Origin of the sequence: Kribbella sp. NPDC051770, assembly GCF_040681455.1 — a bacterium.
Taxonomy (GTDB): domain Bacteria; phylum Actinomycetota; class Actinomycetes; order Propionibacteriales; family Kribbellaceae; genus Kribbella.
Window position 1 is genome coordinate 973,842 of record NZ_JBFAYT010000001.1, and the last position, 57,671, is coordinate 1,031,512.

The following is a 57,671-nucleotide window of genomic DNA, read 5'->3' on the forward strand; positions in this document are numbered from 1 at the left end:
ACTCCCCCGCCGTACGACCACGGTCGTACGCCGAATTCCTGCCGTGGTCCGACGTGACCACACCGGGAATTCACTAACTTCTGGAGGGTGCCGGGAACCACCCCGGCACCGAATGCTCCAGAGGAGAACGATGACCATCCAGACCGGTGAGCTGCCGCTCGGGCGTTTGGCGCAGGACGCCGCCACGAAGACCGCGATCCGGGCGCACGAGTTGCGCAAGGTGTACGGGCAGGGTGACACCGCGGTGGCGGCCCTCGACGGGGTGTCGGTCGACTTCGGGGTCGGGCGGTTCACGGCGATCATGGGGCCGTCGGGGTCCGGCAAGTCGACGCTGATGCACTGCCTGGCGGGGCTGGACACGCCGACCGGTGGGCAGGTGCTGCTCGGGGAGACCGAACTGACCACGCTGCCAGACGCCGAGCTGACGCGGATCCGCCGCGACCGGATCGGGTTCGTGTTCCAGTCGTTCAACCTGCTCCCGATGCTCTCGGCCAAGGACAACATCCTGCTGCCGCTCGAGCTCGGCAATCGCAAGCCCGACCAGCAGTGGCTCGGCACCCTGGTCGACGTACTCGGTCTGCAGGACCGGCTCACGCACCGCCCGTCGGAGCTGTCCGGTGGTCAGCAGCAGCGCGTCGCGGTCGCCCGTGCGCTGGTCGGCCGTCCGGAGGTCGTCTTCGCCGACGAGCCGACCGGAAACCTGGACTCGCGCTCCGGCGCCGAGGTCCTCGGCTTCCTCCGCCGCAGCGTCCGCGAGTTCGGGCAGACCGTCGTGATGGTCACCCACGACCCGCTGGCCGCCTCGTACGCCGACCGCGTGGTCCTGCTCGCCGACGGCAAGCTGGCCGGTGAGCTGCTCGAGCCGACGCCGGAGAGCGTGCTCGGCGCCCTGCGGCAGCTGGGGGCCTGACCGTGCGACGCTCCATCCTCTCCTCGCTGCGCGCCCACCTGGGCCGCCTGGTCGCCGCCTGCCTGGCGATCGTGCTGGGGGTCGGTTTCGGCACCCTGGCCCTGTCGGTGCACGCGTCGGCCTCGCACGGGATCGACGAGACGATCGGCAAGTCGAACGCCGGCGTGGACGCCGTCGTCGAGAGCGACCGGCGCTCGATCGAGCCCAAGGACGTCGCCGCGGTGCAGAAGCTGCCGCAGGCGTCGTCGGTGGTGGTCGACACCGGCGCCTACCTGCAGATCCAGTGGGCCGGCCAGGTCCGCCCGAGCTACCTGCCGATCAAGGCGCTGTACGACACCTCCAAGATCGCCGGGCCGAAGACCAGCTCCGGCCGGCTGCCCACGGGCAACCTCGAGATCGCGATCCCGGCCCGCACCGCCGAGAAGAACAAGGTCGCCCTCGGCAACAAGCTCCAGCTCAGCTCGTACGACGAGAAGCGCTGGACCGTGACCGTGGTCGGCATCCTCGACGACTCCACCAGCTTCGGTACCGGCGCCGCCGTGGCGACGCCGCAGGCGGTGAAGGTCTTCGAGCCGCAGGGCTACGTGAACCAGATCAAGGTGAGCGCCCAGCCCGGCACCGACCAGGCCGCGCTGGCCGCGGCGGTCGGCGCCGTCGTACCGGGTCTGCAGGTCTACACCGGTGCGGGCTGGATCGACCACGAGGTGAAGAGCTTCACCAACGGGATCGACGTGCTCGGCGGCGTGTTCGGCATGTTCGCCGTGATCGCGCTGTTCGTCGCCTGCCTGGTGATCGCGAACACCTTCACGATCGTGATCGCCCAGCGGACTCGCGAGATGGCGCTGCTGCGCTGCGTCGGCGCGTCCCGCCGGCAGGTGTTCTCCTCGGTGCTGGCCGAGGCGTCCGTGGTCGGTCTGGTCGCCTCCGCGATCGGCGTCGTGGTCGGGGTCGCGCTGTCGGCGCTCGGCCTGGCGCTGTCCCGCGAGTTCGACCTGGAGCTGCCGCCGATCAGCCTGCACCTCGACCTGGTGTCGATCTTCGCGCCGCTGCTGCTCGGTACCGTCGCGACCGTGCTGGCCGCGATCGTCCCGGCCCGCCGGGCCACGAAGGTCGCCCCGCTGGCGGCCCTGCGTCCCGAGGCCGCTCCCGCGGCGGCGTCCAAGCGCGGGGTCGTCCGGCTGATCCTCGGCTTCCTGCTGCTGGCCGGCGGCGGGTTGTTGCTGGCGGCAAGCGCCGCGATGAGTCAGGTCGTGATCGGCGTCGCCGGCGGCGTGATCTCCTTCGTCGGCGTCCTGGCGATCGGATCGCTCCTGGTCCCGGCGCTGGTCCGGCTGCTCGGCGCGCTCCCGGCCCGCAAGGGCGGCGTACCGGCTCGGATCGCGGTCGCGAACGCGGTCCGCAACCCACGCCGTACGGCGGCCACCACGTCCGCGCTCCTGATCGGTGTCACGCTGATCAGCCTGACCTGCGTCGGGATCGCGTCGGTGCGCAAGACGTTCGACGTGACGATGGACGGCGAGTACCCGGTCGACCTGACCGTCCGCACGTACGACGAGAAGCTGCCGGCCGGCGCAGAGCAGCAGCTGCGCGACATCAAGGGCATCACCCAGGTGGTCCCGATCCGGACCGTCGATGTGAAGACCGGCGACCAGACGCTGACCATCACCGGGGTCGACCAGGCCCGCGCTGGCTCGATCATCCACAATCCGCAGCTGGCCGCGCAACTGCGGCCCGGCGTCGCGCTGCTCGACCTGCAGACGATGCGGATGCTGCAGCTGTCCGACGGCTCCGACATCACCCTCGTTGCCTCCGGCCACAAGGTCACGCTGAAGGCGCAGCAGGCGGCCGGGCTGGACCCGATCACGATCACCCAGGGCGATCTGCAGAAGCTCGCCCCGGCCGCCGCAATCTCCGGGTTCTGGCTGGCCAGCGACCCGAAGGCGGACGGCCCGGACGTGATCGACGCGGTGCAGCAGTCACTGCCGTCGGTGAAGGTGCTGAACGTCGACGGCGGTCTGGCCGAGCGCAGCGCGTACACCCAGGTGTTCGACGTCCTGCTGATCGTCGCGGTCGGCCTGCTCGGGGTATCGGTGCTGATCGCACTGGTCGGCGTCGGCAACACGCTCAGCCTGTCGGTCCTGGAGCGCACCCGGGAGAACGCGTTGCTCAGGGCAATGGGTCTGACCCGGCGCCAGCTGCGCGGGATGCTCGCGGTCGAGTCGTTGCTGATGGCACTGGTCGCCGCAGGACTCGGCATCGTGCTCGGACTGGTCTACGGCTGGACCGGTACGGCGGCGCTGATGAGCTCGCAGACCGACGGCAAGGTCCAGTACGCCGTACCGGTGACGCTGCTGGTCACGATCGCGCTGGTCGCGGCGGTCGCCGGCCTGCTCGCCTCGGTGCTCCCAGCCCGCCGGGCCGCGAAGGTCGCTCCGGCGGGGGCGCTGGCGACCGAGTGAGCTGGTGGCGGCCGGGGTTCAGAGGGGAGCTCCGGTCGCCGCCCAGGTCAGACGATCTCGACCCGGTTCCCGTGGCCGTCGGTGGTGTGAAACCGCCGGCGGCCCGGGATCGTCTCGTTGTCCCAGGTGACCGGGTAGCCGAGCTCTTCGAGCTTCGCCGCCAAAGCGTCCAGGTCGTCGACCGCGAACGCCGGGTGCGCCTTGCGGGCCGGGCGGAAGTCCTGCTCGACGCCGACGTGGATCTCCGCCGATCCCTCCCGGAACCAGCAACCACCCCTTGCCGCGAGCAACGGTGGTTTCGCGATCTCGGTCAGCCCGAGCGCGTCGCGGTAGAACGCGCGGGCGACCTCCTCGCCGCCGGGCGGGCAGGAGACCTGGACGTGGTCGAGGCGCATCAGGCCTCCTTCTGGGCGACGGCGAAGATCCGCCGGAACGGGAGCAGCGTGCCGTAGTCGCGGCGCGGGTAGGCCTCCGCCAGGCGCGCGCCGTACTCGGCCTCGAACTGCGCCCGCAGTTCGTCCGGCAGCGACTGCAGGACCGGGCGAGCGCCGGTCCCCTTCACCCACTCCAGCACGGCGTTGTCGCCGGGGAGCAGATGGCTGTACGTCGTCTCCCACGCGTCGACAGTGCAGCCGAGCCCGCTCAGCACCTCGACGTACTCGGCCGGGCCGGGGACGTCGGGACGCAGCGACTTGCCGGCGGCGTACTCGGCGTACGGCGGACGCCCGGCCAGCTCGCGGAGGATCGCGTGCGAGGGGGCGTCGCCGTTGCCGGGGATCTGGATCGCCAGCCAGCCGCCGGGACGCAGCGCCCGGACGAAACCGGGCAGCAGGTCGAGCTGCTCGGGGATCCACTGCAGGGTCGCGTTGGTGACGATCACGTCGACCGACTCGTCGGGCGCCGACCACTCGCGCAGGTCGCCGACCTCGAAGCTCAGGCGGGCCGAACTGAGCTTCTGCGCCTCGGTGATCATCTCGACCGAGCTGTCGACGCCGTGGACCGTTGCCGAGGGCCACCGATCGAGCAGGCCGACGGTGAGGTTGCCGGGGCCGCAGCCGAGGTCGAGCACCACCGCCGGGGCGTCGGCGCCGGGCCGGTCCTCGCCGCGGATCAGGCCGATCCGGGCGATCAGGTCGGCGAACGGGCGGCCGCGCTCGCCGGCGTACTTGCCGTACTGCTGGGGGTTCCACACCGGCGAGGTGCGCATGCTGGGCTCCCTACACTAGATCTCTTGACGTCGAGATACTTTCCGCACCGACAGACTCTCCCGGAAGTTGTCTTGATGTCAAGAGTCTTGACCGATACTCTCGATCCATGAAAGACGAGGTCGACCGGCTGATCGAGGCCTGGCGCCGCGAGCGGCCCGATCTCGACGTGGCGCCGATGGAGGTGCTGTCCCGGGTCACCCGCCTGGCGCGGCACCTGGACCGCGCCCGCAGTCACGCCTTCGCGACGTACGGGCTGGAGTCCTGGGAGTTCGACGTGCTGGCGGCGCTGCGCCGCGCAGGCGCGCCGTACCAGCTCTCCCCCGGCCGGCTGCTCAAGGAAACCCTGGTCACCTCGGGCACGATGACCAACCGCGTCGACCGGCTGGCCGCGCGCGGCCTGGTCGAGCGGCTGCCCGATCCCGCCGACCGGCGCGGGGTCCTGGTCCAGCTGACCGCCGCCGGCCGTGACTCCGTCGACGCGGCGCTGGCCGACCTGCTCGCGCACGAGCGCACGCTGCTCGCCGCGGTCACCGAGCGGGACCAGGCCAAGCTGGCCCGGCTGCTCCGCGAACTGGTCGGTCCGTTCGACCAGGAATCACACTGACCGGTAACCACGGAAACCGCCGCGAATTGCGCCGGAATAATCCGAAAAGACCGCGCGTCACTTAATACCCGTTCCGATCGTTGCTAGTTGCAACCGGATCGTGAAGGTGCTGTAGCAGACCGCTGTCGACACTGAGTGACCATGCGCACTAAGGTCCTCACTGTCGGTACGTTTTCGGCTACACATCGTTGCGAACAAGGTGTCTTTCGGCGGCAAGAGGTGGTCTGCCGAAGGAGGTCGGTGGTGTCCGGGGCTCGGGGCCCGGACAACGACGACCACAACGGGGCCCGCTCACCCAAGGGATCGCGGCGTACCTCCCAATCACAGGGGATGGGAGAGTACGCCGCGATTTCCCGTGGTCAAACATTTGATCATGTATACAGTATTTAAATGCATTTCCGGCGTGCTCCCGAGAGCGCCGACAACGGCTAGCTCTCGGCGCGTTCGGCGGCTTCCAGCCAGGCCAGCTCGAGCTCTTCGCGTTCCTCGGTGAGTTTGCGCAGCTCGGTGTCCAGCTCGGCCAGCCGGCCGTAGTCACTCGCGTGGGTGGCGAGCTGGTCGTGCAGCTTCTTCTCGGTGTCGGACAGCTTCGAGAGCTGGCGCTCGATCCGGTTCAGCTCCTTCTTCGCGGCCCGGGCGGCGGCCGCGTCGACGGGCGCGGCGGCGACCGCGGCCGGGGCCGGAGCCGCAGGCATCGACGCGGGAGAAGGAGCACTGGCCACGACCCGGCGCGCAAGACCGCCGGACTCCAGCTCGTCCAGGTACTGCTCGACGCCGCGCGGCAGGTGCCGGACCTTGCCGTCGCCCATGATCGTGTAGACCATGTCGCTGACCCGCTCCAGGAAGTACCGGTCGTGGGTGACCACCACGACGACGCCGGGCCAGCTGTCGAGGAAGTCCTCCAGCACGGTCAGTGTCTCGACGTCCAGGTCGTTGGTCGGCTCGTCGAGGATCAGCACGTTCGGCTCGTCGAGCAGGATCCGGAGCAGCTGCAGCCGGCGCCGCTCGCCACCGGACAGGTCGCTGGTCCGCGTGGTCAGCTTGTCGCCGGTGAAGCCGAAGCGCTCCAGCAGCTGCGACGACGTCAGCTCGCCGCCCCGGCCGGCCAGCGCCGCCGTACGGCGGATGTCGGTGATGTGCGCGAGCACGGTCGACTGCCCCTCGACCTCGTCGAGGGTCTGCGAGAGGTTCGCGATCCGGACCGTCTTGCCCTGCTTCACCAGACCGGAGTCCGGCGCGAGCTGGCCGGTCAGCACCTTCAGGAACGTCGTCTTGCCGGCGCCGTTCGGGCCGAGCAGCCCGATCCGGTCGGCCGGGCCGAGCCGGAACGTGACGTGGTCGAGCATCACCCGGTCGCCGAACGCCAGGCTCACGTTCTCCGCGTCGAACACGTCCTTGCCCAGCCGCGACGTCGCCAGCTGCGACAGCGCGAGCTTGTCCCGCGGGGCCGGCTCGTTCTCGATCAGGGCGTTGGCGGCGTCGATCCGGAACTTCGGCTTCGAGGTCCGGGCCGGAGCGCCGCGCCGCAGCCAGGCCAGCTCCTTCTTCAGCAGGTTCTGCCGCTTGCCTTCCATCACCTGCTCGGCGCGCGCCCGCTCGGCCTTGGCCAGCACGTACGCCGCGTAGCCACCCTCGTACGACGAGACCCGGCCGCCCTGCACCTCCCACGTCTCGGTGCAGACCGCGTCCAGGAACCACCGGTCGTGGGTGACGACGATGAGCGCGCCGGCCCGGTCCACCACGTGCGCGGCGAGCCAGTTCACCGCCTCGATGTCCAGGTGGTTGGTCGGCTCGTCGAGGACCAGCAGGTCCACGTCGGTCAGCAGCAACCGGGCCAGCGACGCGCGGCGGCGCTCGCCACCGCTCAGCGTGCCGATCAGGGCCTCGTGGTCGATCTCGCCGAGCAGGTGCTCCATCACCGACCGGGCCCGCGGGTCGGCGGCCCAGGTGTAGGTCTCGACGTCGCCGAGGACAGCCTTGCTGACGGTCAGCGCCGGGTCGAGGTCGTCGCTCTGGCCGAGGTACCCGAGCCGGAGGTCGCGGTTCTGGGTGACCCGGCCGTCGTCGGGCTCCTGGGTGCGGGCCAGGAGCTGCAGCAGCGTCGACTTGCCGTCCCCGTTCCGCCCGACCACGCCGACCCGGTCGCCGCGGCCGACGCCGAGGCTCACCTTGTCGAGCAGAAGCCGGGTTCCGAAGCCTTTGGAGACGCCTTCGAGATTGACCAGATTGGGTGCAGGGGTGGCAGCCATAACCGCCCCAGCGTACGGGATCGGTACTACAGCTGATTCAGATGCACCAGGTACTCCTTGTGGTTCAGCGGGTTGCCGTCGGTGCGGGGGCGGGTCGGTGGCGGGCCGGGGAACGGCTGGAAGGAGTCGAAGGTGGTGAGGAGGATGCCTTCGCCGTGGGTGAGGCCGGGGAGCTGGGACTCGAAGATGTGGACCCGAGCGGCGGGGATGAGGCCGGTGAGCTGAGCGTGGCTGGAGGTGATCTGGGTGGTTTCGACGGTGGCGCGGGACTCGGCCAGGCGGCCGAGGATCGGGGAGACGGCATCGGGTGGGAGGTCGAGCTCGAAGTGGTTGACCGGCTCCAGCACGGTGGTGCCGGACTGGGCCAGGGCCTCCAGCAGGACCGGCGGGACCAAGGCGCGGAAGTCGCCGGCGGTCGAGGTGACGGAGGAGTAGCCGGTGCGGGTCAACTCGATCCGTACGCCGTCGACCTCCCAGCCGTAGAGGCCTTGGAGCAGGGTCTGCCGGACCGTCTCCTCGATCGCGGTGTGGAAGGCGCGTGGGAGCCCGCCGAGCTCGACGCCGAGGCGGTAGTCGACGCCCGCGCCGGGCTCGGCCGGGGAGACGCGGAAGCCGACCGTGGCGACCCAGGGGTTGCCGGGCTCCCCCATCTCCCGGACGGCGGAGCCGACGCCGATCGGGTGCTCCTGGTGGATCGGGCGGGTCTGGTCGAAGGTGACCTGCAGCCCGTACTCGTCGGCGAGCAGGCTGGCGATCACCTCCTTCTGGACTTCGCCGTACAGGCTGACCGATATCTCGTCGTCCTGGCGGACCCGGATCAGCGGGTCCTGCTCGGCGAACTGCTGGAGGGCCTGGAAGAGCTTGAGGCGGTCGTTGGCCCGGACGACGGTTTCGAGCGTCGGCGGCGCGAAGAGCCGGCCGCCGCGGTCGCTGGGAGACCCGAGCTGGTCGCCGATCTGGATCTCCTTGAGGCCGCGGAGCGCGACGATGTGACCGGCCTCGACGGCGTCGACCCGCTCGGTCCGGCCCTGGGAGAAGAGCGCGAGCGAGGAGGGCTTGGCAGCGTAGGTCGCTCCGGCGGCCGCCGGGACCGCCCGGTGGATCACCGTCTGTTCGCGGGCGCGCAGCGTCCCGGCGAAGATCCGGGCGGAGGCCACCTTCTCCCCCACCGGTCCACGCTCGACCTTGAAAACCGTTCCCTGCAACGCCTCCGACGGAGACTCGCTTGCTCTCGGCAACAGCGTGGTGATGCCCTCGACCAGCGGATCGAGACCGTCGCCGGTGATGGCCGAGCCGAAGTACACCGGATGCACGACCGCGTCCCGGACCTGAGCAGCAAGCTCAGCGTGCTGAGCGGCCGGAGTCAGGCCGTCCGCCAGATAGCGCGCCAGGTACGAGTCGTTGCGCTCGGCAAGCACTTCGTCGATCGACGGATGCCCTGCGGCGTACGGCGTGAAGCGCGCCGCGCGCGTCCCCAGCGCCGCGACCTCGCCGAGCGGAACCACCGCCGGCGTCAGCAACCGCCGGGCATCGGCCAGCAGTTCGTCGTACCGGGCACCCATCCGGTCGATCTTGTTCACGAACAGCAGCGTCGGGATCCGCAGCCGTTGCAGCGTGCGCATCAGCAGCCGCGTCTGCACCTGGACGCCCTCGACCGCGGAGATCACCAGGACGGCGCCGTCCAGCACCGAGAGGGCGCGCTCGACCTCGGCGATGAAGTCGGAGTGTCCGGGGGTGTCGATCAGGTTGACCGTCGTCCCGGCGAGCTCGAACGAGACCACCGCGGAGCGGATCGTGATGCCGCGGCGGCGTTCGAGGTCCATCGTGTCGGTGCGGGTGCTGCCGGCGTCGACGCTGCCGAGGCGGTCGATCACCCCCGCCGTGTGCAGCAGCCGCTCGGTCAGGCTGGTCTTGCCGGCGTCAACATGCGCCAGGATTCCCATCGTCAGTGTGCTCAAAGGTCCCTGCCAGAGATTCGATCCATCGGTTGGTGATGGGGTGGATCGAAAGTCGGCGCATCAGGGTCTCCTTCTCGCAGGACAAACGTTTGACGAGCGTAACGCCGGGACAACACCGGGCGCAGCTGGTTTTCCAGCCCTTCCGAAGTAGTTGCCGCGACAAGTACCCTGCCGCCCACACGACCGCCCAGGTCTTGTTTGAAACACTTCGCGGAACAAGGGTTCTCGGGCGTCGTGGACACGAGGAGTTCCCGATGTCCCTGACGGACGACTATCTCCGGGCGGCCGCCGATCGCGGCCCGAAGGCCAGTGCGATCCTCGCCGCGGCCGCCCCCGAGCTCGACGCCACCACCTACCTCGGCCGCTGCCTGAGCCGGCCGACCTTCCTCGAAGCCGAGCCGTACCGGCAGCTGGTCGCGGACCTGGACCTGCTGCACTCGGCGCTGACCCGGCTTCCCGAGCGCGTCTTCGGCGGCGACCTCGCCGAGTTCGCGCGCACGGTCGGGATGGCCGAGACCCAGGTCCGGGCGATCTCCCGCGGCCGCGGGCCGGCGCCGAGCCGGATGGGCCGCGCGGACCTGTACCGCGACGCCGACGGTTTCCACCTGCTCGAGATCAACATGGGCAGCACCGTGGGCGGCGTCGACAACCCGGTACTGAACGCGGCGATGCTGGAGCACCCGTTCATCGCCGACTTCGTCAAGTCCAACGAGCTCGAGTACGCCGAGACGATGACCGAGGTGGTCCGCACCATCGTCACCGAGGCCAAGGTGCCGACCGGCGTCCGCCCGGTGATGGCGATCGCCGACTTCCCGGACAGCTACCCCGACCTGGAACGCCAGCTGCACAAGAGCGCCCAGATGCTGGAGCCGCTCGGCATCGACGCGATCCCCTGCCCGGTCGACGCGCTGGAGTACCGCGACGACCGGATCTGGCTGGGCGACCGCGCGATCGACGTGGTGTTCCGGCTGTTCATGATCGAGGACGTCCTCAAGCCCGGCGCGGTCGAGCTGCTCGAACCCGTACTGCAGGCCGCCGAGCGTGGGCACGTGTCGATCTTCACCCCGCTGGACGCCGAGCTGTACGGCAGCAAGGGCGCGCTGGCGTTGCTGTCCGACGAGGCCTACCGCGACCGCTACCCGGCCGACGAGCTGGCCGCGCTGGACCGGATCCTGCCGTGGACGCGGATGGTCCGCAGCGGACCGGTCACGGTCGACGGCGTACAGACGGACCTGGAGCAGTACGCGCTCGCGAACCGCGAGGAACTGGTGCTCAAGCCGACCGCGCTGCACGGTGGCGACGGCGTACTGCTCGGCTGGCTGACCGACGAGGCCACCTGGGCGGCCAAGATCGGCGAGGCGATGGACAACCCGTGGGTGCTGCAGCGCCGGATCCGGCCGGTGCCCGAGGTCTTCCCGACCGACGACGGCAGCGAGGAGTGGCTGCTGACCTGGGGTGCGTTCCTGGTCGCGGACGGCCTCGGCGGTTTCCTGATCCGCGGCTCGCAGGAACTGGACGGCGGCGTTGTCAACATGGCCACCGGCGCCACCGCGACCTGCTGCTTCCACCAGCGCTGATCCCGAAACAAACGACCGCTTCAGAAATCGACCCCGGAAACCCTGGTGAACAAGGGTTTTCCGTCTCGCGTCACGCGCGCGCACGGGAGTAACGTCGCGGACTGCGACCGGCCCGGTGGCACCTGTCACCAGGCCGGGCGCAGCCCCCGGCCGCTGCTGTGAGGAGTCGTATGAGCACCTCGACGAGAACCGGCGCCACCGTTGTCATCGTCCCGCCCGCGACCGCGAACGGCCCCCTGCACGTCGGCCATCTGTCCGGCCCGTACCTGGCCGCCGACATCGCCGCGCGAGCCGCCCGGGCCCGCGGCGAACGCGTCGTCACCACCGCCGGCTTCGACGTGCACCAGAACTGGGTGCTGACCCGCGCCGAGAACGAGGGCGTGGACGTCGAGAAGCTGGCGGCGGCGTACCGGAACGAGATCGTCGCCGCGCTGGACGCCGCCCGGATCCAGTACGACGTCTTCCTGAACCCGCAGAGCCCGGAGTACCAGTACGGCGTCACGACGCTGGCCGCCGACCTGACCGACGCCGGGCGGTTCCCGCTGCGCGAGCTGGAGCTGCTCGCCTGCGAGGACTGCGACCGCACCCTCCACCAGTCGTACGTCGTCGGCGAGTGCGCCTGGTGCGGCGCCGAGGCGGCCGGTGGTGGCTGCGAAGGCTGCGGCGGCTACACGTCGGCCGAGAACCTGGTCGACCCCCGGTGCAACCGGTGCGGTGGCGAACCCCGCCCGTTCCTCGCCACCGTGCCGGTGCTGCCGATGGAGGACTACCGCGACGAGCTGGTCGAGATCTGGCTGCGCGCCGAGCTGCCCGAGCGGGCGCGCCGGATCGTCTCGCACTACCTGGAGCACCCGCTGCCCGACGTACCGATCGCCTACCCGACGAACTGGGGTCTGCGCGGCACCGGGCCGCACGAGGGCCTGCGGCTCGAGGTGTACGCCGAGGTCGGGCTGAGCACCGTGTACGGCGTCGCGCAGTCGCTGCGGCCGGGCGCGCTCGGCCTGGAGGCGACCGCGGAAGCATGGTCCGAGGTCGCGTCGCTGTGGCACTTCAACGGGATCGACAACGGGTTCTACTTCGCGCTGTTCTGGCCGGCCGTGTACCTGGCCGCGGGCGTGCCCGCGGACGCGATCGGCGGCGCGCAGGTGAACGAGTTCTACACCCTCGACGGGCAGAAGTTCTCGACCAGCCGCAACCACGCGATCTGGGCCAACGACTTCCTCACCGACGAGGACGTCGACATCGTCCGGCTCTACCTGGCCTGGGACCGGCCGGACCGGTTCGCGAGCGACTTCACGCTGTCGGCGTACCGGGAGTTCGAGGCGTACGTGCGGCCGCTGCTGGACAAGGCGCGGGACGCGGAACCCGACCGGTCGACGTTGCCCGCGAGCCTCGCGGCCGCGGACGTGACGCGCGGCGTGGCGGCGCTGGAGCCGCGGCGGTTCGACCCGGCGCTCGCCGTACGGGCGGTGCTGACCGGGCTGGCGGCGAGTGCGCCCGGTGCCGAGATGCTGCTCTCGATCCTGACCGGCCGATGAGCGTGAACTACGACGGGCGCGTGTTCCGCCCGCTGAACAACCCGCCGGGCTCGCCGACCGGTCTCTACCGGCAGCGCGGGAACCTGATCTGGGCCGAGTTCGGCGGCGGCAGGCTGCACTTCGGCCGGCTGGTCGGCACCTGCGACGAGAGTGGCACGATCACCGCGACGTACTGCCAGCTGGCCACCGACGGATCAGTGACCGCCGGCAGCCTGCGGAGCGTGCCCGGCCGGACCGCCGAGGGGGTGCTGACGCTCACCGAGCACTGGCACCGCCTCGACGGCTCGAAGGGGATCTCGGTGATCGAGGAGGTCGACGCCGCACTGGCGCCGGCCTCCCCCACCACCATCGAGGTCGCTCAGCCGAGGTAGTCGCGCCAGGGACCGGTGATCGCGAAGGTGATGCCCGGGGTCTGCATGTTGACGAAGAGCACCTTGCCGTCGTCGGAGAACGTCGGGCCGGTGAACTCGGAGTCGTTCAGCATGTTCCGCGCGATCGCGTACGTCGGGCCGCCCGGCACCGAGCTGAGCACGTGGCTGCTCTGCAGGCCGTCCTCGGCCAGGATCAGCGAACCCCACGGCGTGACGGTCACGTTGTCCGGAGCGTCGAAGTTGAAGTCGTTGTACTTCGCCGCGGAGCCCTGGTCGGCGGCCGGGTTGGCCGGGAAGTAGGTGACCAGCTGGATGGTCTCCTTCTCGTAGTTGTAGAACCAGACCATGCCCTCGTGCGGGACGCCGTCGGCCGGGATGTCCGTGGTGCCCATCTTGGCGAACGAGTTCACCACGTACACGCCGTCGTGGGTGCCGTAGACGCCCTCGAACTTCTTGCCACGGGTGACCTGACCGTCGGTGAACTGCTTGCGGGTGGACACCGAGACGGCGTCGCGGTCGGGGACCTTCACCCAGGCGACGCGGAACGGACGCAGCAGCTGCGCCGACGTCAGGTACGCGACGTCCGGGATCGGCTTGCCGTCGTCACCGAGGATCGCCATCGCCTCGAGCGTGCCGAAGTCGACGTCGGCGAGGTCCTTCCAGCTGCGCTGGTCGAGCCGGTACTTGCGCGGGCCGGTCCACCGGTAGAAGAGGCCGTTCGGGCCGCCGGCGTCCTCGGACAGGTAGATGTGCTCGCGGTCGTTGTCGATCGCCAGCGCCTCGTGCGCGTAGCGGCCGAGCGCCTTCAGCGGGACCGGGTTCGCGGTCTTGCCGTCGCCCCAGACCTCGAAGACGTAGCCGTGGTCCTTCAGGCGGGTGGTGCCGTTGGCCTTGCTCTCGGTCTCCTCACACGTCATCCAGGTGCCCCACGGGGTCGGGCCGCCGGCGCAGTTGGTGAGGGTGCCGGACAGGCCGACCCACTCGCCCTGGTTCTTGCCGTTGCGGTCGACCGAGATGACGGTGCAGCCACCGGCCGCGCCGACGCCCGCGTCGTACACGGTGCCCTTGATCTGCGGGACGCCGAGCGGGTCGTTGCCGCCGATCTCGTGGTTCTGGATCAGCAGGTAGTCGTGGCCGTCGGAGAACGCGGCCGTCCCGTCGTGCGCGCCCGGGGTCGGCTGACCGCTCGTCAGCTTGGTCTCACCGGCGCGCGTGACGATCGAGTACTTGAAGCCCGGGGGCAGCGCCAGCAGGCCCTTCGGGTCGTCCATCAGCGGCGGGAACGGCTTGTTCTGCGGGAACGTCCCGCCCTTCTCCTGGGGCGAGGCCTGCGCCAGCGACGGCACCGCACCGACAGCGGCGAACCCGACCCCACCCACAGCTGCTCCACGCAGCACTGCACGACGATCTAAAGACATGGTGACCTTTTCCTCAAACCCGATGGCGCTCCCCACGCGCCCTGATGGGCTCGATCCTTGCCTGACAGATCAGCCGTCCGGCAAACAGCACCTGAACAAATTCCGCTGCTCGATCCGGGTCGAGAAAGTTTGCTGAGGCTAACCTTTTCTGCGGTATTTCTCTGCGTTATCTGTTCACTACAGCCGGCAGAATTCTGGCCCCCGGGACCGGGCCCTCGGCCTGGCGGACCATCCGGCAGAGGCCGGATTCGGACAGCTCCACGGCCAGGTCCACCGCGCGGCGGCTGTCGGCGGCGAGAAAGAGGCAGGTCGGGCCGGAGCCGGAGATCATCGCGGCCAGCGCGCCCTGGTCGAGGCCGAATTGCAGGGTGGCGGCCAATTCCGGGCGCAACGAAAGCGCTGCCGCCTGAAGGTCGTTGCTGACGGCAACTGCGAGGGCCGCGGGGCGGCCGGAGAGCAGGGCCGAGAGGAGCTCCGGGCGGACCTCGGGGGCCTCGACGCGGCGGAGCGGGCGGAGACGGTCGAGCTCGGCGTACACCTCCGGGGTCGACAGGCCGCCGTCGGCGATCGCGAAGACCCAGTGGAAGGTGCCGCGGGACATCACCTCGGTGACCTGTTCGCCGCGGCCCTGGCCGAGGGCGGTGTGGCCGACGAGGCAGAACGGGACGTCGCTGCCCAGCTCGGCGGCGAGGTGCTGCAGCTCGGACTGCGACAGCTGCAGACCCCAGAGCCGGTTGCAGGCGACCAGCGTCGCGGCGGCGTCCGTGGACCCACCGGCCATCCCGCCGGCCACCGGGATCGTCTTGCGGATGCTCAGGTCGACGCCGTCCTCGACGTCGTACTCGGTCTGCAGCAGCCGCGCGGCCCGCACCGCCAGGTTCGAGTCGTCGGTCGGTACGTCGACGGCGAAGTCGCCGACCACCTCGACGGTGATGTCGGCGTCGTCGCGCAGGGTCGCGGTGACGTCGTCGTACAGCGCGACGGCCTGGTACACCGTGGCCAGCGGGTGGAACCCGTCCGGGCGCGGCGGACCGACCGACAGACCGAGATTGATCTTGGCCGGCGACCGCACGGTGACCTGGGCTGATGGTGGCACGGCCACACCCTAGGACATCAGTTGCGCTCTTGCAGTCGTGAACAACACGTCGCGATCAGGTGAGTCGGCGCCGCGCGTCCGCGAGTGCTGCGAACTCGGTGATCCCGAGCATCTCCCCGCGCAGCCCGGAGTCGATCCCGGCGGCGGCGAACACCTCGTCGAGCAGCGCGCGGTCCGGGATCCAGCGGGCCAAGGCGGACCGGACGGTCTTGCGGCGCTGCGAGAACGCGGCCTCGATCACCGTGAAGACCTCCTCGCGGGAGGCGGTCGTTGCCGGTGGCTCCCGTCGGGTGAAGGCAACGAGTCCGGAGTCGACGTTCGGCGCCGGCCAGAAGACGTTGCGCCCGATCGGGCCGGCCCGGCGGACGTCGGCGTACCAGGCGGCCTTCGCGGACGGTACGCCGTACGTGCGGGAGCCGGGCGGGGCGGCGAGCCGGTCGGCGACCTCGGACTGGACCATCACCAGCCCGTGCCGCAGCGAGGGCGCGATCGCGAGCAGGTGCAGCAGGACCGGTACGGCGACGTTGTAGGGCAGGTTGGCGACGCAGGCGGACGGCGTACCGATCGCTTCGGCACCGACCTCCATCGCGTCGGCCTCGACGACGGTGAACGCCGCGGCCTGGCCGGGCGCGTACTCCGCGATCGTGGACGGCAGCTTGCCGGCCAGCAGCGGGTCGATCTCGACCGCGGTCACCGCGTGCCCCTCGGCGAGCAGCGCCAGCGTCAGCGAGCCGAGGCCGGGACCGATCTCGAGCACCGTCTCGCCGGCCGGGTCGAGCTCGGCGGCGCGGACGATCCGGCGCACGGTGTTCGGGTCGATGACGAAGTTCTGGCCGCGCTGCTTGGTCGGCCGCAGCCCGAGGCTGCCGGCCAGTGAACGCACTTCCGCCGGACCGAGCAGTCTCGGTCCGGCGGAAGTGGATGATTCGGTGTTGCTCACACGGGTCAGTGTGTCACGCGCGCTTGCCGCAGACCGGCCAGTCGCCGTACCCGCCGCGCGCGGCGCGGACCTTCTCGGCGATCGCGATCTGCTGGGCCTTGCTCGCCAGGTACGCCTCCGGGGCGTACTTGTCGCCGCCGTAGTTCACCCAGGTGCCCTTGCTGAACTGCAGGCCTCCGGAGTACCCGTTGCCGGTGTTGATGTGCCAGTCGCCACCGGACTCGCACTCGGCGATCCGGTCCCAGGCGCTGGTGTCACCGGTGCTGGGCTCCTCGTCGGAGGTGCCGCCGTCGGCCTTCGGCTTGGTGCCGACCGTGACCAGCTCGTCGACCGGCTCGGAGACGGTCTTGGTGGCCAGCGTCTTGGTGGTGACCAGCTTGCCGTCGACGTAGGTGAGCAGGTAGTCGACCGTCTTGCTGCCGGCCTTGCCGGGCTTGGTCGTCTTCTTCTCACCCTCGGTCAGCTCGGCCGACTTGGTCTCCTTCTTCTCGAAGGCGATCGCCTCGGTCCTGGTGACCTTCTTGACGTCGACCTTGACCACGGTGATCCGGTTGACGCCCGGCTTCAGCACGGTCGCGACGGCCGGGGTGATCCGGTCGTCCTTGTCGTAGCCGACCTTCGCGCCGGTCAGCGCCTCGCCGACGGTCATCGCCATCGACCGCACCGAGACGACCTTGCCCTGCCGCACGAACTGCACGGTCTTCGGGGTCCGGACCTCCAGCGACAGCCCTTCGCGCCCGATCGGGGCGCTGCGGCTGGTGGACAGGAACGCGCCGTCGTAGCGCAGTCCCAGGTCGGTCAGCGCCTCGTTCACGCTGTCGGCCGTGGTCCAGAAGTTCTTCGTGGTGCCGTCTTGGTTGACGGTCAGCTGGCGGCCGTACTGCACCGCGATCTCCTGACCGTCCTGCAGCTTGGCGTCCAGCGCGGGCGCGACCAGGTCACGCTCACCGACCTGGATGTCCTTGGCCTGCAGGGCGTCGGCGACGGTCGAGCCGAAGGTGTGCACCTTCTGCACCTGGCCGTCGATCGACAGACTCACCGTCTTGCTCTTGCTCGCATAGGCCACGCTGCCGCCCACGACGGCGATCGCAGCCGTCGCACCGACGGCCGCAATGATGGACTTACGCACTCATGCTCCCAGGTAGGGCTACCCGGGCACGGGGTCCGACAGCACAGGCAGGCACCGAGATCGCCGGGCTTTGGGGCCCGGAGAACTTGGTCTCCGCCGAGGGGCGTGCTGCCCGGAACCTTCCCCGATCCCGGCCAACATCACGAGACAGTAACGAAGAAGTCCCGAGAGCGCCAATCCTCTCCCCCGGCGTGCCGGAAAAGGTGTAATGGGCCGACTACCCGGCGTGTCGGCCCCACTGGCCGCGGTGGACCACTTCGGCGGTACTCCGGCGCCCTCGGCGCAGTGACGGCGACCGCCGGTCGGGGGCCGGGTAGCCGATCGAGATCACCCCCACGAACAACTGCTCCTCCGGTACGCCGAACTCGGCCTTCACCGCCGGCAGCAGCGCGCCCGGTACGCCGAAAAAGCACGCTCCGAGCCCTTCGTCGACCACCGTCTGCAGCATCAGCAGCGAGGCCATCCCGGTGTCCACGAACCAGTACGGCGCCGCCCAGCGCGACTCGTCGCGATCGGTCCGGCCCTTGTCGGCCTCGGCGTACCGGTCGAGGTACGCGGCCTTGTCGGCGAAGGCCAGGATCAGCAGCGGCGCGCGGCGCAGCCCTGTGACCCATCGCACATACTTCGCGTCGACGTCGGCGGCCGTGATCGCCCAGTACCGGTCCCGGTCGGCGCCCTCGAGGACGAGGAACGCCCAGCCCTGGCTGAACCCGGCCGACGGCCCGCGCAGACCGTTCTCCAGGATCCGCTCGCGGACGTCGTCCGGGATCTCCCGGGCCGGGTCGTAGTCGCGCACCATCCGGCGCCGCCGGACGACCTCGGAGAACTCCACTACCAGCGGCCGCCGAACGCGCGGAACGCGTTCTCGGTGAGCGCGCCGCACAGCTCCGCGACGGAGATGTTCAGCACGCCGGCCATCTTCCGCACGGTGTGCGGGATCAGGTACGACGCGTTCGGCTGCCCGCGGTACGGCGAGGGCGTCAGGTACGGCGCGTCGGTCTCGACCAGCACCCGGTCCAGCGGCGTGACGGCGAGCGCGTCCCGCAGCGACTGGGCGTTCTTGAAGGTCACCACCCCGGCGAAGCTCAGGAACGCGCCGCGCTCCACGCACTTGCGCGCGAACTCGGTGTCGCCGGAGAAGCAGTGCATCACCAGCCGGTCCGGAACGCCTTCGGTGTCGAGGATCTTCAGGATGTCGTCGTGGGCGTCCCGGTCGTGGATCATCAGCGTCTTGTCGAGCCGTTTGGCCAGCTCGATGTGCGCGGCGAACGATTCGTGCTGCGCCGCGCGGCCGTCCTCACCGGTGCGGAAGTAGTCGAGCCCGGTCTCGCCGATCACGCGCACCTTGGGCGAGCTCGAAGCCAGCCGCTCGATCTCGGCCAGCGCACTGTCCAGCTCGCCGGCCTCCTTCAGCTTCGGCGCCTCGTTCGGGTGCAGCGCGACACCGGCGATCAGGTTCGGGTGCTGCTCGGCGGCCTCGACCGCCCACTTGGCACCCGGCAGGTCGCAGCCGACCTGCACGATCCGCGTCACCCCCACCGACGCCGCGAGCTTGATCGCCTCCCCGGCACTCAGCCAGTTCCCGTCCTCGCCGTCGGCGATGTCCAGGTGGCAGTGCGCGTCGACCACCGCCATCGGCAACTGGTCCGGCACCGCCGGCCGGCTCCGGTCCCGCGACCGCCCGTCCTCCCCGATCGCCGCACGCTCCCTGGTCGGCCGCTCGACCTCCACACCGTCAGACATGCCGCCCAGCCTACTTACTGCAGACGGAAGATCTTCACGTCACCGTTCTCGTACGCCGGTACGCCGAGCCGCGGCGACACCGGCCCGGCCCGGAGGTCCGCGATGATCCAGTCCACCCCGTGCTGATCCCGCAGCCGAGCGAGCAACGCGGGCGTCGGCCGCTCGACCACCGCCAGGCTGTCGGCGAGCCGGTCGGGCCAGGGCGGTGGCAGCGACAGGTAGCTCCTGGTGTGTTCGGTCGCAGCCAGGTTCTGCGGCGCATAGGCCCAGCCGCCGAGGTACTGCTGGACACCACTCAGTCCGGACACCCAGTAGGCGTCGTTGGGGCAGCCGGGCCGGTAGCGGGTCGGCATGCAGAACACGTTGCTCACGGCCACGTCCTCCGGCCCGGCGTGGTCGTGCAGCCAGAGCATCGCCTCCTGCTCGGCCTGCGTCAGGTAGACCCGCGTCCCCTGCCCAGTGCTGAACGGCCGGTCGATCACAGCGCCGTACGACGCCACTGCCAGGTACGTCGTCTGTGCGGGCAGGCTGGACGCGGCCAGGATGCAGGTCGCATAGACCACCAGTGCCCGCGGCCAGTGCCTCGGAGCGACGAAGCGCCGGATCAGGAGCACGCCGACTCCCGCCGCAACGACCAAGACGACTGCCGGCCCGAGCAGGTCGAGCGCTGCCTCCTTCTGGTTGCTCACCACCACCGTCGGCCAAACCTGCTTGAGCACAACGGCTGTGGCGATCCCACCGGCGAGGCTGCAGGCCAGCGGCACCCACACGCGCCGGTGCCTGATCTCCTCACCGAGCACCCGTGCCACGAACGCCACCACCACGACCGGACCGAGGTGGATGACCGTCCGCAGGAAGTGGTACTCCGAGTAGCCCGTGTGCGAGAACACCAACGTGATCGCGGCACCGGTGGCCACACAGGTCGCTGCCCACCAGTACGCCGGGTCGCGTCGAGTCGGGTGGAGCATGATCCCGACGACCGCCAGCAGCCTCGGCAGGCTGAGCACGCAGTACCAGACGACCAGCACCGCCGCGAAGTACCAGAGCCCACCGTCGGCGATCCCCGGCACCACCAGCCCGCCGTACGTCGGGAAGGAGCGGTCGCCGGTCACCACTCCGTAGTACGGCAGCACCTTGAGCGCCGCGAGGAACTGAACGCGGCTACCACCGGTGCTGCCGGTCAGCGTGGAGGTGGCGGCCAGGAAGAGTCCACCGCACAGGAGGCCCACAACGACCACCCGCAAGGGAAAACGGCGTTGCACAAGCCAGCAGGCGATCCCTGCGACAGCGCAGCCGACTCCCATGATCGGGAGCAGCGTCGGCTTGGTGCCGCACGACAAAGCGAGCAGCATCACCAGTGCGATCCAGGTGCCGGTCCCCGCCTGCCTGCGAAGGATGAGCACCGTCGGACCGACCAGCCCGAGCATGATCACCGCAGCGAGCGTTCCGGTCGGCCCCTGGATGCTCAGAGCACCAGCCATGTCCACGCCCGGCTCGTCGGTCAGCCGCAGCCCGCCGGAGAACACTCCGGAGACCAGACCGGCGACCGGGCCGGCCCACCGCACTCCGCTGAGCAACTCCCCCGCGGCCCAGCCCGCCAGGACGAAGGTCAGGGCCATCGTCATCGGCCACTGGTGCAGCAGGACCTCCGGAGCCCCGACACCGGACACCTGCGAGTGCGCGGCCATCAGCGCGTTGGTGAACCAGTGGTAGATCAGTGGCTCATCAGCAGCCGTCAGGTCAGGCGGTACGACGTGCCTGTCGAGCGCCTGGACCAGCCCGAGTTGGAACCACACGTCCTGGTGCCGACCGAACGCCACCGGTGGCAGCGGCGTCAGCCGGAGCAGTTCCACGAACACCCGGACGGCGGCCAGGACCAGGCCCACCACCATCACCGGCAGCCACCGGATCGGATCCGGCGACCTCCGGCGTACCAGCGGAATCAGGGCGAGCACCAGCCCGACCGTGGCGATCCACTGCTGCCTGGGGTAGCCGATGCCGGTGAAGACCGCCCAGACCCCAAGCGCCCAGGCCAGGCCGAGCACCGAGCCGAAGCCGAGGTCCTGCGCCCACGACCGGCCGCCGGTGAGAGTGCGCCAGAGCAGCGTGCCGGGCAGGAGCACCAGAACGCACCACGTCGCGAGGTACCGACCGGTGGCCGCGGCCGGATGGCCGATGTTGCTCAGCAGCAAGATGACGACCAAGGGCACGGCAGCCCACAGCACCAGCTGCCGCACCGCGCGCACGATCGTCATACCCAGATAGATGTTTCAGAACGGCGATCGATTGCTCGCGTTGCCAAGCCGTGATGTCAGATTGCAGCTTTTGACATCAGCGCAGCCGGTAGATCCGGATGTCCGCGTTGGCGTAGGCGCGCTGGGCCAGCTTGTCGAGCGCGGGCGAGACCGGCCCGGCCCGCAGGTCCGCGATGATCCAGTCGACGCCGATCTTGTCCCGCAACTCGGTCAGCAACGCCGGGGTCGGGCGCTGGACGGCGTCGAGGCTCTGCTGGAGACGGTCCGGCCACGGCGACGGCTGGGTCAGGAAGCTGGTCTTGTTCTGGGTCGCCTCGAGGTTCTTCGGCGCGTAGGCCCAGGCCCCCAGGTACTGCTGGACGCCGCTCAGGCCGGAGGTCCAGAACGCGTCGTCCGGGCAGCCGACCCGGAACCGGGACGGCATGCAGAAGACGTTGCTGACCGCGACCTCGCCCGGTGCGGCGTTCTGGTCGAGCCAGATCATCGCCTGCTGCTCGTTCTCGGTCAGGTAAGTGCGGTCCTTCTCGTCGGCGACCACCGGGCGGCCGGAAACCGAGCGGTACACGTTGCTGCCGAGCTCGGCGAACTGGTTCGGCAGCCCCGCGGCGACGACCAGCGCGATCACCTGCAGCAGGATCAGCGGCTTCGAACGCCGCTTGGTCAGGAACACCATGACCAGCCCGACCACGGCGAGCACCTGGAACGGCACGACCAGCGCGACGATCGCCCGGCCGACGGTGGTGGGCACCTCAGGGACGTGGAACCACAGCAGCCGGATCAGTAGAGCAGTTGCGAAGCCGGCGACCCCCGCAACCAGGACCGGCCGCCAGCGCGTCCTGGTCGTGTCGTCGACGAGCGTGGACGCAACCGCGACAGTGCCCACCACACCGAGCGCTGTGACAGTCCGGAGGAAGTGGTACTCCGAGTAGCCGGTGTGCGAGAACACCAGGGTGATCCCGGTCCCCGCTGCGACACAGCCGGCCACCCACCAGTACGCCGGGTCGCGGCGCGCGGGACTGGTCGTCGTACCGAGCAGGGAAAGCAGGCGGGCCGAGTTGATCAGCAGGTAGTAGGCGAGCAGGCATGCGGCGAACAGCAGGAGCCGTGGCTCACCGGTGGCGATCGAGGGCAGCACCCAACCGCCGGTCGCCGGGTAGGAGTGGTCGCCGGAGACCGAGGCGTAGAAGGGCTGCACCCGGAGCGCGGCGAGGATCTGGATCCGGCTGCCGCCGGTGCTGCCGGTCAGCGCGAAGGTGGCGGCCAGGAAGAACGCACCGGCCAGCACACCAAGCGCCACGATCCGCCAGGGCAGCTTGCGCTCGCTGATCCAGGCGTACAGACCGACCACCGCGGAACCGGCCAGCATGATCGGGAGCAGCGTCGGCTTGGTCCCGGTCGCCAGGCCGATCATCAGGAACATCGCCAGCCAGGTCCCGAGCGTGGCCTGCTTGCGGAGGATCAGCACCGTCGGGCCGACCAGCCCGAGCATCACCAGAGCGGCGAGCGCACCGGTCGGGCCCTGGACGACCTGCGCCGGGGAGGCCTCGACGATGGGCTTGGCGGCGAGCTGGAGCGTGCCCGGCAGCGCACCGGTCAGCAGGGCCGAGACGGCACCGACCCAGGTCTTTCCGGTCAGCGCCTCCCCCGCGGCCCAACCAGCAAGAACCAGGCTGATCACGAAGGTGACCTGCCACTGGTGCATCAGGACGTGCGACGGCTCGACGTTCGCCATCACCGACTGCCCGGCCATGGACGCGTTGGCGAACCAGTGGTAGATCAGCGGCTCGCCCAGCACCGACGGATCGGGTGGGGTGATGTCGTGCTTCAGGACCTGGATCAGGCCGAGCTGGTACCAGTAGTCCTGGTGCCGGTCGAACGCCACCGGCGGCAGCGGCCAGACCCGGAGCAGCCCCAGCACCGTGCGCACGACGGCGACCAGCAGCAGACCAGCCATCGCCGGCTGCCACCACGCAGGCCCAGGCTGCCAAGTCGCCCGCCGCCGTAGCGCCGGCACCGCGAAGAAGACGATGTAGAAGCCAAGTGCCGGCACCCACTGCAGGCTGGGCACGCCCAGGCCCGTACAGACGAGCCAGACCGCCAGCTGCCAGGTGATACCGATGACCGCCCCGAAGCCCAGGTCCTGAGGAACCGAGCGCCCGCCGGCCAGCACGCGCCAGATCAGGACACCGGGCAGCAGGACCGTCAGCAGCCAAGTGATCAGGTACCTGATCGTCTCCGTGACCGGGTCACCGACACTGGCCATCGTCAGAACGGTCACCACAGGCAGGGCGAACCACAGGGCGGGCCGAAGCACACGCACGGACATCAGAGGTTTCTGCTACTCCCACCAGACAACACGTCGTCGCAGCTTAACGAACCCTCGACCGTCCGCTGACTCAGCCTGACTCGGCAACCTTCTTGACGCCCTGGACGAGCATCTCCCACATGCCGCGGGAGTGCTCGGCCTCCTCCTCGGAGGCGTTGTTGTCCTGGCTCAGCGACAGCTCGGTCGGGCCGTCGCCACTCAGCTCGTACGTCAGCGTGTGGTAGTTCTCCGGGGCGTCCGGCTGGCCGCCGAGCGGGCTGTAGTGCGTCAGCTTCAGCAGCCGGCCGGGTTCGACCGCGAGGATCTCGCCCTTGTCCTGGTACGCCTTGCCCTCGTACTCGCCGGACCAGGTGATCGGGCTGCCGACCTTCCAGTCGGTGTCGACGTCGGCCCCGAACATGAACTCCTTGATCGCGGCCGGGTCCAGCAGCACCTCCCAGACCCGCTCGGGCGACGCCTCGATCTCGACTCTTGCGGTGGCCACGTGTCCGGCCATAGGTCATCAGCTCCTTCAACCCCGACGCTAGGCCGGTACCCAGCGGCGGTCTTGGAGAAAAGCGTCACGCCAGGCGAGCCAGCTCCTCGTCCACCACCGACGGCGCCAGCTTCGCGAAGACCGGTCGCGGCACCGCCACCGGCGTACCCGGTACGACGGCGCGTGGCGCCCACGCCTCCGTCCGCCGGTAGTCGCCGCTGATCACCGGGTACCCCGGCCCGCCGTCCAGGTCGCCGACCTCGCGCACCTCAGGCCGGTCGGTGATCGCGCCAGTCCCACCGAGCGTCTCGTGCACCTGCTGCGCCGCGTGCGGCAGGAACGGCGCCAGCAGCCGGTTCGTGTCGCTGACCACCTGCGCGGCGACGTGCAGGATCGTCCCCTTGCGGTCCGGGTCGGACTCCTTCCACGGCGCCTGCTGGGACAGGTACTGGTTCGCGTCCGCCGCGACCTTCATCGCGGCCCCGATCCCCTGCCGCAGCCGGTGGTGCTCGACGTGATCCCCCACGACGCCGTACGCCGTACGCGATGCCGCGAGCAACTCGTGGTCGGCCGGGGTCAGCTCGCCCGCGGCCGGGATCGCGCCGAAGTTCTTCGCGATCATCGAAGCGGTCCGGTTCACCAGGTTGCCCCAGGTGCCGACCAGCTCGTCGTTGTTGCGGCGGACGAACTCGGCCCAGGTGAAGTCGGTGTCCTGCGTCTCCGGCCCGGCCGCCGCGATGAAGTAGCGCAACGCGTCCGGGCCGTACCGCTCGAGGACGTCGCGGACGTAGATCACGACCGAGCGCGACGAGGAGAACTTGCGGCCCTCCATGGTGAGGAACTCGCTGCTCACCACCTCGGTCGGCAGGTTCAGTACGCCGTACCGGCCCGGGTTCGCGTTGTGACCGAGCAGCTCGGCCGGCCAGATCTGCGCGTGGAAGGTGATGTTGTCCTTGCCCATGAAGTAGTACGAGCGGGCGTCGGGATCGCACCACCAGGCGCGCCACGCGTCGTCGTCACCGCTGCGGCGAGCCCACTCGACACTCGCCGAGAGGTAGCCGATCACCGCGTCGAACCAGACGTACAGGCGCTTGGCCGGGTTGTCCTCCCAGCCCGGCAGCGGGACCGGGATGCCCCAGTCGATGTCGCGGGTCATCGCCCGCGGGCGCACGTCGTCGAGCAGGTTCAGGGCGAACTTCAGCACGTTCGGCCGCCACGCGGTCCGGGTCTGCAACCACGAGCCGAGCTGGTCGGCGAGCGCGGGCAGGTCGAGGAAGAAGTGCTCGGTCTCGACGAACCGCGGAGTCTCGCCGTTGATCCGGCTGCGCGGGTCACGCAGGTCGGTCGCGTCGAGCTGGTTCCCACAGTTGTCGCACTGGTCGCCGCGGGCGGCGCCGTACCCGCAGATCGGGCAGGTGCCCTCGATGTAGCGGTCCGGGAGCGTGCGGCCGGTCGACGGTGAGATCGCGCCCATCGTCGTGCGCGGGATCAGGAATCCGTTACGGTGAACGGTTTTGAACAGCTCCTGCGCGACGGCGTAGTGGTTGCGGGTGGTGGTCCGGGTGAACAGGTCGTACGAGAGGCCGAGCCCCTGCAGGTCCTCGACGATCACCCGGTTGTACCGGTCGGCGAGCTCCCGCGGGGTGACGCCCTCGCGCTCGGCCTGCACCAGGATCGGCGTCCCGTGCTCGTCGGTCCCCGACACCATCAGTACGTCGTGACCCATCATCCGCTGATACCGGCTGAACACGTCCGAAGGAACCCCGAACCCGGAAACATGCCCGATGTGCCGAGGCCCGTTCGCATAAGGCCAAGCCACCGCGGCGAGGATGTGCGTCATGCGCCGACTGTATTGCGGTCATCCTTCGGAGGGCGACCAGTTAAGGGCCGGCGGTGGTTGCCCCACAGCCGGGCGGTGGGACTCCTTGGCTCGCCCACCCGCCCCTGTGTGGGCTCGGGGAGATGCGCTGGCGCCGGGTTGGTGGGCACGGCCGGCGGTGGTTGCCCCACACCCGGACGGCGGGACTCCTTGGCTTGCCCACCCGCCGCTGTGTGGGCTGGTGGATAGGCGGCGGCGCCGGGTTGGTGGGCACGGCCGACGGTGGTTGCCCCACACCCGGTCGGTGGGACTCCTCGGCTCGCCCACCCGCCCCTGTGTGGAGAGGTGGCACATGTGCCGGCGGTCAAGTGCTGGCGCTGCGCCGACCGTCAGCTCGACCTCGGCTCCATCGGCGCCGCTGCATCGCGGCCCGGATCGCGTCGACATCACGGACGGTCTGCAGCACGTCGAGGTGGCACGCCGACGGCTCGTGGACACCCGGGCGGCACCGGGCCGGCGGGCACGGCCGACGGTGGTTGTCCGCCGGCTCCCTCCCGCCCTCCTCCGCCCCCCTCCCCCTCTCCTCCGGCCGAAGCGCACCTCCCTCCGCCGACCTGCCCGGCCGCATCACAAACAACCCGACCGGGCAGCCCCTCCCTCACGGCAGCAGAACGAGCTTGCCCTTCGCGTGACCCGACTCCGAGATCTCCTGCGCTTTCGCCGCCTCCGCGAGCGGGAACGTCTCCGCGACCCGCACCGCCAGCTTGCCGTCCGCGGCGAGCTGCAGCTGCCGAGCGAGCCCCGTCTTCACAGCGTCGGTCTGCGCCCCGCTGACCGAGATCTCGACACCCAGCTCACCAGCCCCCATGTCGGCGATCGTCACGATCCGCTCGGTCGTCCCGCGCAGCTCGATCGAGTCCTCCAGCCCGCCGAACCCGGCCGCGTCGAACACCGCGTCGACCACCGGCGCCACCGCACGCACCCGCTCGACCAGCCCGTCGCCGTACGCGACCGGCGTCGCGCCGAGCGACCGCAGGTACTCGTGGTTCGCCTCGGACGCCGTACCGACGACCTTGACCCCGGCAGCCACCGCCAGCTGAGCAGCAATCGCGCCGACAGCACCGGCGGCACCGTGCAGCAGCAGAGTCTCCCCCGACTTCACCTGCAGCAGGTCGAGCACCCGCTGCGCGGTCTCACCAGCCACCGGTACGGCGACCGCCTGCTCGAACGACACCCCGGCCGGCTTCAGCACAGCGTTCCCCACGATCGCGTGCTGCGCGTACCCGCCGGTGGCCGCCCACCCCACGACCTCGTCACCAACGGCGAACTCGGCACCCTCGCCGGCCTCGTCCACGACCCCGGCGACCTCGGCGCCCGGAACCGCCGGGAACGTGGTCGGCATCATCGCCTCGAACCAGCCGCGCCGGACCTTGTAGTCCATCGGGTTCACGCCGGCCGCCACGACCTTGACCCGGACCTGTCCCGGCCCGGCGTGCGGTGCGTCGATCTCCCGGCTGCGCAGCACCTCGGGACCGCCGAACTCCTCGAACACGATCGCTTCCATGACACCCGTCCTTGTAGTTGAGCTCTCAATTACCACTTGTCGGTTACAAGCGTGAACCCGTCCGCGACATTCCCGACTGGCCTTTCGGCCAGTCGTCCGCCGTCCGGAAGGACGGGTAGGTGGACAGATCAACCCACGTACTCTGGGTGCATGGAGAACTCCGAGGCAGTGACGGTCATCGCCACCGCGGCCCGGCTGGTTCAGGTCGAGCCGATGCAGATGATCGGAGCGCTGTCCGAGGCCCTGGCCACGCTGGTCCCGCACCGCGCGGCGGCCCAGCTCTCACCGCAGTGCGCGGGCTCCCCGATGAACGCCGCCGGCGACGAGCAGATCACCGCGCTGATCACCGGCGCCGAGCTCGCGCCGTTCCTGGGCTCGGTCAACGCCGGCCAGCCCTGGCACGGTCAGGCCCCGATCGGCGGCACCGACCAGACCGTGCTCGCGATCGCCAGCGACCACGCCCCGCGCGGGTCGGTGCTGGTCTTCGTCCTCGACCCCGACACCCGGATCCCGGCCGAGGTCCTTCCGCTCGTCCAGACCCTCTGGGACCTGGTCACCGCGCACTTCCAGCGCCTCACCCTCGAGATCGAGCCGAGCGTACTGGCCCAGGCCCGGGCGGTCGCGATGGCCCGCGAGGTGGTCGCCGCCGAGCTGTCCGACGCGCACACGGCCACGCTCGCGGCGCTGCTCGGCGTACTGCGGAACCGCCAGATCGACGACGCCGAAGCCCGTACGACGGCCGTCGACCTCGCGCTCAACGCGCTGGCCGACCTGCGCACCGACTCCCAGCGCGACCGCGCCGACGCCGGAGAGGAACCGGCCGGGCGCGCCTTCCAGCGGCTCGCCGACTCGCTGCACACGCTCGTCCGGCACCTCCCGGTCGAGCTCGAGCTCGATGCCCCCAGCAACGATCGCCTGCTCCCGTCGGACCTCGCGCACGCCGCGCGGGTCGCCGTGCGCGCCGCCGTACTGGCGATGCTCGGTCAGGACGGCGTCCGCCGGATCCGCGTCGGCTGGCGCCTCAGCTCGACCGGCCTGCAGGCGACGGTCCGCGACGACGGGCCCGGCGTACTGGACGACCGGCTCGACCTCGGACGGATCGCCGAGCGCCTGCGCACCCAGGGCGGCCGCCTCGACGTCGAGGCCGTCCCCGGCTGGGGCCTGACGCTGCGGATCATGCTGCCGGTCGCGCTGTCCGACGTCGCCAAGACGGCCCGTGCGCTGACCACGACGATCTCGGCCGCCGGCAAGGTCCTCGCCGCCGAGCCGCTCGCCGCCCTCGGCCAGCGCGAGCTCGAGGTCCTCGAACGCCTGGCCCAGGGCCAGCGCAACCGCGTGATCGCCGACAGCCTGCACATCACCGAGTCCACGGTGAAGTACCACGTCGCCAACATCCTGACGAAGCTCGCGGTGACGAGCCGCACCGAAGCCGCCGCCCTGTACTTGGCGACGGCCTCGGCCTAAGCCGCGGCCCGCGGCACGGGCAGCGGGTTCGGCGTACGGTTCAGGCCTCTTCGGTCAACCGCGGGAACAGCGCGTCGCCCTTGACGAGCGTCGAACCAACCGGGAGCTGACCCCACGTCCCCGCGTCCTGCACCCGCTGATCACCCAGCGCGCCGAGCTTCGCCTCAGCGCCCAGCAGTGTCCACAGCTTCGCGGCGGTCTTCGGCATCGTCGGGTGATGCAGTACGGCGACCGCCCGCAGCACCTCCGCCGACGTGTAGAGGATCGTCGCGAGCCGCGCCCGCTGGGACTCGTCCTTCGCGACCTTCCACGGCTCCTGCTCGGAGACGTACCCGTTCACCGCGCCGACCAGGTCGTTGATCGCCGCCAGCGCGTCGTGGAACGCCAGCGTGTCCATCGCCTTGTCAGCCACAGCGACCGTCTCGGCCAGCTTGTCGGCGAGCGCCTGCTCGGCCGGGCCGTGGTCGGTCGGCTCGGGCAGGACGCCGTCGAAGTACTTGCCGACCATCGCCGCGATCCGGGAGGCCAGGTTGCCCAGGCCGTTGGCCAGCTCCGAGGTGTAGACCGCGTTCAGGTGCTCCCACGAGAACGAGCCGTCCGAGCCGAACTGGATCGTGCGCAGGAAGTAGTACCGGAACGCGTCCGAGCCGAAGTGGTCGGTGATCTCCTTCGGCGCGATCGCGGTCAGCTTCGACTTGCTCATCTTCTCGCCGCCGACCAGCAGCCAGCCGTGCGCGAAGACCTGCTTCGGGACCGCGACCTCGGCGGCCATCAGCATCGCCGGCCAGATCACCGCGTGGAAGCGGAGGATGTCCTTGCCGACCAGGTGCACGTCGGCCGGCCACAGCTCCTCGAACCGCTCCGGGTCGGTGCCGTAGCCCGCGGCGGTCACGTAGTTGAGCAGGGCGTCGATCCACACGTAGAGGACGTGCTTCTCGTCCCACGGGACCGGGATGCCCCAGTCGAAGGTCGAGCGGGTGATCGACAGGTCCTGCAGGCCCTGCTTGACGAACGAGATCACCTCGTTGCGGGCCGAGGCGGGCGCGACGAAGTCCGGCTGCGACTCGTAGAGCGCGAGCAGCTTGTCGGCGTACGCCGAGAGCCGGAAGAAGTAGTTGGTCTCCGAGACCGTCTCCAGCTCGGTGCCGTGGATCATGCACCGCTGGGTGCCGTCCTCGTCGGTCCGGATGTCCGCGGGAAGCTTGAACTCCTCGCAGCCGACGCAGTACAGGCCCTCGTACTCGCCCTTGTAGACGTCGCCCTTGTCGTACAGCTTCTGCCAGAACTCGCGGACCCGCTCGGTGTGCCGCGGCTCGGTGGTCCGGATGAAGTCGTCGTAGTCGACGTCGACGTCGACCCAGGCCGGCTTCCAGGCCTCCTCGACCAGCTTGTCCGTCCACTCCTGCGGGGACATGCCCTGGGCCTGGGCGCTGCGCAGCACCTTCTCGCCGTGCTCGTCGGTACCGGTCAGGTACCACTTGCGCTCACCGCGCTGGGCGTGCCAGCGCGTCAGGACGTCGCCGGCGACCGTCGTGTAGGCGCTCCCGATGTGCGGGGCGGCCGTCACGTAGTAGATCGGCGTGGTGACGTAGTAGGGCTTCTCGGACATGGCTCAAGCGTAGTGCGCCGGGCCAGCGGGATTTACCGGGGTTCGCGGGCAGCCAGTACGGCGTCGTACACGGTCCGCTTCGGTACGCCGTACCGCTTGGCCACGTCGGAGATCGCCTGCTTGCGCGGCGTACCGGCCTCTTCGTCGACCGCGACCTCCGCGGCCAGCTCGGCCGGGCCCAGCGTGCGCGCGGACGGGTCGACCCCGGCGACCACCACGGTGATCTCCCCGCGCACCCCGTCGGCCGCCCACTCGGCGAGCTCGCCGACCGGGCCGCGCTTCACCTCTTCGTACGTCTTGGTCAGCTCCCGGCACACCGCCGTCCGTCGGTCCGCCCCGAACGCCTCGGCCATCGCCTCCAGCGAGGCCGCCAGCCGGTGCGGCGCCTCGAAGAACACCATCGTCCGCCGCTCGTCGGCCAGCTCCTGCAGCACCTTGCCGCGCTCACCCGCCTTCCGCGGCAGGAACCCCTCGAAACTGAACCGGTCCACCGGCAGCCCACTCAGCGCCAGCGCCGTCAGCACCGCCGACGGCCCCGGCACCGCGGTCACGTCGACCCCCGCCTCGATCGCCGCCGCGACCAGCCGGTACCCCGGGTCCGACACACTCGGCATCCCCGCGTCGGTCACCACGACCACGGTCTGCCCCGCACCCAGCGCCGCCACCAACTCAGGCGTCCGCTCCCGCTCGTTCCCCTCGAAGAAACTCGTCACCCGCCCGTTCACGACGATCCCCAGCTCCGAAGTCAACCGCCGCAACCGCCGCGTGTCCTCCGCCGCCACCACGTCCGCCGTCGACAGCACCCGAGCCAGCCGAGGCGTAGCGTCCCCCAGATCCCCGATCGGAGTCCCGGCCAAGATCAGTCGCCCAGTCACGCGAGCCATCATCGCAGCCCGGCCCGGCGGTGTGGGGAGACGGTTGACCAGGGCGTCCGTACGATGGCGGGCGTGACTGCCGTGATCGAAGACCAGGGCGCGGGTTCGGAACCGGCGCGGGAGACGCTCGGACGGGACGCGTTCGGGCGCGAGCTGCCGCCGGTGAAGCAGCGGCTGTACCCGCCGATGCCCCGGGACTTCGAGGGTGGCTGGATCGCGACGCTGGCGATCACCGCGTTCGCGGCGATCCTGCGGTTCTGGAACCTGGGCAACCCGGTGAAGTTCGTCTTCGACGAGACCTACTACGCCAAGGACGCGTACTCGCTGCTGAAGTTCGGGTACGCCCGGCAGTTCATCGACAAGCCGGAGGGGATCGCCGACAAGCAGATCCTGGCCGGCAACCTGGACGTCTTCAAGGACACCCCGAGCCTGACCGTGCACCCCGAGGTCGGCAAGTGGATGATCGCCGCCGGGGAGCAGCTGTTCGGGATGAACACGTTCGGCTGGCGGTTCATGCCGGCCCTGTTCGGCACGCTGACCGTGCTGCTGGTGATCCGGACCGTACGCCGGATGACGCGCTCGACGCTGATCGGCGCGATCGCCGGGCTGCTGCTGGCCGTCGACGGGCTGCACTTCGTGATGTCGCGGGTCGCGCTGCTCGACATCTTCCTCGCGTTCTGGCTGGTCGCGGCGATCTCCTGCCTGGTCGCCGACCGGGACTGGACCCGCCGCCGGCACGCCGAGTCGCTCGACGACGGCACCGGTCCCGGCGTACGGCGTGCTGTTGGCCGGCTGCTCCTGGTCCGCCCGTGGCGGATCGCGGCCGGCGTCTGCTTCGGGCTCGCGCTCGGCACCAAGTGGTCGGCGGTCTGGGTGATCGCGGGCTTCGGGATCCTGGTCTTCGCCTGGGACCTCGGCGCGCGGCGGGCGATCGGCGTCCGGCACGCGTTCTGGCGGTCGGCGATCGTCGACGGGATCCCGGCGTTCCTGAGCATCGTGCTGGTCGCGCTGGTCACCTACACCGCGACCTGGACCGGCTGGCTGCTGCACGACAACGCCTACGACCACGACTACGCCTCGAAGAACCCGGCGCACGGCGTCATGAAGGTGGTGCCGGACGACTTCCGGTCGCTGGTCCACTACCACCAGGAAGTGCTCGCCTTCCACACCGGCGACTACATCAAGAACGCCACCCACCCGTACTCGTCGCACCCGGCCGGCTGGCCGATCGTGGCCCGCCCGATCGGTTTCGACGCGGTCAACGACATCAAGCCCGGCACCAGCGGCTGCACCGCCAACGAGGGCACGAACTGCCTCTCGGTGATCTCCGCCGTCGGTACGCCGCTGCTGTGGTGGGGCGGAGCCCTGGCCCTGCTCGCGTCACTGGTCCTCTGGATCGCCCAGCGCGACTGGCGCTTCGGCGTACCGATCGTGGGCTACCTGACCTGCTGGGTGCCCTGGTTCTTCTTCGACGACAGACCGATCTTCTTCTTCTACGCCGTGACGATGATCCCGTTCACGGTGATGGCCGTCGCCCTGATCCTCGGCAAGATCCTCGGCCCGGCCAAGGCGGCCTTCCAGACCGCCACTCCCCGGCGCCTGATCGGCAGCGCCGTCGTCGGCGCCTTCGTGGTCCTGGTCGTCCTCAACTTCGCCTACATCTGGCCGATCCTCACCGACAAGGTCCTGCCACACCCGGACTGGCTGAACCGCATGTGGTTCAAGTCCTGGATCTAGGTTCTTCACCAGGACGTGCACCGCCGTTCGGCCGGGTCCCCCAGGTTGTATCGGTGAACAATTCAAAACTCAACGTTCGTCTGCTGAGTGCCGGGGTGCTGGTCGCGGCCGTGCTGGCTGCGGTGCCGGCGACGGCCAACGCCGGGCACGACCCGGTGCGGATGAACCAGGTGCAGGTCATCGGCACCCACAACAGCTTCCACACCGAGATCACCGATGCCGAGAAGCTGATCCGGGAGCAGGCCAAGCCGGGCTCCGGGACGGGCGGCGAGGAGTACTCGCACGCGCCGATCGCGCAGCAGCTCGAGGAGCAGCACGTCCGGTCGGTCGAGCTGGACCTGATGCTGGACAACCCGACCGGGGGCCGGTTCACCAACCCGTTGCTGCGGCAGCTCAGTGGTGAGGGCGCGTGGCACCCGGAGGTGATGGACAAGCCGGGCATCAAGGTGATGCACGAGGAGGACGTCGACTACCGGTCGACCTGCCTGACCTTCGTCGACTGCCTGCAGCAGGTGAAGGCCTGGTCGGACAAGCACCGCGACGCCGTACCGATCACCATTCTGCTGCAGTTCGACCAGGGCAACGGGCCGGCTTTCCCCGGGCACACGACGCAGCCGTTGCTGCCGTGGACGAAGGACGCGTTCGCTGCCGCCGAGAAGGAGGTGCTGTCGGTCTTCCCGCGGAGCCGGATCATCACCCCGGACGACCTGCGGCACCGCAACCTGACGCTGCACGACTCGGTGCAGAAGTACGGCTGGCCGACGCTGAAGGAGTCCCGCGGCAAGGTGCTGTTCGGGATGGACAACCTGCGCAACGAGTTCCTGTCGGTCAGCGAGCCGAGCCTGAACGGCCGGCTGTTCTTCACCAACGCCCAGGACGACGCGAACGCACCCGACGCCGCGTTCATGATCCGCGACGAGGCGCCGCAGCTGCACGACCTGATCCAGAGCCTGGTCAAGCAGAACTTCCTGATCCGCAGCCGCGCCGACTCCCCCAACGTCGAGGCGAAGTCCGGCGACACCACCCGCCGCGAGGCGGCCCTGACCAGCGGCGCCCAGGTCGTCAGCACCGACTACCCGGGGCCGGGCATGTCAGCGCGCTTCGGCACGGGTTACTACGCCGAGCTGCCGACGGGCAACGCCGTACGCTGCAACCCGGTCAACGCTCCCCGAGGCTGCAAGGACGCAGACCTCGAAAAACACTGACAGCTACTTCTTCTTCTTCGGTTTGAAGACCTTCGCCCCGACCCCGCCGAACAGTGCCAGCCCCTTGAGCACCACCACCGGCGCGGTCGGGTCGATCTCTTCCTGACCGCCGGAGACGCCGTACCCGCCCATGATCCCGAAGCCCTGGTTCCGGATCTCGACGCCCTGCGGTACGACGATGTCGATCCCGCCGAAGATCGCGAACGCGTAGACCGTCACCTCGCGGCCCTCGAAGATCGCGTTGCTCATGTCGAGGTCGCAGCCGCCGAACATCGCCAGCACGTTGGTCCGCCGCCGCACCCGCCAGCGGCCCTTGCGCTCGCTGCCGCCGAAGATCCCGACCACCAGCTCGAAGCTGTCCTCGGGATTGGCCGGCGCCTCGATCGGCACCCGCCCGGTGGCCGGCGCGGGCACCGGCATCGCGGCGGCCGGGCGGAACGGCTGGCCCGGGATCGCCAGGTCGACGGTGATCGGCTCGAGCTCGCCCAGGGTGCGCGCGTTCAGCGTCTGCTCGAGCCGCTCCGCGTGCTCGTCCTGCGACAGCCGCCCGCTCATCAGCGCGTCCCGCAGCACCTCGACGACCTGGTCACGATCGGTGTCGGACGCCCGCAGGTGCGCGTGCGGGTTCTGGCGCTCGGGCAGGTTCTCCATAACGCCGAACGATATCCCGCACTCCGGCCACCGGGAACGCGAAAATCCGTCTCCCAGGGTCCCCGGGACGAACCCCAGGGACCCGCTCCGGGGATCCCCTGAACCCGCTCAGCGTGCGGCGGGCTCACCGACCAGCCGCCGCAGCTCCGCGAGCTGTTCCGGCGCCCCGGTCAACGCGTCGACGAGCGGTCGCAGAGCGGGATCGTTCAGCTCCGGACAGTCCGCCGCACCGACCAGCGCGAGCAACCGCGACAGCTCGTACGTCGTACCGACGCCTCCGGCTTCGAGGCGCTCCCGCCACTGCGGTGTCAACGCCGGTACGGCGGACAGCGGCTCGTTGAAGTGGTGCGTGGCCAGCGAGTAGCAGACCTTCCAGGGTTGGGAGTCCGCAGCGATCGACGCGGCGAGCTGCTGCTGCCGGGGTGCGCTCCTCGGGGTCGAACGGAAACGTGTCGGTGTACAGCCCGTTGAGCAGGTCCGTGGTCCACTCGCTGCTCTCCTCGAGCAGGTACATCCGGTAGCTGTAGTCGACGAACGCGTTCGGCGCCTTGGAGTTGCCGCGCAGCCACACCTCGCTGCCGACCTGGACGCCGTCGCCACTCGTCGTCGACCAGCTCGACTCCAGCGCGAGCTTCACCCCGGCGCCGACCTCGGCCTCACCCTTCAGGTCGAGCAGCTCCGCCTCCACGCCCGCCGAGACCAGCGTGCTGAGCTCGAAGCTGAAGCCGTGCTTGGTGGTCGCCGAGCTCGTCGTCCCGAACGTCGCGACCGTCTTGGTGTCGTAGCCCCACGAGCCGGTCAGGTAACCGGTGCCGCGGCCGAGGTCGATGATCGAGCGCCGTTCCAGCGCCTGGTGCTCGTCATCGCTGAGCACGTAGCTGGACAGCATGCCGGGCACCGGCCGGTGCGCCGGGTTCATCAGGTACGGCACGGAGATCACCGACACATTGGTCGGCTCGATCTGCAGCACGGCGACCGAGCCCTCCGGCGAGCTGCCGTCGGCCGAGCGGTAGCTGTACTCGTAGCCGGTCCAGTCGGCGTTCTGGAAGACCAGCACACCGGCCGGCTGTACGGCGTACGGGTGCAGCTCGGACCCGTCGCCCTCGATCTCGGCGCCGGCACTGATCGTCGCGACCGCCTGCGTGCTCTCGATCTTCGTGTACGCCCCCTTGTACGCCGCCTGCAGCGAGGCCTCGATCTTCAGCCAGGCCTTGACCTCGAACAGCTTCCACAGCCCGACCCCCGCGGTGCCCTTGACCGAGGTCTTCGCGACCAGCCCAGCCGACCAGGTCAGGTCCATCCCGGTCGCGCGGGTCCGCGTCCCGGCGTACGTCGTGAGCGCGTAGCCGGGGCCGTTGAAGTACTTCAGCGGGTCGTAGTGGTCGGCCATGTTCAGGTTCTCGTTGGGGATCGGCGGCGGGCCCTCGATGATCCCGAGCAGCAGCTGCTTGCCGGGCACCCGCGGCCGCGCGGTCCGGGTCAGCGTCAGCCAGGTCCGGGTGTCGTGGACCTCGCCGATCCTGCCGTTCCCGTTGTAGTACAGGACTCCGGCGTGCAGCGGCACGACCAGGTCCTCCAGCTCGGGGTTGACCGGGCTGGGCGTACTGGTCGGCCGGCCCGCGCCGACGATCACGCGGAACGCGTTGCCGCCGTACCGGACGTGCTTGGAGCGGCCCTTGCTCATCTGGTCGATGATGCCGAGCGGGTCGGCGGCGCCGGTGCCCTTGGTCCAGTCGTCGCGCGGGACCGGCGGCTTCGCGGTCGGCGAGCCGACCAGCCGGACCGCCGTGTTCGTGTACCAGTTCGCCGTACCGGAGTGGTCGATGAAGTAGAGCAGCGCGGAGTTGTCCGGCAGGGCCTGTACGGCGGGGAACCTGATCGCGCTGCCGGTCCAGCGCTGCGGGTGCTCGGACAGGCGGCCGATCTGCAGCCCGTCGCCGATCGGCGCGGTCCAGCAGCCGAGCCGCCAGGTCGAGCCGTCCTTGCGCTTGGCAATGATCACCAGGGCCGGGCCGTCGGGGCCGAGCACGACGTCGCAGCTCACCTCGCAGTCGTTCTCGTCGAGGCTGCCGTCGCCGGAGTCCTTCGACAGCGGCAGCGGGACGGTCCGGAGCGTGGTGCCCTCCATCCAGGTGGCCTGGTCGAGCGCCGCCCACGGGATGGTGACGATCTGCAGGCTCGTCTTCTGGTGGGGTGTCGCGCCGACCAGCACGACGCCGTCGGTCAGGCCGACCGCCCCGAAGGTCTTCATCACCTGCAGCGGACCGGCCCCGGTCTCCAGCTGCCGGACGACGAGGACGCCGGAGCCGCCGTCCGGGATCTGGTCGACGCCGTACCAGAGGTTGTCCGAGCGAGGCTGGCGGTAGAAGACGTGCCGGAGCTGGTCGAGCCCCTCGGCCCGGTTCAGCACGACCTGAACCGGGCGGTCGGAGTCCGGGGACGCGGCCGACGTGGTCAGCTTGGTCCGGACACCGTCACCGGTGCCGTCGGCGTGGTAGCGCCACAGGCAGCCTTCGCCGCAGATGTAGGCGTAGACGGCCTCGTCCGGCATCGTGACCGCGCTGACGTTGGCGACCGGCATCGGTCTCACCACTTTCCGTGATCGGAATTTCACAGTAAGTAGCGCAATCGCCGAATGTCACTACTGGTGATCGCCGGCTTCGGAGCGTATAAGGGGTCAGGCCTGGCTGCGGACCCGCAGCGCGAGCAGCAGAGCCAGGAGGGTGATCGTCGCGAAGGCGGCCGCCGTACCGGGGTAGCCGGCCAGGCCGAGGCCGAGGCCGCCGATCGCGGCGCCGAGGAAGGTGCCCAGCGACATGCCGGCCGCGTTGACGCTGAGGGCCGAGCCGCGCAGGTCGCCACTGCGGCGGACCAGCAAGGTGGTGACACAGGCGGCGACGGTGGCGTGGCTGGCGCCCATCAGGGCGGTCAGGACGAGAGTGGTGGGCAGGGTCGGCGAGAAATAGAACGCGCCGACGCTGAGCAGCGCGACCGCGACCCCGGCGACCAGCAGCTTGTCGGGAGTCAGCCGATTGTTGTCCTGGGCAAGGAATCGGCCGGCGAACAGGTTGCCGAGGAAGAACGACGCGCCGCTCAGCGACCAGACCAGTGCGAACCAGCCGGGCTCGAGGGAGAACTTCTCGTCGTAGAAGGCGGCGAGGTAGGCCAGGTAGCCCATGAATGCAGCGGTGCGCAGCATCGCGACGGCGAGCAGCGGGACACCGCCGGGGATGCGGGCCAGCGCCCGGTACGTCGCCAGGTAGCTCATCCGGACGGCACCGTCGCCACGCAGCGGCGCCTTGCGCCCCCGGCCGCGCCAGAAGAACGCGGCGGACAGCGCGAGCGAGATCACCGCGGCGGCGACCAGGTTGCCGCGCCAGCCCCAGACGATCCCCGGTACGGCGAGCACCGGCGCCGCGAGCATCGCCATCATCGACGTGGTCGCCGAGACCAGCGTCGCGGCGCGGCCCGCGGCCGCCGGGGAGCTGAACCGGTCAGCCGCGGCGGCGCCGATCGAGGGCCCGAGGATCGACGTCGAGGCGCCGATCAGCAGGCAGAACGCGGCCAGTGCGAACACGTTGCCGACGGCACCGAGCAGCGCCGAGAGACCCAGCAGCGCAAGGCCGCCGGCCGCGACCAGCTCGCGCGGGAAGCGGTCGATCAGCGGCGCGAGCGCGAAGCCGACCACGAGCGCCGCCAGGCCACCGAGCCCCCGCAAGCCGCCGATCTCGGCGACGCTGCCGCCGGCCGCGTCCGCGATCGGCACCAGGTACATGCCGAAGACGGTGAACGGGATCAGGCTGACCGTCGAGGCAAGCAGGAAAGGCCACAACCGCCGCGCCATTCGGAGGTCGCCCGGGACCGCCTCGGTGCCTGCTGGGTGGTGGGCGTCGATCGTGGTCGAGGGCGCAGCGGGGTTTCTGCTGTCGGTGCTCACGTACGGGATCCGTCCTGGAGGTGGTAGCGGTACAGGCTCGACGGGCGGGAGCTGAACTGGGAGAAGGGGAAGGGCTCGGCGGACACCGCGGTGACGCCGGAGCCGAGGAAGGCGCGGGCGACCGCGCTCCCGGTCTGAGCATAGACCGCCAGCGGCTTCGCTTGCTCACGGCAACGGTCGACGAGGACGTCGAAACTCCCGTTGCTCAACGTCATTCCGGTCGCGACGACCGCGTCGGCGGCGTCCAGAACCTGCGTCATGTCGCGGGAAACCGGCAGACCGGAGGCGGTCTCGCGGAGGTTGAAGTCGCACGGCAAACAGATGCCACCTCGTGACGTGATCGCGTCGACGAGCGGGTTCACGACCCCGATCAGCGCGACCTTCGCGCCGGGGGCGACATCGAGCAGCCCGGCGACTGCCGCGTCGCGCGCCCGGGCGCGGACGTCCGGCGTACCGGCCGGGAGGACGATCTCCTCGGCGCCGGCCGCGGTGTGGTGCGGCTCGACCGACGCGAGGTAGGCGTCCAGCGCGGCGATCCGGACCGGCAGCGGCGCGTCCTTCAGCAGGTCCTCCAGCGAGACCCCCGACGTGTCCGCGCAGTACGACGGATCGAGCTCGCCCTCCTCGAAGGCGCAGGCCCCGAAGACCTCACCGACGCGCAGCAGCACGTAGTAGTTCTTGTACGTGACGTCGGCGCCCGGCAGCCGCGTCGTGTTGTGCAGCCAGAACGCGCTGGTCACCGACACGTCGGCGGGAGCAGGCCCCCGCTCACCGGCGAGGACGGAGTCGACGAGGGCAGGGACGGAAGCGATCACGGGAGATCGGCCAGCCTTTCGGGGTCGTACGTCAGGGCGGACAACTCTGGGCGACCGGAAGGCTGGAAGCAGAACAGCAGCGACCGGCGGTCGGTCGGCGTCCGGTTCGGCGCCGACCGGTGCACCATCAGCCCGGGGAACATCAGCACCGACCCGGCCGGCGCCTCGATCGTCACCGTCTCCGACACCACAGCGCGTGGATCCACCAGGAGACCCGTCGGGTCGTCCGGATCCCGCGGCGCCGGACCGCCCAGCTGACTGCCCGGGACCAGCGTCATCGCGCCGTTGGCGACGGTGTTGTCGTCGAGCATCACGATCGCCGTCCCGATGTCGTACGCGGCCGCGCCCGCGCAGCAGTACCAGTACGGGAAGTCCTGGTGCCAGGCGAACTCCGACCCGACGCCGGCCCGCTTGAAGTTGAGCTTGGCCACGAACGGCCCGAGCGTGGATGCCCCCAGCAACGAGCCCATCGGCGTGGTCAGCCGCGGATCGGTCCAGAGCGCGTCGATCACCGGTGACATCCCGGAGACCGGCGCCAGCGAGCGGACCGCCTTGCCCGGGGCGTCCGGCTCCCAGTGGATCGTCGTGCCGTCGATCTCCTCCAGCCGGTGCCCGTCCGGCCAGACCGTCACCGCCGTCTCACCGGCCTCGGCCGCCGACACGACGCGCGCGTGCACCTGCTCGACCGCGTCCCGCAGCCGGCCGACCTCGGTTGCCGTGAACAACTGCGGCAGCAGCACATACCCCGACATGACCACCAGGCTAATGCGACGGAGTCGCAGAGGGAAACTGCTCGCGCTGCGTCCAGGCCGATTCGCGCCGGTCCCAGGACATCGCCGACCAGGGCACCGCGAGCTGTTCCAGCGAGTCGATCTCGCGCGGCCGCATGGTGTCCATCGGCTTCGCCTCGGCATGCCGGGAAAAAGCGGACTCGACGTACCGGGTGCCGGTGTCGGCGGCCAGGAAGACGTGCTGGCGGCTGCTGTCGCAGTTGTGTTCCCACAGTGCGGACAGGTACGCCGCGCCCGCGGACAGCCCGGCGAACACCCCGGAGGTCCGGAGCAGGTCGACCGCGGCCGACATCGCGTAGTCGAAGGAGACCCAGTGCAGCCGGTCGTACAGCTCGTGCCGGACGTTGCGGAACTCGATCGAGCTGCCGATCCCGGCGATGATCATCTCCGGGTCCTGGGTGTGCCCGGCGCCGAACGTGATGCTGCCGAACGGCTGCACGCCGACCAGGTTCACGTCCCGCCCACGGTCGCGCAGGTACGCCGCGATCGCGCCGGTCGACGCGCCGGTCCCGACGCCGCCGACCAGGCACAGCGGCCCGGCCGGGGCGACCTGGTCGACCAGGTCGGCGACCGCGCCGTACCCGAGGTAGTGGATGTCGTCGTGGTACTGCTGCATCCAGTGGTACGTCGGGTTGTCGCGCAGGATCTCGGCGATCCGGCGGACCCGCAGGTTCTGGTCCAGCTGCAGGTTGTTCGACGACGGCACCTGCTCGACGGTGGCGCCGAGGATCTCGAGCTGGATCTTCAGCGTCCGGTCGACGGTGGTGGAGCCGACGATGTGGCACTTCATCCCGTACCGGTGGCAGGCCAGCGCGAGCGCGTGCGCGTAGATCCCACTGGAGCTGTCGATCAGCGTGTCCCCCGGCCGGACCGCGCCGGTCTCCAGCAGGTGCCGGACGGCGCCGAGCGCCGAGTAGACCTTCATCGTCTCGAACCGCAGGCAGATCAGGTCGTCGCCCACGCGGATCGGGTCCGGGTCCTTGATCGCCTCCGCCAGGTGGGCGTGCAGCCGGGCTGGGCCAGGGATCGTCACTGCGGGGTACTCCTCGTGTCAGTACTAGTGGTCAGTACAGGCGGAGGCGGATCTTGTCCGACCCGGGCAGCCCTCACCAGCCGCCGGGTCACCTCGTTGGACGGTTGGTACATCACGGCGGCCGGTGGGCCCTGCTCGACGATGCGGCCGGCGTCGATCACCAGCACGTCGTCGGCGACGGCGGCGACCAGGCCGAGGTCGTGGCTGATCCAGACCAGCGCGGTCCCCTCGGCCTTGAGCTCCTGCAGCAGCTCGACGACGAGCGCGGTCCCGTGCTCGTCGAGCGCGGTGGTGATCTCGTCGCAGATCAGTACGTCGGGCTTCGCGAGCAGCGCGCGAGCCAGCGCGGCCCGCTGCAGCTCACCGCCGGACAACCGGCTCGGCGGTCGACCGGCGACCATCGCCGACACCCCGAGCCGGGCCAGTACGGCGACCGCCGCGTCGCGCGCCTCCAGGGGCCGGAAGCCGCGGAGCCGCTGCGCGGTCCGGGCGACCTGGTCGAGCACCGGGCGCCGTTCGTCGAACGACCCGCGAACCTCCTGCCACACGTACTGGACGCGGCGGTTCTGCTCGGCCGAGCGCTTCCGCAGGACGGGAAGGGTGGCCCCGTCGAGCGTGATCTCCCCGGCGTACCGCTCGTGCAGGCCGGCCAGGCAGCGCGCGAGCGTGGTCTTGCCGCTCCCGGACCGCCCGACCACACCGACACAGGCTCCGGGCAGCACGCTGAGGTCGACCTCTCGCAGGATCTCTTCCCGCCCACGCACCCGCGCGGACAGCTTCGTTGCCTGGAGCAACGGATCGGCGGTGTGGATGGTTCCCCGCCCGACCGGGAGCTCCGGCGCGTCGGGCAGGACGTCGTGATCGCCGGCGGCGATCACCTGCCCGGCGTCCAGGACGACGACGTGGTGGGCGAGCGCGCGGACCAGGTCGAGATCGTGACTGAGCAGCAGGATCCCGAGCCCCTCTCCGGCCAGCTCGCGCAGCTCGTTGACCAGCTGCAACCGCGTGATCGAGTCGAGTCCGGTGCTCGGCTCGTCGAGGACGAGTACGCGCGGGCGGCAGGTCAGCGCCTGCGCCAGCGCGATCCGCTGGCGCTGGCCGCCGGAGAACTGGTGTGGGAAGCGGCGCAGAGTCTTGCGGTCCTGGGGCAGCTGGGCCGCGCGGAGTGCTTCCGGTACGACGTCCTGGCCTGGGTGGTGCAGCTTCTGCAGCTCGTGGAGCCCGGCGCCGATCCGGCGGGCGGGGTTCAGCGCGCTGCCGGGGTGTTGCGGCATGTACGCCACCACCCGGCCGCGCACCAGCCCCGCGGCCGCGGTCGGGCCGTTGCTGTCGACAACCACTCTCCCGGCGACCTCGACCAGGCCGGACAGGTGCACGCGATCGCCGTGCTCGCCGAGCAGGGCGAGGGCTGACGTCGTCTTGCCGGAGCCGGAAGCCCCCACCAGAGCGGTGACCTGCCCGGCATGGACCTCGAAGTCCACCTGGTCGACGAGGATCGAGGTGCCGACCGTCGCGCCCAGCCCGCGCACGCGCACCAGCGGCTGAGCACCGCCCAGCGGCGAGGACCCGGCGCTCATCGCGCCACCTCGGCCATCCGGCGCGTCCGGTGGACGAGCCGATCGGCCAGCAGGTTGAAGCCGAGCGTGAACGCGACCAGCAGCAGCGCAGGCGCCAGCACCGCCCAGGGCTGCAGCAGCAGCCCCTCCCGGTTACGGCTGACGCTGACCGCCCAGTCCGGCGCGGTCGGGCTCAGCCCGAGCCCGAGGAAGTTCACCGACGCGACCAGGAACACGGCCAGCGTGATCCGCGTCCCGACGTCCGCGGCGACCGGCCCGAGGACCGCGCGCCCGACGTACCCGAGGTGGATGCCGAACCAGCTCTCCCGCTGCATCCGCAGCGCCTCGACGACCGGCCCACTCGCCGCGTCCAACGCAGCTGCACGCACCAGCCGCGCGACGGTCGGCACGTTGACAGCCGCCACGGCCAGCGTGATCGCGAGCGCCGAAGCCCGCCAGCCGACCGCGACCACGCTGATCACCAGCAGAGACGGCAGCGGCAGCAGCACGTCCAGCGGCCGGATCAGCAGCTCATCCAACCAGCGATGCCGCGTCGAGGCCGCGACGAGCCCGATCAGCCCACCGACCAGGTAGGCGACAGCGACCGCACCGATCGCCATCCCGAGCGCTGTTCGTCCACCGACCAGCAACAGCTGCAACACATCGCGGCCGAGCCCATCCGTCCCCAGCGGATGCCCGGCGCTCTGCTCGTACGGCAGCCCCGGCGGCGGATCCATGGGGATCAGCGGGCCGAAAGCGGCCACCAGCAACGGGATCAGGACCAGCAGCAGCGAGACTGCGACCGGCGTACGGGCTCTCATCGCAGCAGCTCCGTCCGCGGGACCAGCCGGTTGCAGACGAGATCCGCCCCCAGGTTGATCACCAGCGCGGCCACCGCGAGCACCAGCGTCAGCCCCTGGACGACGGGCAGGTCCCGCGTCTCCACACCGTCCACCAGCGCCGTCGCGAAACCAGGGATCGCGAAGATCGCCTCGACGACCAGCACCCCACCGAGCAACGTGTCCCCGGTCCGGGCCAGCTCCTGCACACCAGGCACCGCGGCGTTCGGCAGGACGTGCCGCAGCAGCAACCGCCGCCGCGGTACCCCGAGCCGCCGAGCCTGTACGACGTACTCGGCGTGCAACGCGTTGATCGTCCCCGCCCGCACCTGCCGCGACAGCAGGCAGACCGTCCGCCCCAGCAGCACGCCGACCGGCAGCACCAGCAGCACCGGGCTGGCCAGCAGGTCTCCACCGACCCACGTCGCCGGCAGCCACCCGAGCTTCAGCGAGAACACCGCCACCAGCACCACCGCGATCACGAAGTCCGGGATCGCGCTCAGCGCCAGCGTGATCGAGGTGATCGTCCGGTCCAGCCGGCCGTTCTCGCGCGTTCCCATCAAGATGCCGAGGGCAACAGCCACCGGTACGACGACCGCCAGCGTCGCCACCGTCAGCACCAGCGTCGCGCCGACCGAGGCCTTCACGATGTCGAGCACCGGCCCGCCACTGATCAGCGACGTCCCGAGATCACCGCTGAGCACGTTCCCGACCCAGGTCGCGAACCGCTCGATCGCGGGCTGGTCGAGCCCGAGCTGCGCCCGCAGCGACGCCACCTGCTCCGGCGTCAGCGTCTCGGTGAACCGCATGTCCGCCGCGTCACCGGGCAACAGCGAGGTCAGCACGAAGACCAGCACCGACAGCACGGCGAGCTGGAGCACCGCGAGGGCCGCCCGTTGCGCCGCGTAGGCCCGCATTCAGGCCAGCCACACCTTGTCGAACCGGCCCTGGTCCAGCGTGTTCGGCGGCACCGCCTGCACCCCCTGGACCTTCGACGACACCGCGACCAGGTAGTCCGGGTGGCCCCAGGCCAGTATTCCGCCCTCGTCGCGCAGCGTCTTCTGCAGTTCGGCGTACTTGGCCGCGCGGGCGGTCTCGTCGGTCAGCACCTGGGCCGCCGCGAACGCCGCGTCGAACTCGGGCCGCCGCCAGTGCGTCACGTTGAACGGCGACTTCGACAGCAGCCGGTCGGTGACGTACTGCGGGATCGGCATCGCGCCGGAGCGGTGGCTGCCGATCACGCCCTTGGTCAGCAGGTCCTTCTGGTACGTCTGGGTGCTGCCGGTGGTCACCTTCAGCTTCACCCCGGCCTCACCGGCCTGCTCGGCCAGCAGCGTCGCGGCCTCGACGAACCCGGCCGAGGCGTCGGCGGTGAAGATCTCGATCTCCTTGTTCACCAGGCCGGCCTTCTTCAGCAGCGCCTTCGCCTCGTCGAGGTTCCGCTCGCGCTGCGGCAGGCCGTCCGGGTAGTACTGGTAGCCCTTGCCGAACAGGTCGTTTCCGACCACACCGCGCCCGGCCAGTACGACGTCCACCAGCCGCTGCCGGTCGACGAGCAGCTTGAACGCCATCCGGACGTCGGGGTTGTCGAACGGCGCCTGGTCGGTCTTCATCACGAACGCGTGCATCGTGCTGCCCTTGGCGGCGACGATCCGCACCGTCCGGCCGGCCTCGGCGGTCCGCGCGAAGGTCGCGGTCATGTCGTTCGCGTACTCCGCCTGCCCGCCCTGCAGCGCGTTCGCGCGGGCTTCGGCATCGGCGGACAGGATCTGCAGCTCGTCGATCCGCGCGGCACCGTCCCAGTAGTCGGCGTACCGCTTGGCGACCAGCGAGCGCCCGGCCTCGAACGAGACGTAGGTGAACGCGCCGGTGCCCATCGGCTTGGTCGGGTCCTTGAACCCGTCCGGCACGATCTGCGTCCCGATCCCGGCCAGCAGCGCGGGAAACTCGGCGTTCGGCGCGGTCAGCGTCAGCTCCACGGTCCGCTTGTCGACGGCCCGGCAGCGCTTCAGATCCAGGGTCGCGAGCGACGACTGGGCGACCCGTTCGGGCACCGACGGGTCGGCCATCCGGGCCAAGCTGTAGAGCACGTCCTCGGTGGTCAGCGACTTCCCGTTGTGCCAGGTCGCGTCCCGCAGCGTGAACCGCCAGGTCGCGGCCTGCGCGTCCGGCTCCCACTTCTCCGCCAGCCGCGGCACCGGCTTCAGGTCCGGCCCGAGCTCGACCAGCTTCTCGTAGATCGCCTTGTGCCGCGCGATGTCCACGAACAGGCTCTGCACGTGCGGGTCGAGCACCTCCTTGGCGCCGCCGCCGGCGTACACGGCCCGCAGCCGCCCACCCTGCTGCGGCTGCGCGGCAGCCGAGCCCCCGTCACTCCCACAACCGGCGATCGCGGCCAGCCCCAGTCCCCCGGCCAGCCCCAGGAACCCACGTCTGTTCAGCGCTTCGGACATCAGTTTTCCCTCACGGTGCGATGGGTCCGGCGAGTTCCCCCCGCCGACGTCGATCGATCCTGCCGTTAATGAAAATCGTTGTCAAATTCAGCGCGCATCTGAACGAAACTCATTCTTGACGGCCGACCAGCCCTTCGCTGCCCGTGACGGCGTGTCACTGCTCGGCTACCTCGAATACTGGCAGTGACTACCGATCGAAGTGCCGGCACCGCCCGGTGAACACCAGCCCGAGCACCGGCCGCAGCACGGCGTCCGCCTCGCTCTCAGCAGCCGGCAGGGCGAGTGTCGCGGCGTAGCCCAGCGCGGTCGCCAGGATCATCGTCGCGGCCACCGCAGCGTCGACCCCGGCCGCGACTTCACCGCATTCCTTGCCGTTCTCGATCGCCGTCGCCACCCGCGCATGCAACGAGACCGCAGCCTCCTGCGCCACCTGCTCCAAGGCCCGATCGGTCAGCGCCTCGGTCACCAGACTCTGCTGTACGCCGTACTCGACCCGGCGTCGCTCGTCGAGCGGCAGCAGCTCGAGCAGCCCGTCGAACAGCATCGCCGAGATCGGCCGCCCGGCCGCCTCACCGTCGGCGATCCGCGCCTCGACCCGCTCGAAGATCGACCGCAGCCCCTCCTGGTACGCGAACAGCAGCAGCTCGTCCCGGTTGGCGAAGTAGTGCTGGATCAGCCCGACCGACACTCCGGCCTCGGCGGCGACGCGGACGAACGACGTCTTCCGCAGCCCTTCGTCGGCGACCAGTTTCCGGAAGGCGGCAGCGATGGTCCGGCGGCGTTCGTCATGGTCCGCGACACGAGGCACGGTGACGACAATACAGGCATATGGTTATATAAAAGTATGCGCGTATTGCTAACTGCCCTGACCCTGTTCGCGAGCCTCACGGCCGATCCGGGCGATCGCCTGGACCAGCACGTGCGGGAACGGATGGACGCGACCGGCGTCCCCGGTGTCGCGTACGCCGTGGTCAGCGCGAAGGGGGTCGTGCACAGCGGCACCCTCGACACCGACGGCGATGGCGAGCCGGTCACCACGACCACGCCGTTCCTCTGGGGCTCGGTCTCGAAGCCGGTCGCCGCGACCCTGACGACGACCTTGGTGAAGTCCGGCGACCTGAAGCTGGACGAGCCAGTGGTCAGCTACCTGCCGGCGTTCCGCCTGAAGACACCAGGTGCCGAGCGGATCACCGTTCGGCACCTGCTCAACCAGACCAGCGGGATCCCGACCTCACTCGAACTCACCGACCAGTTCGGCACCGGCCGCCGGGCGCTCGACACGATCCCGGACTTCGCTTCGATCGGCGCGGTCAGCGAACCAGGCGCCGAGCACCACTACTCGAGCCTCAACTACCTCGCACTCTCAGCCGTGATCGAGCAGATCACCGGCAAGCCGTACGCCGACGTACTGCGGACCCGGCTGCTCGATCCGCTCGGCATGAAGGGCGCGATCACCGCACCGAGCGACAAACTGCCGCCCGGACACCGCTACCTCTTCGGTCGGCCGAAGAGCTTCGACTCGCCGTACGATCCGGCCGGCGTGGGCTACGGCTACCTCGGCGGGACGCTGCAGGACGCGATCGCGTTCGCGCAGGCCCAGCTCGGCGCGGCGCCGACGGTGCTGGACCCGGACCTGCTGGCCGCCGCGCAGCGCGGCGAGGTCGAGACCGGCGAGGGGATTCAGTACGGGCTCGGCTGGCGGCGCTGGTCATCGAAGAGCTTCGGCGTCGAGTCGGAGCAGCCGGTGGTCTGGCACGGCGGCGCCGTGGCCGGCTACCAGGCCGCGATCATGCTGTTGCCGTCGCAGGACCGGGCGGTCGTCGTACTGCAGAACGCGTACGGCGTCTTCCAGGAGCAGCAGCTGCTGGACACGGCCTTCGGACTCACGACCCTGCTGGCCGGGGGCGAACCGAAGCCGAGCACGACCGGCATCGGCTACCCCGCGGCGCTGGCCGGGCTGACGGCCCTGGCCTTGGTGCTGCTGGTGCTACTCGTCCGCAGCATCCGACGGCCGGGCCGCCCGCGCAGACTGTGGCTTTCACTGCTCACACTGGGCGGACTCGGCGTTGTCTTCGGGTGGGTCCTGCCGCGGACCCTGGGTCTCGAGCGACGTCAGTTCGTGCTCTGGGCGCCAGACCTGGCCTGGCTGGTGAACACGATCCTGGCGCTCGTCGTACTGCTCGCTGTGACGCAGGTCGTGCGCACTGCTCGCTCGAGACCCTCGCGGTAGGTCAGGCGGCGGCCGGCTGGCGCAGGTGGGCCAGCGCACCGCTCCACTCGACGACCTGGTCGAGCACGGTCTGGACCTCGGCGACGTGGTACTCGGCCGGGGCGAACTCGCTGTAGTTCTTGAAGTCGGTGGCCAGTGACAGGGCGACCTGGGCGCGGACGTCGGCGACGCGGAGCTCGCCCATCACCAGGCGCAGGTGCTCGACGGCGCGGGCGCCGCCGACCGAGCCGTAGCTCACGAAACCGGCGGCCTTGTGGTTCCACTCGGCGAACAGGAAGTCGATGGCGTTCTTCAGCGCGCCCGAGGTGGAGTGGTTGTACTCCGGGGTGACGAAGACGAAGCCGTCGAAGGAGGCGATCTTCTCCGCCCAGGCCAGCGTGTGCGGCTGGCTGTACTGGCCCATCGCCGGCGGCATGGCCTCGTCCAGGTGCGGCAGCTTGTAGTCGGCGATGTCGACCAGCTCGTACTCGGCGTCCGAGCGCTGCTTGGCGATGTCGAGCACCCACTCGGCGACGGCCGCGCCGTTGCGGCCGGGGCGGGTGCTGCCGAGGATGATCGCGATCTTGGGCATGTCAGTCCTTCGAGAAGCGGGGGTGGTTTGGTGATGCATCACCAAAAATAGCAAATCGAGATGACATGTCAACCTAACGGTCGGAAGAGGGCCCAGAACCGGGTCGGCGCGGGGTCAGGAGTCGCTGTCGGACGACGGACCGGTGCTGCAGAGATCGCGCGTCGGCAGACCGCTCAGGACGCGGTCGAGCAGGACCGCGAGCAGGTCCTGCTCCTCGCGGCTGAGCTTGTCGAACAGGTACGTCCGGACGGCGTCGACGTGGTCCGGGGCGGCGGCCTCGATCGCGGCGCGGCCGGCCGGGGTGATCCGGACCATCGAGCCACGGGCGTCGGACGGGCACTCCTCGCGGACCACCAGGCCGCGCTTCTCCATCCGGCTGACCTGGTGCGACAGGCGGCTGCGCTCCCAGCCGACCGACCGGCCGAGCTCGCGGGTCCGGAGCAGGCCGTCCTCGGCCGAGGACAGCGGGTGCAGGAGGGCGTAGTCGGCCGCGGAGACCCCGCCGTTCGCGGTCATCCGGGCTTCGAGAGCGGCGGTCAGCTCCCGGTAGGAGTCACGGTACGACTGCCACAGCTGCGCCTCACGCGCATCGAGCCACTGCACCTCAGCCATCTACCAAGCATACGGGCTGGTTGACGGATCACCGATCTCTTCACGGGGTCCGGGAGAGCGCGACCGCGAGCCCGACCGTCCCGGCCATCACCACGAGCTCGACCGCGACGAGCCGGTAGAACAGCGCCGGACGGTCCGCCAGCGCGGGCAGCGTCGCCTGCCGGTGCCGCCACCCGATGGCCACCAGTACGGCGAACGCGACCGCCTTGGCGAACACCAGCGCGCCGTACCCGGTGGTGACCCACTGGGTGATCAGCCCCCAGCCGTCCTCGCGGCCGCCGAGGTGGATCTCGGCGGTGAGCAGGCCGGTGACGCCGATCGTGATCGCGCAGACCAGCGCGAGGTAGCTGAAGTACTCGATCGCCGTCCGCTCGCGGGTGTAGCGGATCAGGGCGCCGAGGCCACCGATCCACGCGGTCGCCGCGAAGACGTGCATGACCAGCGAGGCGGTCGCGAGTACGCTCCAGAACGCCGTCCGCTCGATCGCGCCGTGGCCGGTCAGCAACGGACCGGCGATCGCCAGCGCGATCAGCACCAGACTCACGCGCGCGGTGCGCACGGTGCGGCATCCGCTCAGCACCACAGCCAGTACGGCGGTCAGCGCGACCGCAACAGCCAACGCCCGAACCTGGTCGAGCTGCCCCGCCGCCGCGGCCTCCTCAGCCAGATGCGACAACGGCAGCCCGAGGATGACCGACGCGGTCACCACCAACCCGCCGATGCTCGCCACGGCCCAGACCCCTGCGGCAACGGCAGCGTCCTGGACAGCCTTGAGCCCTTGCGCACCGAGCTTTCCATCCCCTTCGGGCTTCAGCAGCAGCACCGCCGCGAGCACCGCGCCCCCGCAGACGATCGCAGCACCATCGGCGAGCAGCCGCAGTACCGGCACCGCCCACGACACCGGCAGACTCGCGCCGTGCAGCCCCGCCGGCAACGGCTTCGGAGCACCTCCGGCGGCCAGCAGCGCGACGATGCAGACAACGATGCCCGAGGCAACTACTCCGGCGACGACCGGGCGCCTCGGCAGGACCGGGGCGCTCATCGGACCGGACGCTTCGGCAGCGTCATGCGGCCGGGCGGCGGCGGACGATGACGATCGCCAGCGCGACCACGACCAGCATCACCAGCGCCATCGCGACGATCGTGACCACGTTGGAGTTGTCGTCGGGCGGCGCGGCCGCGGGCGTGACCGGGGAGTTCGGGTCGTGACCGGCGTGGCTGACCGTGAACGCGCCGGTGACCGTGATCGGGTGCCCGTCGGCCGACACGATCCGGGCATCGACCTGGTACCGGCCGGTCTCGATCATCGCGCCGACCGGCTGCGTGACGGTGTTGTCGATCACCTGGATGTCGCCGAGCGCGACGTTCACGCCGGTCGGCGACTTCACCTGCAGCTGCGCGCCGGTGCTGCCGACCGGTTCGTTGAAGGTCAGCACCACCTGCGTCGGCGGCACCGCCATCGTGGTCCCGTCGGCCGGCGTCATCGAGTCGAGCTTGGCGTGCGCCGCCGCCGTACCGGTGGAGGACACCAGTACGACGAGCGACGCGGCCAGGACGGCGAGGACTTTGCGCACGGTCAGTTGGCCTTGCCGGGACGGCGTACGGCGAGCCCGAGCGCGATCAGCCCGAGCAGCAGACCCGCGCCGCCGAGCGACCGGGCCAGCACGTCCGAACCCGAGGCGTCGTCGCCATCGCCGGTGTCCGCCGCCACCGGAGTGATCGCGGCCGCCAGCTTCAGCGACGGCGCCGGGTGCTCGGGCTTGTCGGAGTCGCCCTTCGCGATCTCGGCCCACTTCACCACCTCGCCGTCGCTGTAGGTCTGCTCGGCGGGGAAGCTGAGCGAGTCGACGCCTTCGGGGATCCGCCCGACCGACAGCGCGAACTCGTCGAAGTCGTTCGCCGGTACGCCGGCACCGGTCGACGTCCAGGTCACGGTGGTGATCGCCTTGGTCAGCGTCACGTCGCCGATCTTCACCGGCGCGGGCAGCGTCTCGGTGGTCTTGACCACCTTCCAGCCGTCCTTCACCTGCGCCCCGACCGACGCGAACGGGTGGTCCTTCGGCAGCGAGACCACCAGCTTCGTCGTACTGGCGGTGTCGGACTCGGTCGGGACCCGGAACACCAGCTTGGCGTAGCCGCCCGGCTTGGCGTCCGGCGACGAGACCGTGACGTGGGCCGAGGCGGAGGTCGCCGCACCGGCCAGGACGAGCGCGGAGGCCGCGGAGATCGCGGCGGCGCGCAGGGCAACTCTTCGGAACATGGGTGAGCCTTTCGCGGACGCACGGGAGCCGGTCCCGCGCGGGCGCGACCGGTTCAGGACGGAACGGGGACTGCCCGTCCGCGCGGTGGTCCGCGCCGCGAGACGCTCGAGGTGAGCCAGTGCTGCCCGTACGCCGGTGCAGCTCGTACGACGCCAGGTGCACGCTTCAAGCCTGGGATCGAGACGACTGTCGCGGGCAGCGCCGGGACCAGCCGCGCGACGATCCGGCGTACGCGGGTCACCCACTGGTGGGTCCGGTCGATCAGGCCGACGCCGACGAGCAGGACGACCAGGTGCGCCGTCGCCATCGTCAGCGAACCGGCGGCGCCGCCGCTGTGCATCATGTGGTGCGCCGAGTCGAGCGAGAAGTGCACGACGAGCTGGATCGCGGCCAGGACGACGATCGCGAGCTCCTGCCGCCCCGCGAGGTGGTCGCCGAGCAGCCAGCACGCTGCCGCGAGCGCGAGCAGCTGCGGCAGGGCGGTCACCATGACCTCACCACCGGCGATGGCATGGCCGAGCACCGCGACGCCGACGCTCAGCGTCAGCACCGCGGACGTGGCTGTCCTCGCGGCGTGCAAAACGGGTCACTTCCTGGCATGGGCGGGGGCGGCCGTGGACCGCCGTCTCCATGGTTCCACAGGCGCGCCCCGCTGTGACCGGGGGTGGCGCGTCCTGGGTCAGTGGGCCGCGGTGAACTTCCGGACCGCCTGCTGGAACGCCGCCGGCTCCTCCAGGTGCCCGAAGTGGCCGCTCTGCTCGAGCACCACCAGCTCCGAGCCGGGGATGCCGTCGTGCAGCTGCCGGGCGAACTCGATCCCGCAGATGAAGTCCGCGACGCCCGCGATGATCAGCACCGGCACCGAGATCTCGCCGAGCCGGTCCCGGACGTCCCACTCCGAGGGCCGGCGGTTCGGGTCAACGGTGAGGTCCAGCGTCGGGAGCCAGTCGGCGAGGCTGTCCTCCATCGCCGGGTAGTCCTTGAAGTAGACCGGCAGCAGGCGACTGAGGTTGTCGAAGTGGCGCTCCTTGGTGTCCGGCAGGTCGTCGTCCTCCTGCCAGGCCTGCAGCACCTGCTGGGCGAGCGCGTCGTTGTTCCGGGCGGCGACGTACTCGTCGATCTTGCGGCTCGCGGCCTCGTGCAGCTCCGGGCCGTTGAACGCCATGCTGTCGTAGACGATCACGCCGGCCAGGTGCTCGGGGTGGTCGAGCGCGATCTGCTGCGCGACGAAACCGCCGTGCGAGTGACCGAGGAAGTACGCCTTGTCGACACCGAGGTGCTGGATCAGGCGGTCGGAGTACTCGGCGTACCGCTCCATGCTGTAGTCGCCGTCGGGCTGCAGGTCTGAGTGGCCGGTGCCGACCGGCTCGACGTACACCATCGTCAGGTGCTGCTCCAGCTCGGGCATCCGCAGGTACTCGTAGTGGATGCCGGGGCCGCCGGGATGAACCAGGCAGACCGGGCCGCTGCCGGCCACGTGGTAGGCGAGCGTGATCCCGTCGACCTCGAAGGTTTCCATGTCCACCAGTGTGCCTCGCGGTCGCAGGCGATCGGCGATGATGGGGGTCATGAGCAACGATGCGGGCATCGCGGTGCTGGAGGTCGGCGGAAGCCACGTGACCGCGGCGGTGGTGGTTCCAGGCGGGTGGACGGTCGAATCGGTCCGCCGGACGCCGCTGGACTCTAAGACCTCGGCGGACCGGATCGTGGCACAACTTGGCCAGGCTGCCGCCCAGTTGCCGTTGGCAAACGGCCTCGCGCTCGCGCTGCCCGGGCCGTTCGACTACGCGACCGGTGTCGCCTGGTACCGCGGGGTGGAGAAGTTCGACTCGCTGTACGGCCACGATCTGGGCAAGTCCCTGCGCGAGCTGCTCGACCTCGACCGCGTCGTCTTCGTGAACGACGCCGAGGCCTTCGCCGTCGGCGAGTGGACGGCCGGCACGCTGCAGGGCCTGTCGCGCTGCGCCGGCGTCACCATCGGCACCGGAATCGGCACCGCCTTCCTCGCCGACGGCCGCGTCGTCCGCACCGGCGACAGCGTCCCACCCGGCGGCGAGCTCTACCGCACCACGTTCCGCGGCAAACCGCTGGAGGACTGGATCTCCGCCCGGGCCATCCTCGCGGCGTACGGTTCCGCACCGGGCGTGAAGGAGATCGCCGACGCGGCCCGCGCGGGCGAGGCCCGCGCGCTGGAGGTGCTGGTCGACGCGTTCACTTGTCTTGCTGAGGCTCTGACCCCGTGGCTCGACCGCTTCGAGGTCACCCGCGTCGTACTCGGCGGCTCGATCTCGGGGGCTTTCGACCTGGTGCGCGACGTGTTCGACTTCGACGTCACGGTCACCGAGGACACCGAGCACGCAGCGATCATCGGCACGGCTGCGGTCGGGTACGGTGCCTGAGTGCCGCCACAGAAGATCGCCACACCCCGCCTTCGTTCCGACCTCGACCGGCAGGCTCCTGCCGTCGACGAGATCGAGGACGAGGACCGGTTGCTGGATCTGGAGCTCGAGGACGTGGAGCTGCGGGGACTGGCAGCCGAGCACCTGGAGATCAGCGGCTGCCGGTTGACGCGGTGTGATCTCGGCGGCTCCGAGCTGGAGAAGGCGGTGCTCGTCGATCTCGTGCTCGACCACTGCGACCTGGCCAACGCCCGCTGGTCGGACGCATCAGCGAGCCGGGTCGCGATCAGCTCGTCGCGGCTGACCGGGTTCGCGGGCCCGGCGCTGAACCTGCAGCACGTGACCGTGCGGGACTGCGTGCTCGACTTCAGCTCGTTCCGGTTCGCGAAGTTCGTCCGGACCGAGTTCACCGACTGCCGGCTGCAGAGTGCCGACTTCGTCTCCGCAGACCTGTCCGGCACCGTCTTCCGGCACTGTGACCTGACCGGCGCCGAGTTCTCCCAGGTGAAGGCCAACGGCGCGGTCTTCGTCGACTGCACCTGGGAAGGAGCCCGCGGCATCGCGAGCCTCGGCGGCGCGACGATCGCGAACTCCTCCCCGATCGACGCGCTCGCCGTGACTCTGGCGATGGCCTCGGCCCTCGGGATCACCCTCGGCGACCCCGACGACTTTCAGCCGTTGTAGGGATCGACCAGCAGCTTCAGCGTCCCGCCCGCCTTCGCGGTGACGGTCACCGTCCGCGATTCGCCCGGCAGCAACCAGAAGTAGTTGTCGCTGTAGAGCGCCGGCAGCACCCGTTCGTTGTTCCGGTCGCGCAGTGAGAGCCGGATCAGCGGCGCGACGGTCTTCCCGTCGTTCCGGATCACCGCGGTGAGTTTGCCCTTGCCCGCGGTCGTTCTCACGTTCAGCCGCGCTCTGCCCAACGTGTTCAGCTGCTGTACGTCGGACGCTGCGCGGTAACGCCAGTACGTGTTCTCCGACAGGACCTTGCCCCGGGCATCCGTCAGCTTCAGCCGCAGCAGGTGCAACGCCGGCAACTCGTCGCCGAAGGCAACCACGAACGAGTCAGCCTTGCCCGAGGTCCCAACCTCGAGCGCCTGCTGCTGTACCCCGAGCCGCTTCCCCTGCAGATCGAACAACTCCGCTGTGACCAACGCATCCAAGGCGACCGTCGTGTGGTTGATCGCGGCAACCTTCCAGTCCGGCAGACTCGCCTGGACGTGGATCGCCTCGCACCCCTTCCGGGCCCCGTAGTAGCTCCCGTTCACGTCGAGGTCGTAGTCGTACGTCTGCCACACCGTGCTGTGCCACGCAGGATGCGACATCCACAGCAACAACGCCGACGCATCGTCCCACAGATGCGCGTTCCAGGCCTCGAACATCGCCCGCATGTTCTCGTAGTTCACCAGCTGTGCCTTGCGGGTGAACTCCTCCAGCCCGCTCGACGACCCGAGCCGCTCGTCGATCGCGCCCAGGTAGGTCTCCGGCCGCTGGTTCCCATGCGTGGACCAGTCGTGGTGGTACCACGGCGTCCCGATCGGCCAGCCCTCGTCGCCGTCGCCGACCAGGTTCCGCATCGACTCGACGACCGGGATCGTCGGCATCCCGATCTCGGTGTGGAAGCCGAAGTTGAACGTGTCGTAGGTGTTCGCGTCGAAGTACTTGGCCGGGTCGACCCAGTAGTACGGCCCGTGCCCGGACACGAATCCGGCCGCCGAGTCCGGCAGGTAGAGGATCTCGTCGTCCTCCTCCCGGACGGCGGCGCTGAGTCCGGCCTCGATCCCGGCCGGCGGGTGCTGCTCGTTGGCGCCGCACCAGATCACGATGCTCGGGTGCGTCCGGTACCGGACGATGGTGTCGCGCGCGATCTCGACGTAGCCGGGCAGGTCGTCGGAGAACTCGCCGGCCTCCCAGAAGTCGTTCCAGACCAGGATCCCGTTCTCGTCGCAGGCGGCGTAGAACTCCTCGCGAGTGCTGGAGCCGATCCAGTTCCGGATCATCGTGAAGTTCATGTCCCGGTGCAGGCCGACCAGCTCGCGCATCCGTTCCGGCGTGACGCGGCGGAGCAGTTCGTCGTACCCCCAGTTGCCGCCGCGGCAGAAGATCTGGACGCCGTTCACGCTGATCTTCAACGGGATCGGCGCGTTGCTGACCTCCTGCACATCGGTCCACTCGTCCCCGTCATCAGAGACCTGTACGACGAACAGCGACGCGTACGCCGTCTCCCAGAGCAGCTCGAGCCGGTCGAACGCCTTGGCCGCGCCGAGATCGACCTGGATCCACTGGTCATCGGTGTACTGCGACGCCCAGCGGCTGCGGTCGTTGCCGTCGATCGCGTTCGGCGCCGGGCTGCCGTCGTCGGACGAGGCGGTCGCCGTACCGGCCCTGGCCAGGTCCTCGCCGTCGCCGTTCTTGATCGCGAGCGTCCAGAGCGAGTAGCCCCAGCCGGTCGCGCGACGTCGGCCCTGGATGCGGACGAACCGCTTCGTCTGCTGCGGGAGCTGCACGGTCTGCGGCGCGGAGTTGGTCGCCGGGTCGACCTTGATCGGCAGGTCGTAGCTGTAGCCGAACTCGCGGATGCCGAAGGTGGTCTTCCGGGTGTCGCTGGTCCGGCCGCCGATCGCGACGGTGGTGGTCAGCGTGTGCAGCGCCGGGTCGCCGTAGCCGTTCGGCCACCACAGCTTGGGGTTCTGCACCGTGACGGAGTCGAAGGCGACTTGCGTGCTCTCGCCGCCCTTCAGGGTGACGGTCTTCGTCAGCGTCGTACCGTCGAAGGCGGCCTTCACGTTGACGGTCCGGTCTGCTGCTGCCGCGTTCCGTAGCGGCACGGTGATGGCGACGGTTGCTTTCGCGCGCTCCGGGACCTTGGTCACGACGCGCGCGTCACCGAGTACGACGTCACCCGTCGACCGCAGCCGCACATGGTTCCAGATCCCGGCCGCCCGGTCGCGGACCGCGGGCATCCAGTCCCAGCCGGACGCCGACAGCAGCGTC

Annotated in this window: 48 protein-coding genes (1 of these 48 only partly in view); 12 read left to right on the forward strand and 36 right to left on the reverse strand. The window is 70.2% G+C overall.

Annotation, left to right across the window (positions count from 1 at the left end):
- The first annotated feature begins 130 nt into the window (after positions 1-130).
- The gene (locus AB0M01_RS04690; RefSeq protein WP_363665497.1) at positions 131-910 is read left to right on the forward strand and encodes an ABC transporter ATP-binding protein; all 780 of its coding nucleotides are present in this window, start codon (positions 131-133) and stop codon (positions 908-910) included.
- A 2-nt stretch (positions 911-912) separates the two neighbouring features.
- Positions 913-3,369: an FtsX-like permease family protein gene (locus tag AB0M01_RS04695; RefSeq protein ID WP_363665498.1), complete on the forward strand. Its 2,457-nt coding sequence runs from the start codon at positions 913-915 to the stop codon at positions 3,367-3,369.
- A gap of 47 nt (positions 3,370-3,416) precedes the next feature.
- Here the strand turns inward: AB0M01_RS04695 and AB0M01_RS04700 are convergent, their stop codons facing one another.
- Together AB0M01_RS04700 and AB0M01_RS04705 are read right to left on the reverse strand one after the other, a co-directional pair.
- Entirely contained in the window at positions 3,417-3,764 is a 348-nt protein-coding gene (locus tag AB0M01_RS04700) for a VOC family protein (protein WP_363665499.1), read from the reverse strand.
- On the reverse strand, positions 3,764-4,576 hold the full coding sequence (locus AB0M01_RS04705) for a methyltransferase domain-containing protein (RefSeq protein ID WP_363665500.1): 813 nt from the start codon (positions 4,574-4,576) through the stop codon (positions 3,764-3,766). Before AB0M01_RS04705 ends, AB0M01_RS04700 begins: the two co-directional genes overlap by 1 nt.
- Before the next feature lie 107 nt (positions 4,577-4,683).
- On the opposite strand from AB0M01_RS04705, the gene AB0M01_RS04710 reads away from it, so the two are divergent.
- The gene (locus AB0M01_RS04710; protein ID WP_363665501.1) at positions 4,684-5,181 is read left to right on the forward strand and encodes a MarR family transcriptional regulator; all 498 of its coding nucleotides are present in this window, start codon (positions 4,684-4,686) and stop codon (positions 5,179-5,181) included.
- Positions 5,182-5,609: 428 nt separating this feature from the next.
- Here AB0M01_RS04710 and AB0M01_RS04715 read toward each other — a convergent pair whose 3' ends face one another.
- Both AB0M01_RS04715 and AB0M01_RS04720 read right to left on the reverse strand, forming a co-directional pair.
- Positions 5,610-7,430 (reverse strand): ABC-F family ATP-binding cassette domain-containing protein, encoded by a 1,821-nt coding sequence (locus tag AB0M01_RS04715; protein ID WP_363665502.1) that lies wholly within the window; start codon positions 7,428-7,430, stop codon positions 5,610-5,612.
- Positions 7,431-7,456: 26 nt separating this feature from the next.
- Entirely contained in the window at positions 7,457-9,373 is a 1,917-nt protein-coding gene (locus AB0M01_RS04720) for a translation factor GTPase family protein (RefSeq protein ID WP_363665503.1), read from the reverse strand.
- Positions 9,374-9,642: 269 nt separating this feature from the next.
- Here AB0M01_RS04720 and AB0M01_RS04725 point away from each other — a divergent pair, with 269 nt between their 5' ends.
- The 3 genes from AB0M01_RS04725 to AB0M01_RS04735 all read left to right on the forward strand — a co-directional run bounded on the left by AB0M01_RS04725 (position 9,643) and on the right by AB0M01_RS04735 (position 12,874).
- A complete protein-coding gene (locus AB0M01_RS04725; RefSeq protein ID WP_363665504.1) occupies positions 9,643-10,965 on the forward strand; it encodes a hypothetical protein in 1,323 nt (440 codons plus the stop codon).
- Between the two features lie 170 nt (positions 10,966-11,135).
- Positions 11,136-12,503, forward strand: a complete 1,368-nt coding sequence (locus AB0M01_RS04730) for a class I tRNA ligase family protein (protein ID WP_363665505.1) — start codon at positions 11,136-11,138, stop codon at positions 12,501-12,503.
- Positions 12,500-12,874, forward strand: coding sequence for a hypothetical protein (locus tag AB0M01_RS04735; protein ID WP_363665506.1), 375 nt, complete (start codon positions 12,500-12,502; stop codon positions 12,872-12,874). The genes AB0M01_RS04730 and AB0M01_RS04735 overlap by 4 nt, the downstream gene beginning before the upstream one ends.
- Here AB0M01_RS04735 and AB0M01_RS04740 read toward each other — a convergent pair.
- The 11 genes from AB0M01_RS04740 to AB0M01_RS04790 form a co-directional block, all read right to left on the reverse strand.
- Positions 12,862-14,292: an alkaline phosphatase PhoX gene (locus AB0M01_RS04740; RefSeq protein WP_363665507.1), complete on the reverse strand. Its 1,431-nt coding sequence runs from the start codon at positions 14,290-14,292 to the stop codon at positions 12,862-12,864. The genes AB0M01_RS04735 and AB0M01_RS04740 overlap by 13 nt on opposite strands.
- Positions 14,293-14,458: 166 nt before the next feature.
- On the reverse strand, positions 14,459-15,394 hold the full coding sequence (locus AB0M01_RS04745; protein WP_363665508.1) for a 4-(cytidine 5'-diphospho)-2-C-methyl-D-erythritol kinase: 936 nt from the start codon (positions 15,392-15,394) through the stop codon (positions 14,459-14,461).
- Between the two features lie 49 nt (positions 15,395-15,443).
- Positions 15,444-16,328 (reverse strand): 16S rRNA (adenine(1518)-N(6)/adenine(1519)-N(6))-dimethyltransferase RsmA, encoded by an 885-nt coding sequence (gene rsmA / locus AB0M01_RS04750; RefSeq protein ID WP_363665509.1) that lies wholly within the window; start codon positions 16,326-16,328, stop codon positions 15,444-15,446.
- A gap of 13 nt (positions 16,329-16,341) precedes the next feature.
- Positions 16,342-17,457, reverse strand: a complete 1,116-nt coding sequence (locus AB0M01_RS04755) for a transglycosylase family protein (RefSeq protein WP_363665510.1) — start codon at positions 17,455-17,457, stop codon at positions 16,342-16,344.
- Positions 17,458-17,674: 217 nt separating this feature from the next.
- Positions 17,675-18,289 (reverse strand): nitroreductase family protein, encoded by a 615-nt coding sequence (locus AB0M01_RS04760; protein ID WP_363665511.1) that lies wholly within the window; start codon positions 18,287-18,289, stop codon positions 17,675-17,677.
- On the reverse strand, positions 18,289-19,200 hold the full coding sequence (locus AB0M01_RS04765; RefSeq protein WP_363665512.1) for a TatD family hydrolase: 912 nt from the start codon (positions 19,198-19,200) through the stop codon (positions 18,289-18,291). Before AB0M01_RS04765 ends, AB0M01_RS04760 begins: the two co-directional genes overlap by 1 nt.
- A gap of 14 nt (positions 19,201-19,214) precedes the next feature.
- Positions 19,215-21,455 (reverse strand): hypothetical protein, encoded by a 2,241-nt coding sequence (locus tag AB0M01_RS04770; protein WP_363665513.1) that lies wholly within the window; start codon positions 21,453-21,455, stop codon positions 19,215-19,217.
- Between the two features lie 76 nt (positions 21,456-21,531).
- Positions 21,532-23,781 carry a hypothetical protein gene (locus AB0M01_RS04775; protein WP_363665514.1) on the reverse strand — a complete coding sequence of 750 codons (2,250 nt, stop codon included), beginning with the start codon at positions 23,779-23,781 and terminating at the stop codon, positions 21,532-21,534.
- A 70-nt stretch (positions 23,782-23,851) separates the two neighbouring features.
- Positions 23,852-24,277, reverse strand: coding sequence for an SRPBCC domain-containing protein (locus tag AB0M01_RS04780; protein ID WP_363665515.1), 426 nt, complete (start codon positions 24,275-24,277; stop codon positions 23,852-23,854).
- A gap of 64 nt (positions 24,278-24,341) precedes the next feature.
- Positions 24,342-26,096, reverse strand: coding sequence for a methionine--tRNA ligase (metG, locus tag AB0M01_RS04785; RefSeq protein ID WP_363665516.1), 1,755 nt, complete (start codon positions 26,094-26,096; stop codon positions 24,342-24,344).
- Between the two features lie 637 nt (positions 26,097-26,733).
- Positions 26,734-27,639, reverse strand: coding sequence for an NADP-dependent oxidoreductase (locus AB0M01_RS04790; protein WP_363665517.1), 906 nt, complete (start codon positions 27,637-27,639; stop codon positions 26,734-26,736).
- A gap of 150 nt (positions 27,640-27,789) precedes the next feature.
- Here AB0M01_RS04790 and AB0M01_RS04795 point away from each other — a divergent pair, with 150 nt between their 5' ends.
- Positions 27,790-29,103, forward strand: coding sequence for a LuxR C-terminal-related transcriptional regulator (locus AB0M01_RS04795; RefSeq protein WP_363665518.1), 1,314 nt, complete (start codon positions 27,790-27,792; stop codon positions 29,101-29,103).
- Positions 29,104-29,143: 40 nt separating this feature from the next.
- Here the strand turns inward: AB0M01_RS04795 and metG (AB0M01_RS04800) are convergent, their stop codons facing one another.
- On the reverse strand, positions 29,144-30,712 hold the full coding sequence (metG, locus tag AB0M01_RS04800; protein ID WP_363665519.1) for a methionine--tRNA ligase: 1,569 nt from the start codon (positions 30,710-30,712) through the stop codon (positions 29,144-29,146).
- A 32-nt stretch (positions 30,713-30,744) separates the two neighbouring features.
- Entirely contained in the window at positions 30,745-31,596 is an 852-nt protein-coding gene (gene rsmI / locus AB0M01_RS04805; RefSeq protein WP_363665520.1) for a 16S rRNA (cytidine(1402)-2'-O)-methyltransferase, read from the reverse strand.
- Positions 31,597-31,773: 177 nt separating this feature from the next.
- Between rsmI and AB0M01_RS04810 the strand changes: the two genes are divergently transcribed.
- Together AB0M01_RS04810 and AB0M01_RS04815 are read left to right on the forward strand one after the other, a co-directional pair.
- Positions 31,774-33,324 (forward strand): phospholipid carrier-dependent glycosyltransferase, encoded by a 1,551-nt coding sequence (locus AB0M01_RS04810; RefSeq protein WP_363666208.1) that lies wholly within the window; start codon positions 31,774-31,776, stop codon positions 33,322-33,324.
- Between the two features lie 53 nt (positions 33,325-33,377).
- A complete protein-coding gene (locus AB0M01_RS04815; protein ID WP_363665521.1) occupies positions 33,378-34,529 on the forward strand; it encodes a Ca2+-dependent phosphoinositide-specific phospholipase C in 1,152 nt (383 codons plus the stop codon).
- A 3-nt stretch (positions 34,530-34,532) separates the two neighbouring features.
- Here AB0M01_RS04815 and AB0M01_RS04820 read toward each other — a convergent pair whose 3' ends face one another.
- From AB0M01_RS04820 to AB0M01_RS04870, 11 genes are all read right to left on the reverse strand, one after another.
- Positions 34,533-35,180 (reverse strand): DUF1707 domain-containing protein, encoded by a 648-nt coding sequence (locus AB0M01_RS04820; RefSeq protein WP_363665522.1) that lies wholly within the window; start codon positions 35,178-35,180, stop codon positions 34,533-34,535.
- A gap of 124 nt (positions 35,181-35,304) precedes the next feature.
- A complete protein-coding gene (locus AB0M01_RS04825; RefSeq protein ID WP_363665523.1) occupies positions 35,305-37,761 on the reverse strand; it encodes a hypothetical protein in 2,457 nt (818 codons plus the stop codon).
- 96 nt (positions 37,762-37,857) lie between these two features.
- A complete protein-coding gene (locus tag AB0M01_RS04830; protein WP_363665524.1) occupies positions 37,858-39,117 on the reverse strand; it encodes an MFS transporter in 1,260 nt (419 codons plus the stop codon).
- Positions 39,114-39,932: a DUF364 domain-containing protein gene (locus AB0M01_RS04835; RefSeq protein ID WP_363665525.1), complete on the reverse strand. Its 819-nt coding sequence runs from the start codon at positions 39,930-39,932 to the stop codon at positions 39,114-39,116. The genes AB0M01_RS04830 and AB0M01_RS04835 overlap by 4 nt, the downstream gene beginning before the upstream one ends.
- The gene (locus AB0M01_RS04840; RefSeq protein ID WP_363665526.1) at positions 39,929-40,684 is read right to left on the reverse strand and encodes a phytanoyl-CoA dioxygenase family protein; all 756 of its coding nucleotides are present in this window, start codon (positions 40,682-40,684) and stop codon (positions 39,929-39,931) included. Before AB0M01_RS04840 ends, AB0M01_RS04835 begins: the two co-directional genes overlap by 4 nt.
- A gap of 10 nt (positions 40,685-40,694) precedes the next feature.
- The gene (locus AB0M01_RS04845) at positions 40,695-41,756 is read right to left on the reverse strand and encodes a pyridoxal-phosphate dependent enzyme (protein WP_363665527.1); all 1,062 of its coding nucleotides are present in this window, start codon (positions 41,754-41,756) and stop codon (positions 40,695-40,697) included.
- Positions 41,753-43,333 carry an ATP-binding cassette domain-containing protein gene (locus AB0M01_RS04850; RefSeq protein WP_363665528.1) on the reverse strand — a complete coding sequence of 527 codons (1,581 nt, stop codon included), beginning with the start codon at positions 43,331-43,333 and terminating at the stop codon, positions 41,753-41,755. The genes AB0M01_RS04845 and AB0M01_RS04850 overlap by 4 nt, the downstream gene beginning before the upstream one ends.
- Positions 43,330-44,133, reverse strand: a complete 804-nt coding sequence (locus AB0M01_RS04855) for an ABC transporter permease subunit (RefSeq protein ID WP_363665529.1) — start codon at positions 44,131-44,133, stop codon at positions 43,330-43,332. Before AB0M01_RS04855 ends, AB0M01_RS04850 begins: the two co-directional genes overlap by 4 nt.
- Positions 44,130-45,068 carry an ABC transporter permease gene (locus AB0M01_RS04860; RefSeq protein ID WP_363665530.1) on the reverse strand — a complete coding sequence of 313 codons (939 nt, stop codon included), beginning with the start codon at positions 45,066-45,068 and terminating at the stop codon, positions 44,130-44,132. Before AB0M01_RS04860 ends, AB0M01_RS04855 begins: the two co-directional genes overlap by 4 nt.
- A complete protein-coding gene (locus AB0M01_RS04865; RefSeq protein ID WP_363665531.1) occupies positions 45,069-46,604 on the reverse strand; it encodes an ABC transporter substrate-binding protein in 1,536 nt (511 codons plus the stop codon).
- Between the two features lie 187 nt (positions 46,605-46,791).
- A complete protein-coding gene (locus tag AB0M01_RS04870; RefSeq protein WP_363665532.1) occupies positions 46,792-47,412 on the reverse strand; it encodes a TetR/AcrR family transcriptional regulator in 621 nt (206 codons plus the stop codon).
- 36 nt (positions 47,413-47,448) lie between these two features.
- Here AB0M01_RS04870 and AB0M01_RS04875 point away from each other — a divergent pair, with 36 nt between their 5' ends.
- Positions 47,449-48,834, forward strand: coding sequence for a serine hydrolase domain-containing protein (locus AB0M01_RS04875; protein ID WP_363665533.1), 1,386 nt, complete (start codon positions 47,449-47,451; stop codon positions 48,832-48,834).
- A gap of 1 nt (position 48,835) precedes the next feature.
- Here the strand turns inward: AB0M01_RS04875 and AB0M01_RS04880 are convergent, their stop codons facing one another.
- The 7 genes from AB0M01_RS04880 to AB0M01_RS04910 all read right to left on the reverse strand — a co-directional run bounded on the left by AB0M01_RS04880 (position 48,836) and on the right by AB0M01_RS04910 (position 53,797).
- A complete protein-coding gene (locus AB0M01_RS04880) occupies positions 48,836-49,405 on the reverse strand; it encodes an NAD(P)H-dependent oxidoreductase (RefSeq protein ID WP_363665534.1) in 570 nt (189 codons plus the stop codon).
- A 114-nt stretch (positions 49,406-49,519) separates the two neighbouring features.
- Entirely contained in the window at positions 49,520-50,017 is a 498-nt protein-coding gene (locus tag AB0M01_RS04885; protein WP_363665535.1) for a MarR family winged helix-turn-helix transcriptional regulator, read from the reverse strand.
- 40 nt (positions 50,018-50,057) lie between these two features.
- Positions 50,058-51,059, reverse strand: coding sequence for a CopD family protein (locus AB0M01_RS04890; RefSeq protein WP_363665536.1), 1,002 nt, complete (start codon positions 51,057-51,059; stop codon positions 50,058-50,060).
- A gap of 22 nt (positions 51,060-51,081) precedes the next feature.
- Entirely contained in the window at positions 51,082-51,591 is a 510-nt protein-coding gene (locus AB0M01_RS04895) for a copper resistance CopC family protein (RefSeq protein ID WP_363665537.1), read from the reverse strand.
- A 2-nt stretch (positions 51,592-51,593) separates the two neighbouring features.
- On the reverse strand, positions 51,594-52,277 hold the full coding sequence (locus AB0M01_RS04900) for a YcnI family protein (protein WP_363665538.1): 684 nt from the start codon (positions 52,275-52,277) through the stop codon (positions 51,594-51,596).
- 53 nt (positions 52,278-52,330) lie between these two features.
- Positions 52,331-52,828, reverse strand: a complete 498-nt coding sequence (locus AB0M01_RS04905) for a hypothetical protein (protein WP_363665539.1) — start codon at positions 52,826-52,828, stop codon at positions 52,331-52,333.
- Between the two features lie 129 nt (positions 52,829-52,957).
- Positions 52,958-53,797: an alpha/beta hydrolase gene (locus AB0M01_RS04910; RefSeq protein ID WP_363665540.1), complete on the reverse strand. Its 840-nt coding sequence runs from the start codon at positions 53,795-53,797 to the stop codon at positions 52,958-52,960.
- 49 nt (positions 53,798-53,846) lie between these two features.
- Here AB0M01_RS04910 and AB0M01_RS04915 point away from each other — a divergent pair, with 49 nt between their 5' ends.
- Together AB0M01_RS04915 and AB0M01_RS04920 are read left to right on the forward strand one after the other, a co-directional pair.
- A complete protein-coding gene (locus tag AB0M01_RS04915; protein ID WP_363665541.1) occupies positions 53,847-54,677 on the forward strand; it encodes an ROK family protein in 831 nt (276 codons plus the stop codon).
- On the forward strand, positions 54,678-55,361 hold the full coding sequence (locus AB0M01_RS04920) for a pentapeptide repeat-containing protein (protein ID WP_363665542.1): 684 nt from the start codon (positions 54,678-54,680) through the stop codon (positions 55,359-55,361).
- Here the strand turns inward: AB0M01_RS04920 and AB0M01_RS04925 are convergent.
- Positions 55,349-57,671, reverse strand: the 3' portion of a protein-coding gene (locus AB0M01_RS04925; protein WP_363665543.1) for a discoidin domain-containing protein. It continues 1,187 nt past the right edge of the window; 2,323 of the gene's 3,510 nt are visible here — the last part of the coding sequence; the start codon falls outside the window, past its right edge; it ends in the stop codon at positions 55,349-55,351. The genes AB0M01_RS04920 and AB0M01_RS04925 overlap by 13 nt on opposite strands.

What these genes read in the sequence shown, in the direction of transcription:
- AB0M01_RS04730 (WP_363665505.1), top strand. Translation starts at nt 11,136, where the DNA reads ATGAGCACCTCGACGAGAACCGGCGCCACCGTTGTCATCGTCCCGCCC.
- AB0M01_RS04855 (WP_363665529.1), bottom strand. Translation starts at nt 44,133, where the DNA reads ATGAGAGCCCGTACGCCGGTCGCAGTCTCGCTGCTGCTGGTCCTGATC.
- AB0M01_RS04900 (WP_363665538.1), bottom strand. Translation starts at nt 52,277, where the DNA reads ATGTTCCGAAGAGTTGCCCTGCGCGCCGCCGCGATCTCCGCGGCCTCC.
- AB0M01_RS04770 (WP_363665513.1), bottom strand. Translation starts at nt 21,455, where the DNA reads ATGACGATCGTGCGCGCGGTGCGGCAGCTGGTGCTGTGGGCTGCCGTG.
- AB0M01_RS04775 (WP_363665514.1), bottom strand. Translation starts at nt 23,781, where the DNA reads ATGTCCGTGCGTGTGCTTCGGCCCGCCCTGTGGTTCGCCCTGCCTGTG.
- AB0M01_RS04840 (WP_363665526.1), bottom strand. Translation starts at nt 40,684, where the DNA reads ATGTCGGGGTATGTGCTGCTGCCGCAGTTGTTCACGGCAACCGAGGTC.
- AB0M01_RS04915 (WP_363665541.1), top strand. Translation starts at nt 53,847, where the DNA reads ATGAGCAACGATGCGGGCATCGCGGTGCTGGAGGTCGGCGGAAGCCAC.
- AB0M01_RS04700 (WP_363665499.1), bottom strand. Translation starts at nt 3,764, where the DNA reads ATGCGCCTCGACCACGTCCAGGTCTCCTGCCCGCCCGGCGGCGAGGAG.
- AB0M01_RS04850 (WP_363665528.1), bottom strand. Translation starts at nt 43,333, where the DNA reads ATGAGCGCCGGGTCCTCGCCGCTGGGCGGTGCTCAGCCGCTGGTGCGC.
- AB0M01_RS04860 (WP_363665530.1), bottom strand. Translation starts at nt 45,068, where the DNA reads ATGCGGGCCTACGCGGCGCAACGGGCGGCCCTCGCGGTGCTCCAGCTC.
- AB0M01_RS04765 (WP_363665512.1), bottom strand. Translation starts at nt 19,200, where the DNA reads ATGTCTGACGGTGTGGAGGTCGAGCGGCCGACCAGGGAGCGTGCGGCG.
- AB0M01_RS04720 (WP_363665503.1), bottom strand. Translation starts at nt 9,373, where the DNA reads ATGGGAATCCTGGCGCATGTTGACGCCGGCAAGACCAGCCTGACCGAG.
- metG (WP_363665519.1), bottom strand. Translation starts at nt 30,712, where the DNA reads ATGTCCGAGAAGCCCTACTACGTCACCACGCCGATCTACTACGTGACG.
- AB0M01_RS04735 (WP_363665506.1), top strand. Translation starts at nt 12,500, where the DNA reads ATGAGCGTGAACTACGACGGGCGCGTGTTCCGCCCGCTGAACAACCCG.
- AB0M01_RS04820 (WP_363665522.1), bottom strand. Translation starts at nt 35,180, where the DNA reads ATGGAGAACCTGCCCGAGCGCCAGAACCCGCACGCGCACCTGCGGGCG.
- AB0M01_RS04715 (WP_363665502.1), bottom strand. Translation starts at nt 7,430, where the DNA reads ATGGCTGCCACCCCTGCACCCAATCTGGTCAATCTCGAAGGCGTCTCC.
- AB0M01_RS04710 (WP_363665501.1), top strand. Translation starts at nt 4,684, where the DNA reads ATGAAAGACGAGGTCGACCGGCTGATCGAGGCCTGGCGCCGCGAGCGG.
- AB0M01_RS04865 (WP_363665531.1), bottom strand. Translation starts at nt 46,604, where the DNA reads ATGTCCGAAGCGCTGAACAGACGTGGGTTCCTGGGGCTGGCCGGGGGA.
- AB0M01_RS04885 (WP_363665535.1), bottom strand. Translation starts at nt 50,017, where the DNA reads ATGGCTGAGGTGCAGTGGCTCGATGCGCGTGAGGCGCAGCTGTGGCAG.
- AB0M01_RS04880 (WP_363665534.1), bottom strand. Translation starts at nt 49,405, where the DNA reads ATGCCCAAGATCGCGATCATCCTCGGCAGCACCCGCCCCGGCCGCAAC.
- rsmI (WP_363665520.1), bottom strand. Translation starts at nt 31,596, where the DNA reads ATGGCTCGCGTGACTGGGCGACTGATCTTGGCCGGGACTCCGATCGGG.
- AB0M01_RS04890 (WP_363665536.1), bottom strand. Translation starts at nt 51,059, where the DNA reads ATGAGCGCCCCGGTCCTGCCGAGGCGCCCGGTCGTCGCCGGAGTAGTT.
- AB0M01_RS04875 (WP_363665533.1), top strand. Translation starts at nt 47,449, where the DNA reads ATGCGCGTATTGCTAACTGCCCTGACCCTGTTCGCGAGCCTCACGGCC.
- metG (WP_363665516.1), bottom strand. Translation starts at nt 26,096, where the DNA reads ATGACGCACATCCTCGCCGCGGTGGCTTGGCCTTATGCGAACGGGCCT.
- AB0M01_RS04725 (WP_363665504.1), top strand. Translation starts at nt 9,643, where the DNA reads ATGTCCCTGACGGACGACTATCTCCGGGCGGCCGCCGATCGCGGCCCG.
- AB0M01_RS04690 (WP_363665497.1), top strand. Translation starts at nt 131, where the DNA reads ATGACCATCCAGACCGGTGAGCTGCCGCTCGGGCGTTTGGCGCAGGAC.
- AB0M01_RS04825 (WP_363665523.1), bottom strand. Translation starts at nt 37,761, where the DNA reads ATGCCGGTCGCCAACGTCAGCGCGGTCACGATGCCGGACGAGGCCGTC.
- AB0M01_RS04705 (WP_363665500.1), bottom strand. Translation starts at nt 4,576, where the DNA reads ATGCGCACCTCGCCGGTGTGGAACCCCCAGCAGTACGGCAAGTACGCC.
- AB0M01_RS04740 (WP_363665507.1), bottom strand. Translation starts at nt 14,292, where the DNA reads ATGTCTTTAGATCGTCGTGCAGTGCTGCGTGGAGCAGCTGTGGGTGGG.
- AB0M01_RS04910 (WP_363665540.1), bottom strand. Translation starts at nt 53,797, where the DNA reads ATGGAAACCTTCGAGGTCGACGGGATCACGCTCGCCTACCACGTGGCC.
- AB0M01_RS04795 (WP_363665518.1), top strand. Translation starts at nt 27,790, where the DNA reads ATGGAGAACTCCGAGGCAGTGACGGTCATCGCCACCGCGGCCCGGCTG.
- AB0M01_RS04790 (WP_363665517.1), bottom strand. Translation starts at nt 27,639, where the DNA reads ATGGAAGCGATCGTGTTCGAGGAGTTCGGCGGTCCCGAGGTGCTGCGC.
- AB0M01_RS04780 (WP_363665515.1), bottom strand. Translation starts at nt 24,277, where the DNA reads ATGGCCGGACACGTGGCCACCGCAAGAGTCGAGATCGAGGCGTCGCCC.
- AB0M01_RS04810 (WP_363666208.1), top strand. Translation starts at nt 31,774, where the DNA reads ATGCCCCGGGACTTCGAGGGTGGCTGGATCGCGACGCTGGCGATCACC.